Below are 54827 nucleotides of genomic sequence, written 5' to 3'. Positions count from 1 at the left end.
GTTGAGGCCCTGCAGGATGCGCAGTTCTTCGGCATCGAGCGTCGAAAGCAGCGTGCGGACCGGCTTGCCGTCCTGCAGAAGCTTCAGCGAGGCTTCCATGATCGGAAGCTGTGCCATCGAATCCTTGTCCTTGCCGCCGGCGCGCTTGCGGGTCTGCTCGGTGCGGCGCTCGAGGCTGTCGAGATCGGCGAGCATCAGCTCGGTCTCGATCGTCTCGGCATCGGCGACCGGATTGATGCGGCCTTCGACGTGGGTGATGTCGTCATCCTCGAAGCAGCGCAGCACGTGAACCACGGCGTCCACTTCGCGGATGTTGGCGAGGAACTGGTTGCCGAGGCCTTCGCCCTTCGATGCGCCGCGCACCAGGCCGGCGATATCGACGAAGGAGATGCGCGTCGGGATGATTTCCTTCGACTTCGCGATGTCGGCCAGCTTGCGCATGCGCGGATCCGGCACCGCCACTTCGCCGGTGTTCGGCTCGATGGTGCAGAAGGGATAGTTGGCCGCTTGCGCCGCTGCCGTCTTGGTGAGTGCGTTGAAGAGCGTGGACTTGCCGACGTTCGGCAGTCCGACAATACCGCATTTGAAGCCCATGGGGTCTCGTCCGTATCTTAAAATTCCGTTGGCGTGGCTATGCGGGAAGGGCGCTCCCCGGTCAAGGGCGCAGGCCCTGTTCACGGTAAATAAGGGGTCGAGGCCGTTGAACGCGTGCTCTTCGGGCCGCATATGCGCTCGGATTTCCGCCGGCCCTGTTCGGCGGCCAAGAAATTGAGGAGCCCCGCATTGATCGACCAGAAGTTCTTGTTTCCGCGCGTGCCGGTTGCCGTCGTCGATATTGGCGACACACTCGAGGCGCTGTTGATGCGCGCGACGCTCGAAAGCATGGGCGCCGTCGTCACCCTGCATCTGCCGGGGACACCAGGCGATTTCCTGACCTTGCTCGCCGGCGGCGAGCTCGTTCACCAGCACCTGATCATTTCCGGCCACGGCGACGAGAACGGCTTCGTCTTTGGCGAATACATCGAGGAAATCGACACCTCGATGCTGATCGAGGGCAGCCTGCCGTCCGCCGTTATCGCCGAACATGCCAGGCTTGACGGCAAGATCGTGCTCAGCACCTGCTGCGAGACTGGTGGCAAGCGCTATGGCGATGCCTTTGTCAAAAAGGGAGGGGCGGCCCTCTACGTTGCGCCTGACGGCTCGCCGGAGGGGGCGGACGCCCCGCTTTTCGTGCATTGCTTCTTCCATGCGCTGCTGGCGCGCAAGCAAGAGGCAAGGGCGGCGCTGGAAAAAGCCCGCTCCTATGACGAAGCAGCAGCGATGTTCGTCGGCCATTGGGGGAGGCGCTGATCTCCGCCTGCGTCCGTGCGCTTGCTTTTGCTTGATCGGCACCTGCGCCCGTAGGATAGTGCGCCTTCGGCGCCGGTGCGTCTGACGGTGCGCCGAGGCGGTTCTGCCCCGCGGTGGTGCCGGCCAATCTGTCATCAACGGGGTGGTTCCGATGAGTGACAACGAGGTTGCCAGAAAAGTCAAAGTGAGGGTGAAGCCGAAGCTCGATCGGCCGAAGCTTTACAGGGTCATGCTGCTCAATGACGATTACACGCCGCGCGAGTTCGTCGTCGGCGTGCTCAAGGCCGTGTTCCATATGAGCGAGGAGGCGGGCTACCGGGTGATGATGACGGCCCACAAGATGGGGAGCTGCGTGGTGGTCGTCTGCGCCCGCGACATCGCCGAAACCAAGGCCAAGGAAGCAACCGATCTCGCCAAGGAAGCGGGTTTCCCGCTGCTTTTCACCACCGAGCCGGAGGACTAGCAGGCCTCATGAATGATGGGCGGCGGCCGGGGAAATGCCCGGCGGCCATCGGCCTGCCTCATGGCTTCCTGTGCAGGCGAAGCGGCTTGCTCGCTTCGCGCTCGATCGTGCCCTTGGCTTCGAGATCGAGCTGTACAGCCTTTAGCCACCAGCCCGCCTTCGCTCCGCCGGGGAAAAGGTCCTGCGGCAGCAACGGCAGCAGCTGCTCCTTCGCGTCCGCCACGGTCAGGCCCGGTGCTGAGGGCGGCAGCACCGCGAACAGGGCTTCACGCATCGCCTCATATTTCACCCGGTCGACGCGGTACTTGTGGCCGGGCGAGACGATGTTTTCGATCTCGATCTTCTCAGCCTGGGATGCCATTGGCCTCGCCTTTCACATAGTCGATCTTCGGCGCCTTGAATCCCATCGCCGCCCAGGCGGTCAAAAGCCGCCACATGAAGCGGCCCGAATGTGTCTTGTAGCTCGGCAGCGTGTCGGCAAACTCGACGCCGGCCTTGCGATCCTTCGTCATCGTGCGCATTTCGAGCGGCGGCTGTTCGTCCGGGGCAAAACGCTGATTGTAGACGCTCAGCCAGTGACCGCCCTTGAATTCCAGGAACATGGCCGAGTTGCAGCAGCTGGCGATGACCCGGCGCGTCGGCGCTTCCGGCGTCAGCCGGTGTTCGCGCAGAAGGTCGCTGCCCCTGACGCAGCGGATCCGGTCCTTGCGGTAGAGCGCAAACCGCGTCGAGCCGTCGGCTTCCATGACCGGCGACGCCTCCGGCAAGGCCTCGAAACGCTCGCCGGCGGTGCGGCAACTGGTGCAGTAGCAGGCGGCGCCGACGATCGGCTCGCCGGCGGCTTCAAAGGCAACTAACCCGCAGCGGCAGGCGGCAATGCGATGTCTTTCCTGTGGTTTGGCCATGGCCATCTCCTGATCCGACTTCACTAACTAAACTGGACCGTCCAGTTTGATTTGTCAATCCGACTGGCCTATTCTGTAAGCCAAGTGATTTGGTGAGATACGGCAGGGGGAGGGCAGGTTTGAGCAACGGCGCAAAGACGCGCATGGAGCGCACCCGCAAACTGATCGTGGCTGCAGCCAGTGATCTCTTTCTCAAGCACGGCTTTCTCGGCACCAACATGGACGAGATCGCCGCGACGGCGGAGGTGTCGAAGCAGACGGTTTATTCCCATTTCCAGAACAAGGAGGCGCTGTTTCTCGAAGTCGTGCGCAGCATGACGGGGGGAGCAGGCGACGAATTCCAGGAGCAGGTGGCCGATCCCGATGGCGACGAGCGGATCGAGGACTTCCTGCTCGACTATGCCACGCAGTTGCTGACGATCGTGATGACGCCGCGGCTGATGCAGGTTCGCCGTCTCGTCATCGCCGAGGTGGAGCGGTTTCCGCAGCTTGGCGAAGCGCTGCACGAGCGCGGGCCGATGCGCTCGATCCGGCGGCTGGCGGTCGCCTTCAGGCGCTATGGCGAGAAGGGCGACATTCGGGTGAAGGACGCCGAGGTCGCCGGCGGGTTCTTCAACTGGCTGGTCATGGGCGGGCCGGTAAATGACGCCATGCTGCTCGGAGACAGCGCCATTCCGACGCCGGAGGTGCTCCGAGCCCATGCGTCGGAGGCGGTGCGGATCTTTCTGGCGGCCCATAGGCCCGGGTGATGGATGGATACGGACTGTGCTCAGGCGCGCCGCCTTCACGGCAAGTGGGCGTCCCACCATTTGAGCACGCGCATCGCCTTGAGCGTCACCCACCGCGAAGGGGCGTCGACCCCGTCATCGACGTCGAACCACACGCGTCCGGCGGGGCGCCAGTCGAGCGGCCATGCGCCGTTTTCGAGCCGCCTCGAACGCAGATGGCCGATCGCTTCGCTGAGCCGTGGATCAGGTGCCGCACCGCAAAGGAGCGTCGCGGCGCGAAAGTAATCGAGCGCCCGCAGGATGTCGTATCGCCAGCGGCTCGGGTGGCAGAGGCACAGGAAGCGTTTGTCGGCGGCTTCGCCCGTGCTCAGGCGGCGGAAGAGATGGCGCTTGAGCAGATAGTCCTCGCCGGCCCGGCGCGCCGCCTTGGACTGTGGCGTGCCACCGGTCGCCCTTTCGAACGCAAGCAAGCCTTCGAGCACGTTGATGGTGGTGGCAAAGGAGGACCGGAGCGAACCGTTTGCCCGTTCGCAGTTCCAGCCGCCATCGGCCTGGGCCTCGCCGACGAGCCTGTCGACGATCCGCGAAACGTCGACGCCGAAATAGGCGCCGTCGGCAACGGTGCGGCCGTTGATGCACTCCTCGACTTCGCCTTGCCAATAGGGCTGGCCGCCTTCGTCCCAGCGCGAATTGGCGCCGATCAGGTCGACGGTTCGTCGGGCCCGATCGGACGAAGGGTCGAGACCGAACTCCCGCAGCTGCGACAGCGAAAAGCACGTTGCCGTCCAGGGCTGGCCGTGCTCGGTCCACTCGTGCGCGTCGAAACCGGCGGGAATGAAGGCGCCTGCCGCCCATTGCCCATCGTCATCCTGATGCGAGAGAAGCCTGGCGCCCCAGCCTTCGGTCTCCACCTTGGCCCGTTCGGCTTTCCATAGAGACTCTGGGGCGTCCAGCAGGTCGCGCATCACCTGCCAGCGAATTGCGGGATCCGATGCGAGAAGCCAGTCAATCACCGGGTCGGTCACGGGCGTGCTCCAGGCTTGTGCCATCGGGTCGATCTGACCCGTTTCGATTGCACAAGCTAGGGCGCGTTCCGGATTGGGGAAGCTAGTCGTTCTTCGAGCCGAACATCTTCTTCAGCATGTCGGCCATTGGGCCGGATGCCGGCAGCTTCTTCGGCTGGGCGGAATTGCGCGCCTGGCGGATATGTGATTGCGCGCCCTGCTTCTTCGGGCCTTCAGCCTTTTCCGCCTCCGGCTTGCCGCCGGTGGCAAGCGCGATCTTGTTCAGGAGCTGGCTGTCTTCGCCGCGCACCAGCATGTCGGCATTGTCGGCGATGGCGTCGAGCAGGGGCACCAGCCAGGCCTGGTCGGCCTTGGCGAAATCGCCGAGCACATGGGCATGCACCAGATCCTTGACGCCGGGATGGCCGATGCCAAGCCGCATGCGGCGATAGTCCTTGCCGCAATGGGCGTCGATCGACTTGATGCCATTGTGCCCGCCATGGCCGCCGCCGACCTTGATGCGCGCCTTGGCGGACGGCAGGTCGAGTTCATCATAGATGACGGTGATGTCCTTCGGCTGCAGCTTGTAGAAGCGCATGGCCTCGCCGACCGCTTCGCCGGACAGGTTCATGTAGGTCTGCGGTTTCATCAACAGGACGCGCTCGCCGCCGATGTCGCCCTCGGCGATCTCGGCCTTGAACTTCTTCGACCAGGAGGAAAAGCTGTGCCGGCGGTGAATGACGTCAACCGCCATAAAGCCGATATTGTGCCGGTTGGCGGCGTATTTCGAACCTGGATTGCCAAGCCCTACGATGATCAACATGGTGCTGCGCATTCATGATTTCGGGGTGATGCCATCCAAAAACACCGCACCCCCCGGAAGTCAACGCCTATTTCTCCGCCTGCAGGCTGGCATTGGGCTTGAGCCCATATTGCTTGAAGATCACATCCTGGGTGCCGTTGCCGATCAGCCGGTCGAGTTCGTATTGCATGGCGGCGACGATATCGCGGGGAAAGTCGCGATGGCAGGCGATGCCGTAAAGCTTGCCTTCCAGCACGAGCGCCGCCTCTATCGGTTTGCCTTCGCTGCGCATGCTTTCGAAGGTCTTCTCGGACGTCATCAAAAGATCGACCCGGCCGGCGAGCAGCTTTTTCAGGCTGGAGTCGAGATTGGCCGCATAGTCGATCTTGGGGAAGCGGTGCTCCTTGAGATAGGACGCCGAAAAATCCTCGCGCTGCGTGCCCACGGTATATTGGTGCGCGTCCTCCAGCGATGCCGGCGCGATGGCGGATCCGGCCTGCCGGACCATGACCATGTGGTCGATCAGCAGCGGCTCGACCCACTGGAAGTTTCGGTCGCGCTCGGCGTCGTGGCCGGTGGTGAAAACACAATAGGCGGGGTCGGTCTCGGCCAGCATGAAAGCCCGCGCCCAGGGTAGAACCTCGATCGTATAGGGCAGCTTCAGGCGCTCCATGATGAGCTTGACCTGGTCGACGGCCGCACCGCTCGGGCCGGCCCCGGTCGAAAAGTTGTAAGGCGGATACTCCTCGGTGACGAACTTGATCGTCTGAGCCTCGGCCGTCGTTGCAAGACCAAGGAATAATGCTGCGATCAGCGCCTTCACATCTTTTCCTCCTCTTCTGCGTCCGCCTTGCGACGGATCCTTCTTTCTATCCCCGGCCTGTGCTCGACCTTAGGCCCCAAAGCTCTCCCGCGCCCCAGGGAACCAGGTGGGTGAACTCATGCCCGCATGCTGGGTGCGGAAGCCGCTTTTGCCTCGGAGTCGCTTTCGAGCATGGCCAGCATCCGGTCGACCGGCATCGGCCGGCTGAAGAGATAGCCCTGGCCGCAATCGACGCCGAGCTTGCGCAGCAGCTGCCACTGTTCCTTCGTCTCGATGCCTTCGGCAACGACGGTGCAGCCCATCTGGTGCGAGATCGTGCGGATGCCCTTGATCAGCATGCGGCTCTTGCGGCGGATATCGGCGGTGCCGGAGCTCAGCGACCGGGTGAAGGACTGGTCGACCTTGACGATATCGACCGGGAAACGGTTGAGATAGCTCAGCGACGAATAGCCGGTGCCGAAATCGTCGAGCGCGATGCGGCAGCCGAATTCGTTGAGCTGCTTCAGCACCGAGTGAACTTCCGGATTGTCGAGCATCAGCACCGCTTCGGTGATCTCGACGACGATCCGGCCCGGCGAGATATGATGCTTCAGAAGCAGGGCCGCGAGCTTGTGCGGCAGTGTCAGTTCGAACTGCAGCGGTGAGAAGTTGACAGCGAGATAGGTGTTCTGGGTGCCGTCGAGCTCGGAGATCGCTGCCAGATGGCGGATTGCCTTTTCAAGGATCTGGTCGCCGATGCGGGCGATCATGCCGGTTTCTTCGGCGATGCCGATGATCTTGCCGGGCGCCATCAGGCCCTTTTCCGGGTGGTTGAGGCGCATCAGCGCCTCGAAGCCGGCGATCTGCCCGTCGGCGAGGCTGACGATCGGTTGCAGCCAGGCTTCGAAGTGATCGTCCTTCAGGCCGGCTTCGATGCACTGCTCGATCTCGTGGCGCTCGCGCGAGGCGTCGAGCATGCCGGCGTCGAACACCTGCAGGCCATTCTTGCCGTCGTGCTTGCGCGCATACATCGCCATGTCCGCCTTCAGCAGCAGGTCGGAGGCGTTTTCGGCATGAGTCGGGTAGACGGCGATGCCGACGCTGGCGCTGACGAAAAGCTCGTTGCCGGCGATCGCCATCGGTTCGTGCAGCGCCGTGATGATGCGCTCGCCGATCTCGGCCGCAAGGTTCCCGGCGTTCGGATCGGAAAGCAGGATGGCGAATTCGTCGCCACCGAGCCGGGCCATGATGTCGCCGGGCGGCAGGGCGGCCTGTATGAGCTCGACCGTCTGGCGCAGCACTTCGTCGCCGGCGGCATGGCCGAAATTGTCGTTGATCCACTTGAAGCGGTCGAGGTCGATGAACAGGCAGCCGAGCTGCATGCCGCATTGATCGGCCTCGGTGATCGCCTCGTCGAGCGCGGCCTCGAAACCCTGGCGGTTCAACAGGCCGGTCAGGTGATCGGTGATCGCCTGGGTGTGGTTGCGGCTTTCCGCCTGCTTCAGCGCGGTCACGTCGGTCATGACCGAGAGCGACAGGCTGCTCTCGCCGGTTGCCTTCGTCTCCTGGATCAGCACGGTCATCGCTTCGCCATCCGCCTTGCGGAAGGGAACGGTCACTTCGCGGATGGCATGATCGGCAACGGCGATCGTCTTGGCGTGGCTGCGATAGGTTTCGTGCCAGTGCGGATCGACGAAATCGATGAAGTCGCGCCCGACGACGTCGTCGCGGCTGTAGCCGGTGGCCAGCAGCCAATAGTCGCTGACGGCGAGCAGGCGCCCGTCGACATCCAGCGAAAACAGCATCGCCGGCGTCAGGTTGTAGATGTCGGTGACGCGCTCATGGGCGTTCTTCAGCTCGGTCTCTTCGCGCTCGAGGCGATCCTGCATCTCGTTGAAGTTGGCGGCGAGTGCGCCCATTTCATCGTCGGAGGTCCAGTCGACGCGGTGGCGAGACCCGAGCCGGCGCGTAGCCTCGATCGCGGCGGTCAGGCGCATCAGCGGGCGCATCACCGTAAAGCGATTGCCGACGAGCGCAGCGGCAAAGACGATCGCGACCGCAAAAAGCAGGATGGCGAGAATCGCCAGTTCGTCCTTACTGAATTGCGACAGCAGACCCGGCGTCGGGACTCTGACTTCGATGCGTCCGACCTCTTTCATGCCATCGACCGACTGGTAGGAAATGGGCAGGATGAGGACCCGGTCCTTGGTGCTCGGCAACACGCCGCCCAGCGGCATCTGCGCGAGGATCGATCCGGATTGGTCGCGGATGGTGACGGAGAGGATGTCGGTGCCGTTTATCAGCGAACGGGCGATGTGCTTGATGGCGTCACTGTCAAAGTCCCAGATGGGCTTGCCGAGCGCCTCGGCGCTCGCGGCCATCAACAGTTCGATGTTGTGCAGGCGCTCGCGTGCAATGCGATCGCTGGAGATGCTGAGAAAGAGTGCAAGCAGCGGGGCAATGAAGACGAGCATCGCGCCGCAGACAATCGCAATAAACCGGTTCTCCACGGAGTGCATCATCGCATGCACGCCTCAGAAGCAGCTGCCACCCATCTCATATCAGGATTCTCTTCAGACAAGCCCATTTTCCCCGTCAGAAGAACATCATCAAAATCTTAAATGTTGCTGAAATCGCTTCATGATAATTCGTGGGGCGCGGCATCGATGCGGCCGGGCGCCGGCGGGCAGCCGCCAATGCAAAAAGCCCGCCCCAAACGAATGGGACGGGCTTTCGATGAAGTGCGGCGGGACCGGCTTTCGCCGGTCGCCCAGAGGCCAATCAGGCTTCTGCTTCGCCTTCGGCTTCTTCCTTCACGCCACCGGCCGGAGCAACGATCGTTGCAATGGTGAAGTCGCGGTCGGTGATAACCGGGGTCGCGCCCTTCGGCAGCTTGATGTTGGAGATGTGAATGGCGTCGCCGACCTTGAGACCGGAGAGGTCAACGGTCAGGAATTCCGGAATGTCGTTAGCCGAAACGTTGAGTTCGACGTCGTGACGAACGATGTTGAGAACGCCGCCAGCCTTGAGGCCCGGGGACTTCTCTTCGTTTTCGAAGTGAACCGGAACTGCAACGGTAACCTGGCTGTCCTTGGAGACGCGCAGGAAGTCGACATGCATCGTGAAGTCACGGACCGGATCCAGCTGGTAGTCCTTCGGCAGGACGCGGATCTTTTCGCCGTTGACGTCGATGGTTGCGACGGTGGTCATGAAACCGCCGGCGTGGATCTTCATCGTCACTTCCTTGGTGGAGAGCGCGATGGAAAGGGGGGCCTGCTTGTCACCGTAGATGACAGCCGGGATAAGACCGTTGCGACGAAGTTCACGGGAGGACCCCTTACCAACCCGTTCGCGCGTCTCGGCCTTGAGCTCGTAGGATGCGTGGCTCATGGATAGACCTTTCTGTGTCTAATGCTGGAGAGTTCGACCGCCATGCGGAAGAACTGAAGCCGCAAGGACTTCATCCGCGTTGCCTCCAAGGGTGTCTACGCGGACGGGCGCTCCATAGACGAGATCCCCCGCAAATGCAAGCTTTGCCGCGGTTTCAGCTCTTTTTACCGGTGAAACGTGCGAGCGCCAGCATGGCACCGCCGGCAATCAGCCCCCAGAAGGCGCCGGAAACACCGCCGAAGCTGACGCCGGACGCGGTCACCAGGAAGGTGATTGCGGCCGCCTCGCGGGTCTTCGGGGCCGTAAAGGCGGCCATGGCGGAGCCGGCGAAGGCACCGACGAGGGCAAGGCCCGCCACAGCCTCGATCAGAATCGACGGCGCAAGGCTGACGAAGGTGGTGACGACGCCGGCAAGCAGGCCGAAGAGGATGTAGAAGGCACCGGCATTGATCGCCGACCAGTAGCGCCGGTTGCGATCCGGATGGGAATCGCCGCCGGCGCACATGGCAGCCGTGATTGCAGCCAGATTGACCGCATGGCCGCCGAAGGGGGCGCTCAACATCGAAAAGACGCCGGTCGTCGCAAACAGCGGTCCCGGCTCCGGGTGATAGTCGTTGACCTTCAGCACGGCGATGCCGGGAATGTTCTGCGAGGCCATGGTGACGATGAAGAGCGGCAGGGCGATGCTGATCATGGCCGCGACGTTGAACTGCGGCATCACGAATTCCACGGTCGGTACCAGCGCCGAGGAGAGGGCGGAAAAGGCGCCGGCCGGGATTTCGACGCCGAAGGTGATGACCAGCACGAAGGCGATCAGCGCGGCGGGCACTGCATAGAGCTTGTTGATGCTGCCGACGAGTGCCCAGGCGATGAGAATCGGCAGGCCGAAAAGCGGATTGAAGGCGATCGCCTTGACAGGGGCAAAGCAGAGGCTGAGCAGCACGCCGGCCAGCATCGCATTGGCGAGCGGCGCCGGGATGGAGGAGACCAGGCGGCCGAGCGGTTTCCAGAGGCCGGCGACGACGACGAGCAGGCCGCAGACGAGAAAGGCGCCGACAGCGGCATTAAAGCCACCTTCGACGATGCCGGCGCTCGCAAGCAATGCGGCGCCCGGCGTCGACCAGGCAATGCTGACCGGTAGCCGCGTCACGGCGCTGATGACGATCGCGCAAAGGCCCATCGAGATCGACAGCGCCATCAGCCCGGAGGCAGCCTGCGCTTCGCTGGCGCCGACGCCGATGAGCCCATGCAGCACGACGGCAAAGGAACTGGCGAAGCCGACGAAGGCGATCAGCAGGCCCATGAACAGGCTCTGGAGCGAAAAGTCACGAAGCATGGCGGCAACCGGCTGTTGTGAGGTTGAGTCGCGGCAATTTGATCCTTTCGCGTAGCACATTCGGGCGTTCTGTCGATATCGGCGGCGTGATCCACCGATCAAGCTCGTTGACAGGCGCCGGCTCTCGAACCTTCGTCTGGCTGGACCTTCGCGGAAAACGACGGCTATAGTGGCCCCCGTGGATGCGGCCTGCTTGGGAGATCGGCCGTGTCGACATTTCGCCGGACGACGCTTTCAGGGAGGAAGCCGATGGCTGCCGTCAGGGAACATTCGGACTATGTCTACAAGGTTGCGCACCAGCCGTCGGCGGCTGCCAGTTCGCCGATCGCCGCGTCGTGGCGCCGGTGCATGACGCTGCATGGGCTGGCACCCGAGGAGGGGCGTCAGCCGCTCAGACTGTCCGGCGCGGAGTTCGAGCTTGCCCGGCAGAGGTCGGCCGAGCTGATCCTGGAAGCGGGCGGTGAACTCGACCGGCTGTTCGCCACCGTCGGCCGGGCCGGCTGCTGCCTGCTTTTGACTGACGACAAGGGCGTGGCGCTGGAACGCCGCGGCGCCGTCGGCGACGATGCCGATTTTCGCGATGTCGGGCTCTGGTCGGGTACGGTCTGGAGCGAGGCAAGCGTCGGCACCAACGGCATCGGCACCGCGATCGCCGACGAGCGCGCCGTCGTCATCCAGCGCGACCAGCATTTCCTCAGCAGCAATATCGGCCTCAGCTGCACCACGGCGCCGATCCGCGACCATCTCGGCCGGTTGGCCGCGGCCATCGATATCTCCACCTGCCGCTCGGACGCCTCCGAAATGACCATGTCGCTCTTGTCGCAGGCGGTGCGCGACGCGGCCGCGCGCATCGAGGCAGGCCTTTTCCGTCGCGCCTTTGCCAGCGCGCGCATCGTGCTGGTCCCGGTCGATCGCGCCGGGCCGGCGCTTCTCGCCGTCGACCGCGACGACCTCGTGCTTGGTGCAACGCGTGCAGCCCGGCAATGGCTGGATCTCGACGACAAACGCATTGCCGCCGGAGTTCCGGCCTCTGACCTTCTGCGGGAAGATACGTCGGGTGATGCCGGCGAGCTTCCCGATGCGGAGCGTGCTGCGCTCCGACGGGTGCTCTCGCGCGCCAACGGCAATGTCTCCATGGCGGCCGATCTGCTCGGCATCAGCCGCGCCACGCTTTACCGCAAGATGAAGCGGCTTCAGGTCAACTGACCGCACAACATTCTCGATCTGCCCCTCACCATAGCCCTCTCCCCGCCGCATACGGGGAGAGGGGACGTGCCTTACGGCGGTCTTCGTGCTTGGGTGACTACGTTGATTGGGACATGGGGGCTGCCGCTTGCCCCTTCTCCCCGCTCGCGGGGAGAAGGTCCCGGCAGGGGGATGAGGTGCAGCTTCCGATCGTGTCCGTTCCCGTTTGCTGCGTTGCAGCACAGTAGCTGGCGCTTGGCTGTCTCAATTCTGAAACAGATCGCGCCGCGGGCGATCACGCCTCACTATCGAAGACAACCGAACCGCTCCACGCTCCTCCTCACAGCTCCATTGCTGGGTCTCAGGGAGGAATGAGCATGCTGCATCAGAAGATCGTCGAAAGCCCGTTCAAACAGAAATACGGCAACTTCATCGGCGGGGAATGGCGCGAGCCGGTGGCCGGCCGCTACTTCGACAATACGACGCCGGTGACCGGCGGTGTGCTTTGCCAGGTGGCGCGCTCGGATGCCGCCGATATCGAGTTGGCGCTCGATGCTGCCCATGCCGTCCGCGAGAAATGGGGCCGCACCTCGGCCGCTGAGCGTTCCAACATCCTGATGAAGATCGCCGGCCGGATGGAGGACAATCTCGAACTGCTGGCACGGGCCGAGACCTTCGACAACGGCAAGCCGATCCGCGAGACCATGGCCGCCGACATTCCGCTGGCCATCGACCATTTCCGCTATTTCGCCGCCTGCATCCGTGCCCAGGAAGGTTCGATCGGCGAGATCGACCACGACACGGTTGCCTACCACTTCCATGAACCGCTCGGCGTCGTCGGTCAGATCATCCCCTGGAACTTCCCGATCCTGATGGCCGCCTGGAAGCTGGCGCCGGCACTTGCGGCCGGCAACTGCGTCGTGCTGAAACCGGCCGAGCAGACACCGGCGTCGATCCTCGTCTGGGCGGAGCTGATCGGCGATCTCCTTCCGGCCGGCGTGCTCAACATCGTCAATGGTTTCGGTCTCGAAGCCGGCAAGCCGCTCGCCACCAGCCCGCGCATCGCCAAGATCGCCTTTACCGGCGAGACGACGACCGGGCGGCTGATCATGCAATATGCCAGCCAGAACCTTATTCCGGTGACGCTGGAGCTCGGCGGCAAGTCGCCGAACATCTTCTTCGCCGATGTGCTCGCCGAAGACGACGACTACTTCGACAAGGCGCTCGAAGGCTTTGCCATGTTCGCGCTGAACCAGGGTGAGGTCTGCACCTGCCCGAGCCGCGCACTGGTGCAGGAGAGCATCTATGACCGCTTCATGGAACGGGCGGTAAAACGCGTCGAGGCGATCCGCCAGGGCAATCCGCTCGACAGCGCCACGATGATCGGCGCGCAGGCGTCGAGCGAACAGCTCGAAAAGATCCTCTCCTACATCGATATCGGCAAACAGGAAGGCGCCGAGGTGCTGACCGGCGGCGGCCGCAATGTGCTCGAAGGCGAGCTGTCGGAAGGCTTCTACGTCAAGCCGACCGTTTTCCGCGGGCACAACAAGATGCGCGTGTTCCAGGAGGAGATCTTCGGGCCTGTCGTTTCGGTCACCACCTTCAAGACCGAGGCCGAAGCGCTGGAGATCGCCAACGACACGCTCTATGGCCTCGGAGCCGGTGTGTGGAGCCGCGATGCCAACCGCTGCTACCGCTTCGGCCGCGAGATCCAGGCCGGGCGTGTGTGGACCAATTGCTATCACGCCTATCCGGCGCATGCGGCCTTCGGCGGCTACAAGCAGTCCGGCATCGGCCGCGAGACGCACAAGATGATGCTCGATCACTACCAGCAGACCAAGAACATGCTGGTGAGCTACAGCCCCAAGGCGCTCGGCTTCTTCTGATCGGATCTGCCTTCCCCGCCGCCTGGGGAAGGCGACAGGAGCGGGAGGGAGGGTGTTCTCCTCCTTTCCCTCTCGCTCGATCAACGGCTGAGGCGTGCTCTCCACCCGCGCCTCAGCCGGCTTTTTGCAGAATGCTCTCGAACAGTGAGGCTCGCGAATGTTCACTGAACTCATAGGATCCAGCGGAATCGGCGAACCCCGCGTGCTTGCAACCGATGCGGCGCTCGGCTTCATCGCCGAAATCCGGCGGGATCACCCCGATATCCTGTTTCACCAGTCCGGTGGCTGCTGCGACGGCTCGTCGCCCATGTGTTATCCGGCCGATGACTATATCGTCGGCGACAATGACGTGAAGCTCGGCGAGATCGGCGGCGTGCCTGTCTATATCAGCGCCAGCCAGTTCGAAGTGTGGAAACACACGCAACTGATCATCGACGTGGTGCCGGGCAGGGGCGGCATGTTTTCGCTCGACAACGGACGGGAGAGACGTTTCCTGACGCGCTCCCGGCTCTTTGGCGGCGGCGAGGCCTGTGCCGTGGTTTTCCGTGGACGGTGAGCTGCGGAACTATGTCCGCTCCCGCATGACTTTTGCCGCCAGGTCCAGAAAGGCCCGCAGTTTTGGCTGTGTCTGGGCCTTGGCGGGGAAATAGATGAACAGACCTGGCGACGTCGGCAGATAGGCTTCGAGCACCCGTTCGAGGCGGCCGCTCGCAACGGCGTCGCGCACCGAAAGATCCGGCAGATAGGCAAGCCCGGTGCCGGCCTCCGCCATCTCCATGAGCATCTGAAAATCATTGACGGTGAGGGCGCCCGGAGCATCGACCGAGACGTCGCGCCCCTCGCGCTCGAACTCCCAGCGGTAGATCGTGCCGGATCCCGGATAACGATAGCGGACGGCTTCGTGGCGCGTCACGTCCTCGGGTGTCGACGGCCGCCCGTGCTTGACGAAATAGGAGGGCGAACCGACCACGGCCCACGTGATGTCAGGCGTCAGCCGCACGGCAATCATGTCGCGCTCGACCGCTTCGCCGATGCGCATACCGGCATCGAAGCCGTGTTCAGTGATGTCGACGGCCGCATCGTCGATGGAGACTTCGACGGAAACGTCCGGATAGGCCTGGCGAAACCGCGGCAGGAGCGGCGTCAGCACCAGCGGGATGGCCATGCGCGGCACGGTCAGCCGGAGATTGCCCATGGGCCGGTCGCGAAAATCGCCGAGCAACTCATAGGCGTCGGCGATCTCGGTGGCGGCGGGACGTACGCGCTTCAGGAAGGCGAGGCCCGCCTCGGTCAGAGCAACGCGCCGGGTGGTGCGCACGAAAAGCTGGAGGCCGAGACGGGCTTCGAGCGCCCTGATCGTCTGGCTGACGGCATTGGGCGTGACGCCGAGCGTTGCCGCTGCTGCGGTGAAGCTCTTTGCCTCTGCCACCGCCAGAAACTCTCTCAGTCCGCTGAAAGGGTCGTTTGCCATCCGTCGATTATGAAGCAATTCTTCCAAGCCTATCAAGAGAGCGGTGGTTTTTCATAGCAATCCACTTCGGCATGATCTGTCCAACTGCAACCTGTCTTTCAGAGGATGGAGATCGACATGCAATATACGACGCTTGGAAATACCGGTCTGGTGGTTTCGCGCATCGCCTTCGGGGCGATGACGTTTACTGCCGGCGACCGCAGCCTCGGCGCGGTCTACAAGACCGATGCCGAGGCTGCCGACGCCCTTGTCGGGCAGGCGCTCGATGCCGGCATCAATTTCTTCGACACGGCCGACGCCTATGCCTCCGGCCAGTCGGAGCGGATCCTGGGTGCGGCGCTCAAATCACGTCGCGACGAGGTGGTGATCGCCACCAAGGTCGGTTTCCGCACCGGCACGTCGCTCAACCAGGCCGGTCTGTCGCGCCGTCACATTCTCTGGTCGGTCGACCAGAGCCTGAAGCGCCTCGGCACCGACTGGATCGACACCTATATCGTCCACAAGGAAGACCCGCATACGCCGCTTGAGGAAACGCTCGCAGCGCTCGACGCGGTCGTGCGCTCCGGCAAGGTATATATCGGCTTTTCCAACTGGTCGGCCTGGAAGGTGGCAGCGGCCCTCGAAATCCAGAAGGCCAACGGACTGGCACCTTTCACCCATGGCCAGATGCACTATTCGCTGCTCGGCCGCGACGTCGAGCGTGACGTCATTCCGATGATGCAGCGCTATGGGCTGGGGCTGACGGTCTGGAGCCCGCTCGCCTCGGGTTTCCTTTCGGGCAAGTACACCCGCGACAATCTCGGCGATCCGGACAACCGCTATTCCGGCTTCGACATTTTGCCCTTCGACAAGGAGCAGGGCTTCAAGCTGGTGGAGCGCATGCGCGGCATCGCCGGCGAACATGGGGCGAGTGTCGCCCAGGTGGCAATCGCCTGGCTGCTTTCGAAGAGGGCGGTGACCAGTGTGCTGCTCGGCGCTTCCAAGCCGCACCAGCTGAAGGACAATCTTGGCGCCGCCGATCTTGCTCTGACGGCGACGGAGATCTCGGCGCTCGATGCCGAGACCGTGCCGGCGCCTGTCTATCCCAACTGGTTCATCGACAATCTCGTCGACCAGCCGCTGGCCCAGGCGTTCGTGCAGTAATCGCGTCCCGCAACGAAAAACGCCGGCGCGTGTGGCGCCGGCGATTTGGAAATTCGGGCGTTCCGGACGACCTTAGTCGAAGAGGCTTGATACCGACTCTTCCTGGCTCGTGCGGCTGATGGCTTCGCCGAGCAGGCCCGCGGTCGAGATGACGCGGATGTTGTGGGCTGACTGGACGGCGGTCGTCGGCTGGATCGAGTCGGTGATGACCAGTTCCTTCAGCATCGACGAGGTAACGCGGGCAACCGCGCCGCCGGAGAGAACGCCATGGGTGATGTAGGCAGTGACGCTGGTCGCGCCGTTCTTCAAAAGCGCCTCGGCCGCGTTGCAGAGCGTGCCGCCGGAATCGACGATGTCGTCGATCAGCAGGCAGTCCTTGCCCTTCACGTCGCCGATGACGTTCATGACTTCGGATTCACCCGGACGGTCGCGGCGCTTGTCGACGATCGCCAGCAGACAGTCGAGACGCTTGGCAAGCGCACGGGCGCGTACCACGCCGCCGACGTCCGGCGAAACGACCATGACGTTCTTCAGGTCGTAGTTTTCCTTGACGTCGCGCGCCAGGATCGGGATCGCATAGAGGTTGTCGGTCGGGATGTCGAAGAAGCCCTGGATCTGGCCGGCATGAAGATCGAGGGTCAGCACGCGGTCGGCGCCGGCTTCGGTGATCAGGTTGGAGACCAGCTTGGCGGAGATCGGCGTGCGCGGACCGGGTTTGCGGTCCTGGCGGGCATAGCCGAAATAGGGAAGCACGGCAGTGATGCGGCGAGCGGAGGAGCGGCGCACCGCGTCGATCATGATGAGCAGTTCCATCAGGTGATCGTTGGTGGGAAACGAGGTCGACTGGATGATGAAGACATCCTCGCCGCGTACGTTTTCGCCGATCTCGACGAAGATTTCCTGATCGGCGAAACGGCGTACCGTCGCTTTGCCGAGAGGCAGGTTGAGATAGTTGCAGATCGCTTCGGCCAGAAGCCGGTTCGAATTACCTGCGAAAACCTTCATTGACGGACCGCCTTGAGCTGGCGCGGTCACCGTCCGGTACTTTTCCGGCAGCGGTGTTTTCCGCGCAGATTCCGAGAGCCATTCCAATCGCGGTCATTCTTTGCGGATGGCCGCCGTTCAGAGCTGATCGGCCGCTTTTTAGCGAGACTGAACTTGAATGCAAGGGGAATGCTGCGCCGCGAAGGCCAATATCCTAAAAACTTTGTGTCAACCGGCTTGAGATTGCCGCCATTCGAGATAGGCGTCGATGGTTTTCGTCGCAATTCCCTGCATGGTTGTGTCCGGAACGCCACTCCACAAATCCGTGCCGCCGCCGGGAACCTGATCCTGTCCTTGGATGCGGTGCAGGCGGTTGCCGCTGCCGTCGAGCACGTCCCAGACATAAACGACCGTCGTCTTGTCGCCGTCCTTCAGCGCCGAGAAATAGCCTTTGAGGATATGCTCGCTGCTGGCGTCCGCCGAGCCCTTGATCGTCAGGCCGCGGGCGCGAGCGTCGGCACCGAGTTGTTTGGAAAGCGGTGTCACCGCCTGGACCGGTGCGCCGATGATCGGCAGGAAGCGGATCGTGCCGCTCGCGGCAGCACTTGCCTTCGGCAATGCGGCGACGGTTGGCTGGCTCTGGATTTCTTCGGCCGCGGCCGCCGCCTGCTGAACGGGCGTGTGCTGTATGGGCGCCTGTTCCACCGGTGCCTGGCGGCTCTCGATCGTGTTCTGGACGGGCTCGGAACCGGCGGCAAGCCGGCTTGCCTGTCCCTCGAAGGTGCCGGCCGGATCGGTATAGGTCGCGTCGCCGGTGGCATAGGCCGTCGGTGTGTTCGACGGAGCCGACTGAGGCGAATAGGCGGTGGTCTGGCTGACGGATTCGCGCTGCACCGGCGCCATCGCCGTCTGCGTCGACATGGCGTCGAGGTCGGATTGCGTCACCGGCGGCGAGCGGAAAGTTCCCCCGCCGACGTCAACCTGTGGCGTCAGCATCTCGGTGCTGTTGCAGGCGGCGAGCGCAATGGCGAGGCCAAGAGCTACGATGGGCGTGGTGAGCTTTCGCATGTTCAAACCGTCCGTCCGTTTCTTCGCGGCAGTTTCCTGAAACGTCTCCTGTCGTCTGCCATTACGAACGCAAGTCTAGGCGGATTTCCCTAAGCAGAAATGAAGTCCAGGCCGTAACGCGACAGCGCGCGCGGCGTGTCTGTCGTGGTGAGGTAGGTCTGGCCAAGCGTCATGGCGGTGCCGCTGTCGGAATCCATAATGATCATGTGCACGAACAGCGACATGTTCGGCTCGATCTCCTGGGGATTGCCGAGGTGGAACATCTGCTGCTCCATCCAGGAGGGGGAGAAGCGGGCGCCGAGCGAATAGCCGCAGGCGTTCAGACGGTGGCGGGCAAGACCGCGTTCGTCCATGATCCTGGCGTGCACGTCGAAGACGGTGCCGAAGGTGTTGCCGGGGCGAAGCACCATCTCGATCGCCTGGATGGTTTCGCGGCAGGCGCTGTAGAGTTCGCGATGGCGGTTGGTCGGCTCGCCGATGACGACGGTGCGCATCATCGCCGCATGATAGTGGGCGCTGACGCCGGCCCATTCCAGCGTAAGCTGGTCCTGGCTGTCGAGCAGGCGCCGTCCGGACTTGTAGCGGCAGAGCAGAGCATCGGCGCCGGAGCCGATGATGAACTCGTTGGCCGGATAGTCGCCGCCGCCGGCAAGGATCGTTCCCTGCATCGCGGCCAGAATGTCGGCTTCGTTGCCGCCAGGACGAATGAGGGGCAGGGCGGCATCGAGCGCGTCGTCGGCAAGGCTTGCGGCCTTTTCGACATGGGCGATTTCCGCCTCGCTCTTGATCAGGCGCAGGCGGCCGACCAGATGCGAGGCGTCGATCAGCTCGCCAAAGGTCTGTAGCTGCCGGTCGATCAGCCGCGCGGCGCGGCCGGTCATGCCGTGGGTGTCGTATTCGATGCCGATGCGGCAGCCGAGCAGGTCGAGTTCGCTCAAGAGGTTCTTGAGATCCATGGTCGGGTCGGCATTGGCCCGGTCGACCCAGATCTCGATACGCTCGATGTTCGATGTATGACGGGCCTGGCGCAGGTCGGCCGAGCGCGTCAAAAGCACCATCGAGCCGTCCTTCTTGACGACCAGCGTCTGGAAGAAGCAGTAGCCGAAGGTGTCGTAGCCGGTCAGCCAGTACATGCTCTCCTGGGCGAAAAGCAGCACCGCGTCCAGCTTCTCCTCGCGCATCTTCTCCGTCAGCCGCTCGAGACGGCTTGCATATTCTTCCTGGGCAAAGTGAAGCGCCATGTCAGGTCCCTCGTATGCAAATGGCGGAAATCTGTCGGCCGTAGTCCGGTTCCTGCCTGTGGGTCGTGCGCCGATAGGAGAAGAAACGCTCCTCGTCGGCATAGGTACAGATGTCGAGATTCTCGGCGGCAACGCCCGCTTCGACCAGCCGTTTGATCGTCAGCCCTGGCAGGTCGAACATGGCATGGCCGTCGCGCTCCGAAGGCCGGAAGAAAGTGGCGTAGCTTTCGTTCGCCGCGACGAAGCGTTCTACGAACTCGGAGCCGACCTCATAGTTCCGACGGCTGATCGACGGGCCGAGGCAGGCGACGATGCGCTCACGCTGCGCGCCGAGCGAAACCATCGTGTCGATGGTGCTTTCGAGCACGCCGCCGAGCGCGCCCTTCCAGCCGGCATGCGCGGCACCGATGACGTTGGCTTTGGCATCGGCAAAGAGGATGGGGCCGCAATCGGCCGAGAGCACGCCGAGCACGATGCCCGGCGTTGCCGTCACCAGCGCATCGGCCTCGGGGCGGGTACCGTCGTAGCTTTCGTCGACCACCACGGCGTCCGGGGAATGGATCTGGTGCACGGTCGCCAGGCGCTCTGGCGAGGCGCCGAACCAGCGGGCGACACGGGCGCGGTTCTCGTTGACATGGGTACGCTCGTCCTTGGAGCCAAGCCCGACATTGAGGCCGCGATAGATCCCTTCGGAGACGCCGCCCGTTCGGGTGAAATAACCATGGGCGATTGCCGGTCCGGCCTTCTCGCTGAAAAGCGAGCTTTGCACAGGAGAGAGCGCGGCGTCATGCTGCATTGGTATATTCGCCTTTGCTTTATCAGGAAAATCAATGGGTTTGGGGGCGCGCTCCGGCCCGGCGACTGGCTCTTGATTTGCCGGCGCGATGTTGACCCGCGACGGCAGGGCTGTCAATTCCCGAACGGCAGGGGTGCCGTCGGGTGGAGGTTCAAGCCTTCGGTTTGCGGAACGGCGAGAGCGGCACCGGAGGGCTGCTGACGGCCAGGACCTTGAACAGCTCGCCCATCTTTCCGGCGCCTGCGCCGGCAAGCCTCTCGACGTCCTGGCGGATGGTTTCCTGCGTCAGCGCATCCTTGTCGCGGCCAAGGGCCGCGGCGCGTTCCAGAAGACCGAGGCCGACCAAAAAATCGCCCTGGTGGGCGAGGCCGTTGATCTGCACATCGTCCGTCTTGGCGCGGCGGGCGAGTTGCTCGAAATCGACGTGGCTGGTGAGATCGGCGCGGCCGGGGCTGGCGAGCGGCGGATCGTATTCGTGATCGCGCACGGCCTGCAGCGTATCGCCATAGCCGGTGGCCATATGGCCATAGTCGATGATCACGGCGGTGCCGCCGCTGATCTTCAACCGTTCGCAGAGGGCCGACATGACAGCGTCGCGGGCGGGAGCAATCTCGAAGATCGTGCCTTCGGCAACACCCTGCGCCGGCGTCGGAAGAAGCTCGGGATCGATGCCGGCAACGCCGGCGGCGAAGGTCAGTTCGTCCGTGGCATCAAGCCCGACCATGCGCTCGCGGAAGCCTTGCGCCGTGCGCACGAACTGCCGGATCGGAATGGCGTCGAAAAGCTCGTTGGCGGCAAGCAGGAGGAAACCTTCGGGCAGGGTCTCGAAGCTCGTGTGCCATTCGACCTTGTGACCATGGGCGGCGAGCGTTTCCGACTGCACCTTGCGCAGCCGTTCGCTGGTTTCGACGAGATGCACGCCGGCGGAAGCATAGAGATCGGGTGCCAGGCGGCGCACGACGCGCAGCATGTCGGCCATCATCGTGCCGCGGCCGGGGCCGATTTCAGCAATCACGGCGCCCTCAGGCTTGCCGTGCTGCTGCCAGGCATGGACGAGGAAGATGCCGATCATCTCGCCGAAGAGCTGGCTGATCTCCGGCGCCGTGGTGAAGTCGCCTTCCTTGCCGAAGGGCTCGTGCACACGGTAGTAGCCGTGCTCCGGATCCGCCAGGCAAAGCGAGAAATAATCGGTGACGCTGATCGGCCCGTGGGTCTTGATCAGCGCCTTGATCTTGTCCGCAAGTGGTGTCGTCATGCCTTCGTCCAATTCGCGGGGCGGCGGCCGGAATAGCCGCGCGCCCTTGCCCCATCCGCTCTCAGGCGGCTGCGCGCCGCGCCCGGGCAATGGCCCAGATGCCGGCGAGCGCCATTGGCAGCGACAAAAGCATGCCCATGGTCAGCCAGCCACCGACAAGATAGCCGATCTGCGCGTCCGGTTCGCGGAAGAATTCGACGAAAATGCGGCTCAGTGCATAGCCGAGCACGAAGATGCCGGTGACGAGCCCCGGGGATTTCAACGCGTGACGACGATAGATGAACCAGGCGAGGGCGGAGAGCAGGACGATACCTTCAAGGGCGGCCTCGTAGAGCTGGCTCGGGTGGCGGGCGAACGGACCGCCGGTCGGGAATACGATCGCCCAGGGCATCGACGAGAGGCGGCCCCAGAGTTCGCCGTTGATGAAGTTGGCGATACGACCGAAGAACAGGCCGATCGGGACGACGGCGGCGACGATGTCGAACAGGCTCCAGATGGCGATCTTGTTCTTGCGCGCAAACAGGATCATGGCGAGTGTCGTGCCGAGGAAGCCGCCGTGGAACGACATGCCGCCGTTCCAGATTTCCAGCGCGCGGATCGGATTGGCGAGGACTGAGCCGAGATCGTAGAAGAGAATGTAGCCGATGCGGCCGCCGAGCACGATGCCGCCGGCGGCCCACAGCAGGAAGTCGTCGAGCTGCTGCAGCGTGATGGCCGGCTTGTCGTCCCGCCAGAGCGAGGCGTTCATCGCCAGGCGCCGGGCGTAGAACCAGCCGAGGAGAATGCCCGCCACATAGGCGAGCCCGTACCAGTGGATGGCCAGCGGGCCGATCTGGACGATAACGGGGTCGATTTCGGGGAAGGGGAGGATGGCGAGGCGGGTCGCTAATGTTTCCAATTTATTGTTCTCGTGCCGGGCCGGTTGTTTCGGCGGACCATGGCGAGCGATTTCACCTCGGTCAAGGGCGGCAATGCGCGCCCCGGACACAGGGTCGTGAAGGGAGCCGTGATGGCGCGCGTGATTTTTCTTGCATCGCGCGGCCGGTGACCCTACCTGAAACCCATGGACCGCATCGCGCCTTTAGAGGCGATGGCTGATATGGAGATCGCGACGATGAGCACAGGCACCAACCGCATCCTGGATGACTTTGCCAAGCTGATGACCGATGCTGCCGGCGCCGCTCAAGGCGTGCGCCGCGAGGTTGAAACGGCCTTCCGGGCGCAGGCGGAGCGGGCGCTGAATTCGCTCGACGTCGTCAAGCGCGAAGAGTTCGAAATGGTCAAGGAAATGGCCATCAAGGCGCGTGAGGAAAACGATGCGCTTCTGGCCCGTATTGAGGCTCTCGAAGCGCGTCTCGTCGATACGGGCAAGTAACGCGATTCCCTTGAAATAACGGCATTTCAGCGTTTTTACTTCGCCCGCGGACCTCATCTGCGGGCGTTTTGCTGTGGTTCAGCCGCATAGGTCTGAAACGGCATGATGGGTGGTTAATAAAACCTGAAAAGTTTTCCACCTGTGGACGCTGCCAAAAAACCCTTATGGCAGAGTCAGTTAAGCTCAACCGCTTCATTCACATGACAACGTGGACGCGATTGTTCACGGCTATTTTTGGGCCGAGGGGCTGGCAGCCTGACTCCGCCATTATACACTGATTTTAAATGATGATTCGAAACGAACCACGTAAGCTCCGGGCAGGGTAAGTCAGTCAGGATGGATGTGAGTTCAGCAATCATACGTGTTTGTAATCGGTGTTGGGTTTGCGGCGTTGCTTCTTGTGAGCGTGATGACGCATGCCCGTGCCACACCTATGCAGGGTGATGCATGAGCCTTTTGGAAATGGAAGTCGAGCGCCAATCCAACCCGGTCGATATGATCGAGTTCGTGGCTGCCAATAACGACTGGTCGTTCGAACGATCCGGCGAAGACGAAATCGCCATGACGGTCGAAGGCAAGTGGGCGGACTACCACGTTTCCTTCTCCTGGATGGAGGAATTCGAGGCGCTGCACCTGGCCTGTGCCTTCGACATCAAGGTGTCGGAAAGCCGGGTCAACGAAGTCATCCGTCTGCTCTCCCATATCAATGGGCAGGTGCTGATGGGCCATTTCGATCTGTGGCGCCAGGAGGAAGTGGTGATCTTCCGCCAGTCGCTGCTGCTCGCCGGCGGCGCCGAGCCCACCAACCAGCAGGTCGAAGTTCTGCTTTCGAGCGCACTCGACGCTTGCGAATCCTATTATCAGGCGTTTCAATTCGTCGTCTGGTCCGGCATGGACGCGCAGCGCGCCGTCGATGCCGTCCTGTTCGAAACGGTTGGAGAAGCCTGATCATGACGAACGCCGCTTCCGGTCCCATCGTGCTCGTCGGCGCCGGCAATATGGGCGGCGCCATGCTTTCGGGCTGGCTGAAGAGCGGCGTTAAAGGCGCGAACGTTCTCGTCGTCGATCCCGGCCCGCCGCCGGCCATGGCGCAGCTGATCTCCGACAACGGCGTGACGCATGCGACCTCGGTACCGTTGGGTGTCCAGGCGGGTGTGATCTTCCTTGCGGTCAAGCCGCAGGTGATGGACGCCGTCTTGCCGCCGCTGAAATCTCTCGTCGGCCCGGATACCGTCATCGTTTCGGTTGCTGCCGGCAAGACGCTTTCCTTCATCGAAGCCCATCTCGGTGCCGCGGCGACCGTGCGCGCCATGCCGAATACCCCGGCCATGATCGGCCGCGGTGTCACCGGCGCCTTTGCCAATGCCCGCGTCAGCGATCAGCAGCGCGCTCGGGTTCATGATCTCCTGAAGGTCAGCGGTCCGGTCGAATGGGTCCGCACCGAAGCCGAGATCGATGCCGTCACCGCCGTTTCGGGCAGCGGTCCGGCCTATGTCTTCTACCTCGTCGAATGCATGGCCGAGGCGGGCCGCAAGGCCGGCCTTGAGGCGGACCTCGCCATGCGGCTCGCGCGGGAAACCGTCGCTGGGGCTGGCGAACTTTTGCACCAGTCGCCTGACGAAGCCGCGCGGCTGCGCCAGAACGTGACCTCGCCCGGCGGCACGACGGCTGCGGCACTGTCCGTGCTGATGGCCGACGACGGCATGCAGCCGCTATTCGACAAGGCGATCGCTGCGGCGCGCAAGCGCGCGGAAGAACTCGCAGGCTGAATATTGAATGCGGCTGGCCCCATGTTGGGCCGGCATGGCGCCTGGTCTAAGGGTTTCGCGCCGGGGAAGCGCCGGCGCAGGCCCCATGATCGCGGCTTGGCTGGCGATTGACGAGACTTCTCCAGATTGTGCCGATCGCGCGGCGGCAGAGGTCGCCGATCGCGATGCTGCGTTGACGCCGAGCCCAGGAATGCAGCTCATAACTCATCGGCAGACTGCTGCTCGGCTGCTTGCCCATTTCCGTTACTCCTCAAGCTTCGCTGTCTGAGTTCCGGTCCAAGCTACAGCCTGTCGCTCGCGGCGATAATCCATGTTAAATTCCGTTTATCTGTGACGAAATGGAATAGTTGGATGGATCGACAGGAAGCCATGGCGGTGTTTCTCGCTGTCGTCGAGGAGGGAGATTTCTCGGCGGCGGCGCGACGGTTGCGCATGACGCCATCGGCGGTCAGCAAGATCGTCGGCCGGCTGGAGGCGCGCCTTGGTGTACGCCTGCTGCAGCGCTCGACGCGCAGCATCAGCCTGACGAGCGAAGGCAGCGCCTATGCGGAATCGAGCCGCCGCATCCTCGGCGACATGGAAGATGCGGAGGTTGCGATCCAACCGGGGGCGGTGCCGCGCGGGCGGTTGCGGGTGAGCCTGCCCAGCGCCTTCGGTCATCGCCTGATCGTGCCCATGCTGCCTGATTTCATCGAACGGTTTCCGGAGATCGACCTGGAACTCGATTTCAGCGACGCGGTCGTCGACCTCATGAACGGTGAGGCGGATGTTGCGCTGCGGGTCGCGGAACAGAGCGACAGCACGCTGGTGACGCGGCGGCTCGCACCAAACCGTCGCGTCATCTGCGCTGCACCCGCCTATCTCGAGCGGCACGGCGCGCCGCAAACGCCTGACGACCTGCAGCGGCATGTCTGCCTTGCCATCACCGCCCGCGGCCGTCTCAACGTTTGGGAATTTCAGGATGGCAACGGCCGGCGTGCGATCCGTGTTCGTGGCTCCGTCGAAGCCAACAGCACCGAAGCGCTCCGACGGCTTGCGCTCGCAGGCATCGGCATCGTGCGCCTTTCCGAACTGCTCGTGGGCGGAGATATCAAGGCGGGATTGCTGGTGCCGCTTCTGACCGGCAGCAACTATGCCGAGGCGGAGCCGATCACGGTCGTCTATCCGCACCGGCGATTCTTGCCGCCACGCGTGCGTGTTTTCGTCGATTTCCTTGCCGAGCAGTTCGCGCGTCGCCCATGGGAGGAGGCCAGATTTTGCGGGGAGCCCGCCGAGGCCGCCGTGCTTCCGAAATCTCGCCCGATGCTTTAATCCACCTCCTCGGATAAGATTTCACATAGGGAATGACGATGGCTGAAACTATTGAATTTGCTGATTTCGAGCGCGTGGACATTCGCGTGGGCACCATCGTCGAGGCCGAACCGTTTCCGGAAGCGCGCAAGCCGGCCATCAAGCTGAAAATCGATTTCGGCCCGGAAATCGGCATAAAAAAGTCATCAGCGCAAATCACGGTGCATTATCGTCCGGAGGATCTCGTCGGGCGGCAGGTGCTGGGCGTTGTCAATTTTCCGCCGCGCCAGATCGGACCTGTGCGCTCTGAAGTGCTGACGCTGGGCTTTGCAGACGAGGCCGGTGCGATTGTGCTGGCTGCCACCGAACGGCCGGTCCCCAACGGCAAGAAATTGATGTGATCCCCATGAACATTGCTTTCGAAGTGATCCCCGAGCGCGTCAAGGTGTCCTGCCTTTGGCGCGCCGCCGATGCCGCGCGCGACTGGCGCGCAAGTCATGTGCTGTCTCTGCTCGATCCCGAATTGCCGGATGCCAACGTGCCCGTGATTGCGGACGCCAGCCACCGGGTCGTGCGCATGCGCGACCAGGAAAACCCGACCGCCACCCAGCATTTCCCGGATCTGGTGCTCGAAGTTTTCGAGGCGATGCGCCCGGCGGCCGAGCATGCTGAGAGCCGCATTCTCGTGCATTGCCATGCCGGCGTCAGCCGCTCGACGGCCTTTGCCTATGGTCTGATTGCGCATCAGCTTGGCGCGGGACGAGAGGACGAAGCCTTCCGGGCGCTCTTGGCGATCACCCGCAAGCCCTGGCCGAACCGCCGCATCATCGAAATCCTCGATGCCGCCCTTGGCCGCGGCGGCCGGCTGCTCGCGCCGCTCGATGTCATGCGCGCCCGTCATCCGCGCCGTATCGACGCCTGGCACCGTTTCAACGAACGACGCGGCCTGACCTCGATCTACCAGCGCTGACGGGTTCAACTCTCCGGCAACAGCATCTCGGCGTAGCGCTTGAGTGAGCGGTTGTAGCGGGGGAGGTGCCGTGACAGGCTGCCGAGCGCGAGTGCGGCCGCCTGTTGCGCCTGGCCGGTATCGACGAGGCAGAGCGCCAGGAAGGCGACGACCGCATCGTCGAGTTCGTCCGATGGCTTGTCCCGCTCGGCGGTGAGCAGGGCGACACCTTCTTTGGCGCGGCCGAGATTGCGCAGGGTGCTGGCGAGCTGGATGGTGGCCCGTCGGCGGCGAATTCCCTGAAGACCGTTTTCCAGCGCCTGCCGGTAGAGCGGCTCCGCCTTCATCTCATGGCCGGTCGAATCCTGCGCCGAGGCTCTTTCGAACAATCCGATGGCATGTCCTGCCGGCAGTTCGGCGGCAAGGGCATCGATGCGGGCGATAAAGGCTTCGCTATCTGTCGGGTCGAAGGTTGCCCAGAGTTCGGCCAGCCGTCGCTCCCAGTCAGCCCAATCGATGGCGTCTACCATGGCCCGTTCCCCTTAGCCCATTCGCGGCCAGAAGTGGCCCGCCCGCGCGGGAACGTCAAGCCGGGACGCGCACCGTTGCCCTGAGGCCGCCGAGCGGGCTGTCGCCAAGCGTGACGTTGCCCCCGTGGCTGCGGGCGATATCGCGGGCGATCGCCAGCCCGAGGCCGGTGCCGGAACTGTCGAGATTGCGGGCTTCGTCGAGGCGGAAGAACGGCTTGAACACATCCTCGCGCGAACGTTCGGGAATACCTGGGCCGTCATCGTCGACGGTGATGGTGAGCCACTTGGCACTGTGGCGCGCATCGATCTTGACAGTGTTGGCGTAGCGGTAGGCGTTCGAGGCGATGTTGGCGACGAGACGGGTGAAGGCGTTTGGCCGCACGCGGATATCGTCTTCCCCCTCGATGGATGTTGTCAGGGTCTTGCCGAGCAGTTCGGCTTCAGCGGCGAGCCGGGTCATCAGGTCGCTGAGTTTCAGCTGGCCGACGTCCTCCTCCGCTTCGCTGCGGGCGAAGGCCAGATAGCCTTCCAGCATGTTCTGCATGTCATCGACGTCCTGGTTCAGGCCTTCGAGATCGGGGTTGTTGCCGGCAAGCGCCAGCTGCAGCTTGAAGCGGGTGAGGATGGTTCGAAGATCGTGGCTGACGCCAGTCAGCATCGCGGTGCGCTGCTCGATCTGGCGTTCGATGCGCTCGCGCATCTGGATGAAGGCGAGGCCGGCGCGGCGGATTTCATCGGCGCCGCGCGGCGCGAAGTCGTCGATCTTCTGGCCCTTGCCGAAGCTTTCGGCCGCCTTGGTCAAGGCCAGGATCGGGCGGATCTGGCCGCGCAGGAAGAGCACCGCGATCGTCAGCAGCACCAGCGAGGCCGCCACCATCCAGACGAGGAAGATGTGGGTGTTGGAAGCGTAGGCCTGGTTGCGCCGGGCATAGACGCGCAGGATGCGGCCGTCATCGAGCTTGATGCGGATCTCGACGAGCTTGGAGTTGCCGACCGTATCGATCCAGAAGGGGCGGCGGACCTGGTTGGAAATCTCTTCGCCGAGGATCTGGTCGAGGATTTCGAAGAAGGGGCTGGGGCGCGGCGGCGGCAGTTCGCCGGGCGGGTCCACGGAGATGCTGAGATCGAGCTGATCGCGCGCGATGCGGATGATCTCGGAGATGTCGCGGTCGGCAGGGAACGTGTCGATAAGATCGACGATCGCGGCAATGTCCCCGGTGACGGCGGCCGACAGGCGCTGCGTTACCAGCTGCCAGTGGCGCTCCATGAAGATGAAGGCGACCACCGACTGCAGAAGCACCATGGGAATGATGACGATCAGCAGCGAGCGGGCGTAAAGCCCCATGGGCAGGCGACGGCGCAGCCAGCGGGTGAACCGCCTCCAGGCATTGTCGTTCGCCCCGGATGCGCCGTGCTCTATGCCGTCAAAGCTTGCCATGGTTTGCCGCGCTCATCGGAAAGGCTGCCATTTCAGTCCACGCTCAGCCGGTAGCCGATGCCGCGCACCGTCTGCAGCCAGACGGGGTTGGACGGGTCGTCCTCGATCTTGCGGCGCAGGCGGTTGATCTGCACGTCGATCGTGCGCTCGCCGACTTCGGCATCGTCGCCGATCAACTCGTGGCGCGGGATGGTTTCGCCGGCACGTTGCGAAAAGAGTGTCATGATCTCCTGCTCGCGGTCCGTCAGGCGGATGTGATCGGCGCCACGACGCAGCTCCTTGCGCACCACCGAGAAGGTGTAGGGACCGAAGATCACCTGGTCGACCTTGGGGGCCTGGGCCGGCTGGTTGCGGCGCAGGATGTTGTTGATGCGCAGCACCAGTTCGCGCGGGTCGAAGGGCTTCGACAGATAATCGTCGGCGCCGGCCTCGAGACCCTCGATGCGGGAGTTGGATTCCGCCAGCGCCGTCAACATCAGGATCGGCACGGTCTTGATTTGCCTGAGGCTCTGGGTGAGCGAAATGCCGCTTTCGCCGGGCATCATCACGTCGACGATCAGAAGGTCGAAGTCGAGGCCGACGAGCTTGCGTCGGGCTTCGTCCGCATCGGACGCGGTCGTCACGCGAAAACCCTGTTCGACCAGGTAGCGGTTGAGCAGATCGCGGATGCGCCGGTCGTCGTCAACGACCAGAAGGTGAGCCGCATCGTCCGAGACAGTCGCTTTTGTCGTCATTCCACGCTTCCCAAGTTGCAGGTCAGACCCGCGCTACGGCGGGCGTCAGTCTGCGGCGTTGTTCTTCATCCCGGCGAGAAAGCGCTTGACCGTTTCGCGCGCGCCCGGACCGGTTCTTGCCAATGCATCGGCTATGCGGCGGGACTGTGGCTCGGCAAGCGCACGCGCCAGTGCCTGGCCTTCTTCCGTCGTGTAGAGCATCCGCTGGCGCCGGTCTTCAGGGCCGGTTTCCTGGCGAATATACCCGGAGTCGATCAGTTGCTTCAGCACCCGGGCAAGGCTCTGCTTGGTAATCTTCAGCGTGTCCAGGAGGTCGGCGACTGTCATGCCCGGCTCGCGGTCGACAAAGTGCACGACGCGGTGGTGCGCCCGTCCGAAGCCGCTCTTTTCCAGGATCGCATCCGGGTCGGAGGTGAAGTCGCGATAGGCGAAGAAGAGCAGCTCGATGATCTCGAAATCGATCGTATCGTCATCGGCGGCGGCATCGTTCAGATACCGGGTGTTCTCTTTGGATTGGCCGGCCACGCGGTCATTTCCTTTCAGCCTGATTGCAACTTGCGAAACATTCGAAAAAATATGTCAGCTTTGTTGACATATTTTTACCATAGCATTAGCGTCCATGCTCGGTAAGCGAGACATTTGGCGTTGGCAACATCTGAAAGGATATGCCGTGCCGTTCCGATCGCAAATCCAAAATCACGAAATTGAATTTTCCCTCAATCAGTTTGCCGATAGACTGAAAGCAGGGCGATAATCAACTAAGAATGGCGCGCATGCGCCGGAGGATGACACCATGGCAGCGGTTCCTTTTGATCAGTTGGACGGACAGATCTGGTTCAACGGCGAGTTCGTCGCGTGGAAGGATGCCAAGATTCACGTGCTGACCCACGGCCTGCACTATGCCAGCGCGGTCTTTGAGGGCGAGCGCGCCTATGGCGGGCGCATCTTCAAGCTGACCGAGCACAACCAGCGCCTGCATCAGTCCGCCGAAATCCTCGGCTTCAAGATCCCTTATTCGGTGGAAGAACTGGACGCAGCCAGCGTCGAGCTTCTGAAGCGTCAGGGCTTCTCCGAGGCCTATGTGCGGCCGATCGCCTGGCGCGGCAGCGAGAGCATGGGCGTTTCGGCGCAGAACAACCGCATCAACGTCGCCATCGCCATCTGGCAGTGGGGCAGCTATTTCAACCCGGCCGAAAAGCTCAAGGGCATCCGGCTCGATATCGCAGAATATCGCCGCCCGGATCCGCAGACGGCACCTTCGAAGTCGAAAGCCGCCGGCCTCTACATGATCTGCACCATCTCCAAGCATGCGGCCGAGGCCAAGGGCTATGCGGACGCGATGATGCTGGATTACCGCGGCCGCGTGGCCGAAGCGACCGGTGCCAACATCTTCTTCGTCAAGGACGGCGTCATCCACACGCCGGTGCCGGATTGCTTCCTCGACGGCATCACCCGTCGCACGGTGATCGAGCTTGCCAAGCGCCGCGGCTATGAAGTGGTCGAGCGGGCGATCATGCCGGAGGAACTGTCCGGTTTCAGCGAATGCTTCCTCACCGGCTCGGCCGCCGAAGTGACGCCGGTTTCCGAAATCGGTCCTTACCGCTTCACGCCGGCGACGATCTGCGAAACGCTGATGAACGACTACATGAAGGAAGTCTATCCGGTTGCCGCGGCAGCCGAGTAACGGCATCCGGAATGCTCTCGAAAGCAGAAAAGGCGGCCCCCGGGCCGCCTTTTGTCTTGCTACGGATATGATCGCAGAATTAGGCGGTCTTCCCCAAGAATTGCCCGACGATTCCGCTCAGTACGCCGCCGCCGACAAGGCCGCCGATGGCTTGCATGGCGAGACCGGTCGCGGCTGCTTCTCCGCCGAGCATCTGAATGAGGAACCCGCCGCCAAGGCCTCCAATGGCGCCGACGATGGTCCGTGCGACGACACCGAATGCCTGCTGCTTCAACACTGCGCTGGCCGCGTTCCCGCCGGCGGCCCCCGCGATCAATTGGGTAATGATAGGCATTAATGCTTCCATTGATCCCTCCGTGTCGTGGCTCGTCGTGGACGCGCCAATAAAAGCCGATGAGCCGGCATCAATAGGTTGAAGCCTATTCCGGATTATTGTCAATTTGAGTGAAATGACGTTGCGGCGCCCGCTTCGTAGCCAATTGAAATGGCTCGATTTTAGGCAGAGGCAACCTCTTACAGGCAAAGCGGGAAAACGAAGCCGGCGGCGGGGGCGGCTGGAGGGAATGACCTTGCCGCGCATGATTCGTGCCGTCGGGAGAGCGAGGGAGGGTAATGCAGGCACGTCGGGAACCCCCGGCAACCGAACGATTGCCGGGGGTCTCGATTGTTAGCGATAGACGTAGACGATGCGTCGCGTTGCCGGCTCGACCAGAACGGGCTGGCCGTTGATGCTGACATAGTCGTAGCTGTAGTCGGGAACGCGTTGAACGGCCACGGTCTGTGGCAGTTCGGCACCGACGACGACTTCACCATCGAGATAGACGGTCTCGCCGGGGTTGGACGTGACGTAGGTCCGCACATTTTCCGGCGGCACGATCGGGTCGATCTGTTCGACCGGGCCGATCAATTCGTCGCCGCTGCTGACGATCACGGGGTCATTGGGCTGCACTTCGTAGGTGACGGCCGGAATGGCCAGGTCGGACCGGCGCTCCTGGACCACGACGGCAGAACCGCCAAGATCCGTCGTCAGATACTGGGAATAGACCCAGCCGCGCACGCCGCCGACGTCAATGCGGCACCACTTGCTGCCTTCGATGCAGCCGTCGATAACCGCGGTGCTACCGCGGGTCGCAAGGCCGACTGTCGGATATTGAGGGCCCGGACCTGTGCGGATGTTAAGGTCCGTCACCGTGGTCGCGGTCATGGCTGCAAAGGCGGACGGCGTACCGATCGCCAACACCAAACCCGCGGCCGCAGCGGCTCGCAACAGGGGGCGGGTAAGCTTCACCATCGTGTTTCTCCTTATATTGACGAGGGCCAAACGCCAGCAAGCGCGCGGATGTTCCCCCGGGAACGTCACGAAATGTGACGCTGTGACATTCTCCAGCCGTTGCCGAGGGCAGGACACGCCAGGAGAACAGGCAACGGGAGAGGGACAAAATGCAGAATGCTCAGCCGAATCAGAACAACGTCGCCGCGCGCAGCCTGAAGCCGGTCGTTCGGATCGTCGTCGCCGCGGAGATCGCGATTTCGGCGCTGCTGATGACCACCGTGCAGTGGCCGGCACCCCAGCAGCTGTCTGCACCGCAAATAGCCTCGCTTCGCTGATTGGCGCTGTCACCGCCGCCAATTGCCGCTATAGGAAGATGACGAGATCCTAGAGCGCGTTGCGATCTTCCAGATTCGCTTCCTACGCTTTAGGTTCTGGATTTGTCGCATGTCGTTATCGCAATACCGCTCCCAAATTTTTGCGCGACATGCTCTAGAGAGGCACACGCGCATGTTACAGGCGGGCATCATCCCGGTTACCCATTTCGAGCAGAACTGCACCGTGCTGTTCGACAGCGAGACCAAGGAAGGCGTGATCGTCGATCCCGGCGGCGACGTCGATCTCATCCTGCAGACCATCCGCGAAAACGGCATCACGCTGAAGGCGATCTGGATCACCCACGGCCATATCGACCATGCCGGCGGCGCCAAGGAACTGAAGGACGCCCTCGGGCTCGAAATCATCGGTCCGCACAAGGACGACCTGCCGCTGCTCGAAAGGCTCGAAAGCCAGGCGGAGCGCTTCGGTCTGGCGATGAAGGTTCAGAACGTCATTCCCGATCGCTGGCTCGAAGAAGGCGACACGGTCTCCTTCGGCGACCATGTCTTCGAAGTCCTGCATTGCCCGGGCCATGCGCCGGGACACGTCGTCTATTTCAACCGGGCGCAGAACTTCGCCCATGTCGGCGACGTGCTCTTCCACGGCTCGATCGGCCGCACGGACCTGCCCGGCGGCAATCACCAGCAATTGCTCGATTCGATCCGCGACAAGATCCTGCCGCTCGGCGATAGCGTCGGCTTCATCTGCGGACATGGCCCGGGTGGTCAGATCGGCGAGGAGCGCCGCACCAATCCTTATCTGCGCGGGCTCTGAGCCACCACACACGCTCACGAAAAAAGCCCATGTCTCTATCAAGACATGGGCTTTTCGATTCTTACGCCGAACCTGATTAGCCGGCGGTGCAGAAGTAGCTGCGGCCGTCGTAGCCGCGGAAGGTGCCGCTATCCGGGTTGAACGAGCGGTAACGCTGCGCGCAGTAACGGTACCAGGACGGGGTCCAGGGCTCGAGCGAGCGGTAACCGCCACCATAGCTGTCGACGACGACAGGGCGTGCCTGGTAGACCGGGCGAGGGCGGTAGGCCGGACGCGGCTCGTAATAGTCGTATTCCGGTTCCGGATCGATGTAGACGCGCTCGTTGTAGCCGCCGTTGTAACGCGGCTGCGAAGCGATCGCGCCGCCGATCAGAGCGCCGGCAACGAGACCTGCTGCACCAGCTGCCCATGCATCGTCATTATTGTGGTGATGCCTGCCGCCTGCCTCGGCGGCGCCAAAGGTCGGGATGACCATAGCGGCTGCGGCGATCGAGAGAACGGCGGCTTTGATGAACTTGTTCATTTGGCTTCAATCCTTCGCATGGACCGGATCAACCCGGCCTTCATGATGGAGGAAGGTTAACGCGGCCAAACTGAACCGAGCCTGAACAAAAAAACCCGGCAAGAATGCCGGGCTTCAACTGGAATCTGTCAGCAGATAACGGCGTTAGCCGGCGATCTGCAGGTTGACCGCCTTCGGGCCTTTGCCGCGGCGATCCGGTTCGGTGTCGAAGCTTACCTTCTGGTTTTCCGTCAGACCGGTCAGGCCGGAAGCCTGGACCGCGGAAATGTGTACGAAGATATCTGCACCACCGTTGTCAGGCTTGATGAAACCAAAGCCCTTGTCGGTGTTGAAGAATTTTACAGTGCCAGTTTCGGCCATGCGTCAGGTCCTTTTCTCTCCACCCGTTTGACGGACGGGTAGCATTGCAATGTGCCCGGATGGGCGTTGGCAGGCAGTTCTCGACGTTTGAGGAAAGGGTCCTGGTTACCGCAGCCAGCCATTGGAAGGGCCGCATCTCTGCTTCCCATCGGTCTGGCCGCCCGGAGTTTTTGCGTCTCCGGCCCGCTTTTATTTCAAGATCTTCCCATGTTCGCAGATTGCCCGAACGAAAGTAAGATTGATGGGTTTATTTTGAATTGGCAAGCAAAACTTTTCGGGATTGGTATTGCGTCTTGTCATTGCTCAAAAATCGGTCATTTGCGGCTTTGTGGGGCGCTGCGCAAAATATATCGCAAGCTGTTGAAATCACAGCTTTTTGAAAACAATTGCTGCAAAATTGAGTGGTTTTCGCCGATTTCTCGTGCGCGGCGCGTAAAGCAGGCCAATCGCTTGGGATGCGTGCCGTCGGCAACTCCCTGATATGTTTGAGGCTTCTCACGTCGGCGGTTTCTTACGTAGATTTCTTGCAGAAAATCTAGAGCTCTCGGGCCGGGTCGAAAACGCAGGGCAAAGCTACGCCTTCGTTGCGAAGCAACGGGCCTATTGCCTGAACAACAGCAAGTAAAGCCTCAGTCCAGCGTCTTGGCGGTGGCGTGCCTATAGTTTCTTGAGGAGCCCTCAGGCAGGTGCTGCGGCGCGGCGGCCCTTCGTCAGTTCAGGCACGATCTCCACCGTCAGCATGGCGGCAAAGATGATGGCGCAGCCGGCATAACCGATCGGGGTGATGACTTCGCCAAGCAGGAGAACGCCGAAGAGGGCGGCAAAGAGTGCTTCGCTCGACAGGAAGATCGCAGCCTGCGGCGCCGTGGTGTAGCGCTGCCCGACGACCTGAAGAATGAAGGCAAGGCCGCTCGAAAAGATGCCGGCATAGAGGATCTCGAAGAGCGCGCCCTCTATGGCAGCGAAGCTCAGGGGCTCGGTCGTGACGGCGAGGGCGAAGCCGAGCACGGCGCAGACGGCGAACTGCGTCATCGACAGCAGCATCGGCCGGCCGCTGCTTGGGGCAAACAGGCCGATGAGCAGCAGTTGTACCGCCCAGAACAGGGCGCAGACCACGGTCAGGTAGTCGCCACCCGTCAGCGTCGACAGCGTGCCGCCGCTCAAGAGGAAAATGCCGAACAGCGCCATCAACGCCCCCGGCCAGATCACCCAATGCGGCTTGCGGCGCAAGAAGATCACCGTCAAGGCCGGGACGAAGACGACGTAGAGACCGGTGAGGAAGCCGGAATTGGTGACGCTGGTGTCGAGCAGGCCGAATTGCTGCGTCACGGCGCCGGCAAAGAGCGCCAGGCCGATGAAGATGAAATTGCGCACGGTCGTCAGCTTGATCGGTTCGGCCGCGCGTTTCGTTTCGATGATGGCCAAGGGCATGGCGACCAGTGTCGCGATCGCAAAACGAAGCGCGATGAACCACAGCGGGCTGATCGCATCCATCGCCGTCGACTGTGCAACGAAGCCGGCGCCCCAGATGGCGCCTGAAATCAAAAGCAGCAGATTGGCCTGAATGCGCGACATGTCGTTCTCTCCTCGGACAGGCGCGTCTAGCAGTTGCGTTTTCGCCGGGCAAGGCTCATCGTCGCCACGGTTGGGCGGAGTTGTTGTCGATGGAAACGGCCGGAGACACGGTGCCGGGAGAGGGCGCCGAGGAGGGGGCTCAGCTCCTATCACCCATCGGAGATCGGCGACCATGAGCGATGCCGGCTATTCAGGCACGCCGCTCGGGCGCAAGCTGGGGCTGAAAGACGGGCAGCGGGCCCTGCTTCTCGGGGTTCCAGCCGGGCTCGATGCGATCAGCGGTTTTTCCGGCTTTCGGGCCAGCGAGACCGAGATCGGCACCGTGGCCGCGCGCGACATTGACTATGCGCATGTGTTCGAAACGGAGCGATCGGTTTTGGAAGAGCTCGCGCCGAAGCTGGCTGCGAGATTGAAGCCGGACGGCATGCTGTGGGTCTCCTGGCCGAAGAAGGCGTCGAAGCGGCCGACGACACTGACCGAGGACGTTTTGCGCGAAATCTTCCTGCCGCTCGGCCTTGTCGACGTGAAGGTTTGCGCGGTCGATGCCGTCTGGTCCGGGCTGAAATTCATGTTCCGGCGCGAGGTTCGCGATCGGCTATCGTGAACGTGCGGCGCGCCGGCTATTGCGTCGCCGCCCGGGAGACCCTGAGCACGGCGCCGTCTTCCTCGTCCGTCACCATCAGCAAGGCGCCGTCGGGTGCCACGACGACGTCCCGGATGCGGCCGAATTCGCCGTCGAACAGCCGCTCCTCGGAGCCGATCGCGCCGCTGTCGTCGCGTTCGAGCCGGGCGAGCAACTGGTACTTCAGCGCCGCCACCAGAAGATCGCCATCCCATTCGGGAAACATCTCGCCGCGATAGACGGCAAGCGCGCCAGGCGCGATCGAGGGATCCCAATAGAAGAGCGGCTGATCGAGGCCTTCTTTCGCCGTGCCTTCGCCGATCTCGGCGCCGGAATAGTCCTTGCCGTAGGTAATGACGGGCCAGCCGTAATTGTGGCCGGGCTTCGGATTGTTGATCTCGTCGCCGCCGCGCGCGCCGTGCTCGACCGTCAGAAGCGTGCCGTCCTTCGGATCGAAGGCGATCCCTTGAGGATTGCGGTGGCCCTTCGACCAGATCTCCGGCAGGCCGCCGGTGCCGCCGCGATAAGGGTTCGATCCGGGAACGCTTCCGTCGGCATTGATATGCAGGATGGCGCCGGCATGATCGCGCGGGTCCTGCGCCCGGTCGCCTTCGCCGCGATCGCCGATGCCGAAGAAAAGGCTGCCATCGGGAGCGATTGCGATGCGTGAGCCGAAATGCTGGCCCTTGCCGGTAAACTTGCTCATCCGGAAGAGCTCCTTGACGTCGGTAAGCCCGGTTCCGTCGGCGGCGAGCTTTGCCCGTAGGACGACGGTGCCGTAACCGCCTTTGCCGTTGGCGGCCATCGTCAAGTAGAGCGTCCGGGTTTCTGCAAAACGGGGATCGAGCGCGATGTCGAGCAGGCCGCCCTGGCCACGCTCGGCGACCTCGGGCACGCCCGTCAGCGGTTTCGAGAGCTTGCCGTCGCGCAGGATCCGCAGCCGACCCGGCCGCTCGCTGACGATCAGGCCGCCATCGGGGAGTGCCTCGACGGACCAGGGGTGTTCAAGCCCGGTCGCGAGCGTCTCGACACGCACGGTACCGTGCTCGCTCGGAAACTCGCGGGCATCCTGTGCCCCGGCGCTCGGAGGAGCAAACGTTGCCAGCGCAACGGACACGGCCAGGATTCCGACCGCACGCGACCGTTTGCCCGCCCGTCCCGATGTTCCAGCGCCCGTATGCCGCATTCCGTTTCTCCCACACCGACTCGTTCAGCAGGCAAGCTGGGGCGATCGACGGAGCGGTTCAAGTCACATCCGATCAAAAGCGGTTTATTTCGAGATCGAGCCCGTCGTCAGCGGTACCGGACGCTGTTCGCCGATGAGTTCTGCATCGACGATGTAGCGCATCGGTCCCTGCTCGATCGCGTCGAAGGGCCAGCAGGTGGCGAGCGCCAGATGGTGGCCGCTGGCGGACGCGTTGATGCCGCTTTCGTCCCAGCGGGCAACCCGGCTTTCGCCGGCCCTAAACAGGAAGCGGCGGCCGTCCTTGCGGGTCAGCACCAGAAGGTCGCCGGGGTTGACGTCCTTCAGCCAGCGAAAATGCGTGTCGCGATGGGCGGCGATGACCGAGGTACCTTCGTCGCCGGGCAGTGGCGTCGTCGTCAACCAGGCGGGCCCGAAGGCCAGCGCTTCGCCGCTTGCGCCTTGGAGCACGATCACCGAGCGGTTGATCCGAGGCGCCGAGATTTCCGCGGCTGTCTGAAAATCGGCCCAGGGCCAGGGCTTGCCATCCGGGTTGCCGTGCAGTTGCGCCTCGAAGGTACGCTTCAGAAGCAGCTGCGAGACCTCGGCCTTGGCCTTCATGTAGAAGCCCTTGCCGATCAGAAGCAGACCGGCAAGGGCAATGAGCGAGATGATCGCGAGCACGATCGTTTCGACCGCCGAGAGGCGGGCGAGAAAGCCCGGCCGTGGCTCGGACTGATCCTTGTCAGCGGCCACGGCGGCGCACTCCGGCAAGCACGACGGCGGCGATCGGCGCCCGCCAGTAGACAAAGGTCGTGCCGGCAAGCAGCGCGAAGACGAGCAGCATCAGGCCGATCAGGATCTGCTTGTCGGCCTCCGTTGCCGTCTGCGGCAGGGCGACCTGGTTGTTGGCTTCCGCGAGCAGACCTGCCGCCCGCGCCGTCGGTGCGGCCAGCATGCGGTCGGCCGTGACCATCGCAAGCTTGGTTCGGCTTTCGAGCGCGGCGTCACGTTCGTCGACTCTGCCGGGGACAGTCTCGACAGGGGATTCGCCGAAGACCTTTCCGAAGTCCCAGCCGGCGGGGAGATTGAGCGGCAGCTTCGTTTCGCTCAGGTTCTCGCTGGCGGGCCGCGACGGCGTCGCGTCGACGGCAACGAGGCTGGTCACGCGGGAGACCAGATGGTGGGCAAGTGCCACCGTCTCGATCCGCTTGTCGAGGGTCGCCGGGTCGGCGATCGTCGACGCGCTCGCCTCGAGGTCGTCGATCTTGCGGCGCGCCCAGAGCTTGGCGATGCCTTTGCCGGTCGAGGCCTTGGCGATGTCCATCTCCACCCGCCAGGGTTGGTCGCCGGCCTTGCCGAGGATCTGCAGCTTGCCTTCGGGTGCGGTGCCGTCGAGTTCGGCCGTCAGCACCACAGGCTCGCCGCGATAAAGATCGGGCATCGGGTTGGGGGTGATGTCGCTCGCCGAGGCGCCCTCGAAGCTCGCGGCGATATCGGTCATTGCGGGGCTCTCGAGCTTGGTGAAAAGCTCGCCCATGCGCGCGGCGACCTCGCTCTCCGAGCCGATCAGCGTGAAGGTGCCGCGGCCATATTCGGCCGCCTTGGTCATGAAGTGGCTGTTCGGAGCAGAGCCGATGCCGACGGTGAAGACGCGAGCCTCGCCGCGGTTCTTCTGGATCTCCTCGAAAAGCTGCGTCTCGTTGCCGATCGCGCCGTCGGTCAGGAAGACCACCTGGCGAAGCGCGCCGGGCTGGACCGGTCCTTGCGTGCGGAGGGCCGCTTCCAGCGCTGGCAGCATCTCGGTGCCGCCATCGGCCGTCAGGCCGCGCACATAGGCGATTGCGTCCTCCCGCTTATCCGGTGTCGCTTCGACCAGCTCGGGGAAGTGTACCGACATGGTGTCGTCGAAGCGGATGACGTTGAAACGGTCCTCGGGCTTCAGCCTCGAAATCGCGAGCGCCAGGCTCTCCTTGGCTTGCTCCATCGACGGGCCGGCCATCGAACCGGAATTGTCGATGACGAAGACGATCTCCCGCTTGACCGGCTTGGCGCCGGCCTCGTTTGCTGCTGCCGGCGGGGTGACGAAGGAAAGCAGATAGGTCTTGCCGCCGACCGTTTCGCGGAACAGGCCGGCATAGGGGCTCTTGCCCTCGATCGCCTTCCAGGTGAGCTCGAAGTCGCGATCGGCAGGCACGCTGTCGCCCTTCAGCGTCACGCGGCGGCTGAGATCGTCAAGATTGGCGATATCGACGTCGTGGTAGCCTGATTTCACTTCGCCGAGCGGGAAGCCGGCCTTGAGGTTCACCGTCAGTGTGACGGGGTTGATCCTGGCGTTCTCTTTGGGGTCGAGGACCGGCGCTTCGATCTTCTCGCGGTCGGGGACCGGGTCGCTGACGGCATAGCCGGTGCGGCTGTCGAGATCGACGGTCTGAACGATCGGCTGCGGGTTGTAGCGCGGCGCCACGACCATGGGGAAACGCAGCGAATAGAGGCCGTTCGATTGGCGGACCGCGCTCTGGTACTCGATCTGCACGACGACCGTTTCGCCGGGACCGATATTGGCGACCTGGTTGGTGAAGATGTTCGGGCGCTGCTGTTCGAGAAGCGCTGCCTTCTTGCCCTCGGCCTTTGCCTGCTCGTAAATCTCCCTGGCCGCCTCACGCGCCTTGATCTCACCCTCGATGAAGCGGTCGCCGATCTGCATCTTCAGCGTGTCGACGGCCGAATCCTCGGGCAGGGGAAAGACATAGGTGCCCTCAACCCAGCCCTTGCTCGGGTTCTCGAAGCGCTGGGTGACGCGGGTGCGCATGATCGGGCCGTTGACGTCGATCTGAACGTCGGTCGCAAGGCGCGGCGCCTCGACGAAATAGCCCGGCTCCTTCGACGGAAAGAGCAGGGCGCCGGTGCCGATGTCGTTGGGGCGAACGTAGCCCGCCAGCTGCCGCGGCTTGGCATCAGCAGTTTGCGCGGTCGCCTGGGTCATCAGGCCGATGAACATCAGGATGCAGGCGGCAAGGGCTGCGAGCGCCAGGTACATGCCCCAGCGCGCTTCGCTCTGCCGTGTCTTCATGGAAGCGATTTCGTCGTCGAGAAACATTGCATAACCCCCGTAATGCGAATGTGTTCGGATCATCGAAGGAAAAGCCCGGAAACCGGCTGTTGCTGGACGGAATTGCGGCGTTCCGCGACAGTTGTGGTGGCTAAATTATGGCATTTGAAAAATTGCGGGATTGCGCTGATTTTTTTGAATAAATCGCGATCACCAACCGTTTCTGGCCGTTACGTTTCGTGGCCGTTCGAACGGGTGCCACAATCCGTTTTGTCGGCGCTCGACGGACGGTGATGCATCGCTCGGTGTCGCGACCTCCGATCGACGATGCTGATCGCATTCATGAAACTTTGTCATGGTGACGCTTTTTGCCCGCGTTTCCGGCGTTTTTGCCTATCCGGCGCTTGCAAGACCGGGCGTCTTTCGACATAGACCTAACCGCTATGGAGCCTGCCTTTTCGTTCCGTAGCGATCACCTCGTCTCGAAACGATCAGGACCTTCACCCATGGCCTTCCTTGCCGATGCCCTTTCCCGTGTAAAGCCTTCCGCCACCATCGCCGTTTCGCAGAAAGCCCGTGAGCTGAAAGCGAAAGGCCGCGATGTCATCGGCCTTGGCGCCGGTGAGCCGGACTTCGACACGCCCGACAATATCAAGAAGGCCGCCATCGACGCGATCAATCGCGGCGAGACGAAGTACACGCCGGTCTCCGGCATCCCGGAACTGCGCGAAGCGATCGCCAAGAAGTTCAAGCGCGAGAACAACCTCGACTACACCGCCGCCCAGACGATCGTCGGCACCGGCGGAAAGCAGATTCTTTTCAACGCCTTCATGGCGACCCTGAACGCCGGCGATGAAGTCGTGATCCCGGCGCCCTACTGGGTTTCCTACCCGGAGATGGTGGCGCTGTGCGGCGGCACGCCGGTGACGGTTTCGACCAAGCAGGAGAACAACTTCAAGCTCAAGGCCGAAGATCTGGACAAGGCGATCACGCCGAAGACCAAGTGGTTCATCTTCAACTCGCCGTCCAACCCGTCGGGTGCCGCCTACAGCCATGCCGAGCTGAAGGCGCTGACCGATGTGCTGATGAAGCACCCGCATGTCTGGATCCTCACCGACGACATGTACGAGCACCTGACCTATGGCGACTTCAAGTTCGCGACCCCGGTCGAGGTCGAGCCCGGTCTCTATGACCGCACGCTGACGATGAACGGCGTCTCCAAGGCCTATGCCATGACCGGCTGGCGCATCGGCTACGCCGCCGGCCCGCTGCAGCTGATCAAGGCCATGGACATGATCCAGGGCCAGCAGACCTCGGGCGCCACCTCGATCGCCCAGTGGGCGGCCGTCGAGGCGCTGAACGGCACGCAGGACTTCATTCCCGAAAACAAGAAGATCTTCGAAGGCCGCCGCGATCTCGTCGTGTCGATGCTGAACCAGGCCAAGGGCATTTCGTGCCCGACGCCCGAAGGCGCCTTCTACGTCTATCCGTCCTGCGCCGGCTTGATCGGCAAGACCGCGCCGTCGGGCAAGGTCATCGAGACGGACGAAGACTTCGTGTCGGAACTGCTGGAATCCGAAGGCGTCGCCGTCGTCCACGGTTCGGCCTTCGGCCTCGGCCCGAACTTCCGCATCTCCTATGCGACCTCGGAAGCCCAGCTCGAGGAAGCCTGCCGCCGCATCCAGCGCTTCTGCGCCGCCTGCAAGTAAGCGCGGGCGACCGTCTTTCAAAAAAAGAACCCGCCGGCAACGGCGGGTTTTTCGTTCGTAAAGCGATTCAACCGTTGGTCATCCTGATTCAAGTCAGCCAGCTAAGGCCTTGAAATCAGGGCTCATTCTCAGGCGCCGGGAACCTCGTCGTCGCCAACGATGCCACCCTCGCTTTCGAGGATCGAGAGGCGGCGGGCCTCGGAGCGGGTGAACTTCAGCCGTACGCCGATGCCGCGTTCGCCCTCCGGCAGAAACACCGCGCCGGCATTTTCGAGCGCATGCTTCAACGAGAGGATCACGGCGTCGCCGGGTTTCTCCAGCTTGCGCTCGAACTTGAGGATCGTCTCCTCGTCGATGCCGGAAAAGCTCGAAAGCATTTCGCGCGAAATTTCGATCAGCGCCCGGGCGGCGCGGCACTGTGGACCTGTAATCATCGTCACCTCCAGTTGCGGTGAGGATGCGCGAAGGGTGGCCGAGGGTCAACAACAAGCAGATGGCCCGCGGCGTTTCGACCGCGGGCCATCTGCTTGTTGTTTGCTTGCGGCGCGCTGGCGAGCATCATCGGCGTGCGCTTGCATCCGGACCGCTGGGGCCGCCCTCTATTTGCCCCGCATCGCCTCGATGAGGCCGGAGGCCTCGTCGCTGCCAAAGCCGGCGGCGAGGCGCTTTTTTGCCAGCCTTTCGATCGGCTCCATGAAGGCCGGATCGATGCCCAGGCTGCGGCTTGCGGCAACGATGTTGGTGATCGCCACCGACTGCATTGAGAGGTTCGACATCACGTCGCGGCCGTGGTCGCCGCTGTCGATCCGTTCGGCATAATCAGGCAGCGCCGTCATCATCGCGGCAAGCCAGGGCTCGACCAGCGGCAGGAACTGCTTCGCGGTGAAGCCGACGCTGCCGGCGAGCGCCGTTGCGTGCAGATAGCCGCCGAAGAGACCGTACATCGCCGACAGCAAGGCGAGGTCGCTGACCGCGGCGAGAACAGGATCCTCGCCGAGATAGTGGCTCTGGCCGAAGGCGGCCAATTGCTCCCTGGTTTTTTCGAAAGCATCGGCGCTGCCACTACAGAGAATGAAGGCATCCGGTGTGCCGATCATCGGCGGCGTCGCCATGATTCCTCCGTCGAGATAGCGTGCGCCGTACGCTTCAAGGCGGGCCGCGACCGCCCGGACTTCATCCGGGCGACCGTTGGTGAGGTTGATGACGGTCTTGCCTGCGAGCATGGGGCCGACATCTGCCAGCGTCGTTTCGACAGCGGCGTAGTCGGTGAGGCATAGGATGAGGATATCGCTGGCCGCAATGGCTTCGGTGACCGTTGCTGCCCGGCGAGCGCCGCGGGCAACCAGCGCGTCGGCCCGCGCGGACGTACGGTTCCAGACGGTGGCGGTGTTGCCCGCGTCGATGAGGGTTTTGGCAAGTGCCGTGCCCATGGCGCCGAGGCCGATGATGGCGATGGATTTGGACATCGTGATTCTCCGCTCCTGGTTCCCCGCTCTGGCCCGCTTCAGGCCGCCGGCGACAATTGCTGGCCGAGGCCACCGTCGACGGTGAGGCGTGCGCCGGTGGTGAAGGTGGCATCGAAGGCGAGGAACAGCACGGCGCGGGCGACTTCGTCCGCCGTGCCGTTGCGGCCCATCGGGGTGATCGCATCGCCGAGCGCCTTGAACTCGGCACGTTCGGCGTCGGTGACGCCCGCCACGCCCTTGGTCGGCGTATCGATGAAGCCGGGGCTGACCGAGTTGACCCTTATGCCGCGCGGCAGAAGCTCGGCGGCAAAGACGGAGGCAAACGAGATCAGCGCCGCCTTGCTGCCGCTATAGACCGCCATTCCCGGATGGCCGCCGACATCAGCAACCGACGAGGTAAAGACGATCGAGCCGCCGTCGCGGATCAGAGGCGCCAGCCGCTGGACGGTGAAAAAGGCACCCTTGGTGTTGATGGTGAACTGGCGATCGTAGGAGGCCTCCGTCACCTGGTCGAATGGCTCGAGCAGCGATGTGCCGGCGTTGACGTGCAGGAGATCGATCGAACCCAGTTTCTGCCCGACCGTCGCCCCGAGTACAGCGATCTCGCCGAGATCGGCGATATCTGACTTTACCGCATGAACGCGGTCGCCGAAGCGCTGCTGGATCCGGGCGAGGTTCTCTTCGTTGTTTCCGGTCAGAAGCACCTCGGCGCCGCCGTCGACGAGCCGCTCGACCGTCGCCAGACCCATGCCATGCGTGCCGCCGATGACGACGGCTTTCTTGTCTTGATAGATACCCATTGTCTTTTCCTTCGATATCAGGCTTCGATGAGGAAGAGATAACTTCGTGGACGATATTGTGTAAGATGGGCAAACGTGGATGTATCGTCCACGTTTGTAGACATTGGAGGCCCGCGATGCGCAATCTCAACGACTTCATCGTCTTTGCCCATGTGGTCGATCACAAGGGGTTCGCGCCGGCGGCGCGGGCGCTGAACGTGCCGAAATCGACGCTGAGCAAGCGCGTGGCCGAGCTGGAAAAGACGCTTGGCGTCCGGCTGATCAACCGAACTTCGCGTCGCTTCACCGTGACGGAGATAGGCGAGGATTTCTACCGGCATGCCTCGGCGATGTTGATAGAGGCGGAGGCGGCCGAAGCCATCGTCAAGGGGCGCCTTGCCGAACCGAGCGGAACGGTGAGGATCACCGCCTCTGTGCCGACGGCTCAGATGATGCTGGCGGGGCTGCTGCCGCCGCTGGCGCAGGCCTATCCCAAGATGCGGGTGATGCTGCATGCGACGGACCGTTTCGTCGATGTGGTGCAGGAGGGCTTCGACATCGCGGTGCGCGATCACTTCGCACCGTTGCCCGATTCCGGCATGGTGCAGCGGTGGGTGGCAAACGATGCCATCCTGCTCGTGGCAGCGCCCGCCTACCTGGAAAATCGCGGGCACCCGCGCGAACCGAGCGACCTTTCGCGCCACGACGGGCTGCTGGCCTCCCTGACCTCGGAGGGATGGACGATGCGCAACGACGCGGGCGTGGTCGTCAGGGTGCGCCCCATGCCGCGGTTCCTCGCAGACGAATCCAACGTGTTGCTCGAGGCCGCCGTCTCCGGTCTTGGCATCACCGCGCTACCGAGAAAGATCTGTCGGGCTGCAATCGAGGCTGGAAGTCTTGTGCGTGTGCTTGCCGATTGGGAGGCAGGCAGCGTGACGACGACGCTGTTGATGCCGCATCGGCGCGGGCAACTGCCGTCGGTTCGCGCCGTCGTCGACTTCATCGTCACGCATGTGCCAGGAGAGTGAGGCTGGGCGGTAGCGAAGGCGCATGCTCGAAAAGAAAAGGCCCGCTCGGAGCGGGCCTTCGAAGCTTGTCTCGATCGGTCGCTTAGCGCTCCGCGAGGGCCGGTTCGCCCTTCTTCTCGCGCACGAGGTTCATGAAGCGGCGGAAGAGATAGTGGCTGTCCTGCGGGCCGGGGGAGGCTTCCGGGTGGTGCTGGACCGAGAACACCGGCTTGCCGGCGACGCGCAGGCCGCAATTGGTGCCGTCGAAGAGCGAAATGTGAGTCTCATCAACACCCTGCGGCAACGACTTCGAATCCACCGCAAAGCCGTGGTTCATCGAGACGATCTCGACCTTGCCGGTGGTGTGGTCCTTGACCGGATGGTTGGCGCCGTGGTGGCCCTGGTGCATCTTTTCGGTCTTGCCGCCGAGTGCCAGCGCCAGCATCTGGTGTCCGAGGCAGATGCCGAAGACCGGGATGTCGGTCTTGAGCAGGTCCTGGATGACCGGCACGGCGTATTTTCCGGTTGCTGCCGGGTCGCCGGGGCCGTTCGACAGGAAGATGCCGTCCGGCTTCTGCGCCAGCACTTCGTCGGCGCTGGTCGTGGCCGGCATGACCGTGACGCGGGCGTTGAGGCCGGCAAAGAGGCGCAGGATGTTGCGCTTCACGCCGTAGTCGAGCGCGACGATATGGTAGGCGGCATCGGTTTCGCCGAGCGTCGAATAACCTTCGTTCCAGACCCAGGGCTGCTCGTCCCAGCGCGACGACTGGCCGGAGGTCGCGACCTTGGCAAGGTCGAGGCCTTCGAGGCCGCTCCAGGCCTTGGCTTCCTTCTTCAGCGTCTCGATATCGAAGACGCCCGAGGGGTCGTGGGCGATGACGGCGTTCGGCATGCCGTTTTCGCGGATCCAGGCAGTAAGCGCGCGGGTGTCGATGCCGCAAAGGCCGATGATGCCGCGGGCCTTCAGCCAGGCGTCGAGGTGCTTGGCGGCGCGGTAGTTGGACGGCTCGGTGATGTCGGCCTTGAAGATGACGCCGACCGCGCCGTGGCGTGCTGCCGGCGTCAGGTCTTCGATGTCTTCGTCATTGGCGCCGATGTTGCCGATGTGCGGGAAGGTGAAGGTGACGATCTGGCCGAGATAGGAGGGGTCCGTCAGAATTTCCTGGTAGCCCGTCAGCGCCGTGTTGAAGCAGACCTCCGCCTGCACTTTGCCGGTCGCGCCGATGCCCTTGCCCTCGATCACGGTGCCGTCGGCCAGAACGAGCAGTGCGGTTGGTTTTTCAGTGGTCCATGCGGGTGTCGCGGTCATCGTTCCTATCCCGTTGCGGCGCGAAGCGGGGGCTTGAAAGCCCGGCAGTCGATCGCCATTTCTTTGCTCAGGCATGGACGCGCGGAAACCCCGCGGAAAAGTGCTCTCATGCCGATGTTGTGCAGGTGCGGGAAAATACCCAAAGCGCTTAGCCGGGTCAACCGGCCGCTGTGAATTGTCGGGAAATAAAATTCCTTATAATTCAAGCGGTTGCGTATTCCGTTTGATTGCGCCTGTCACACTGGTTTAAGACGACGACAACAATGATGGTTTCGAACCGGTTCCGGGCAGAGCACCGCGGGCCGGTTTTGACATGGAGTATGGACATGCGCGACCTGTTCGCTAACGCACTGAAGGAAGCCCTCAAAGCCAAGGACGCACGGCGTACCTCGACCGTGCGGCTGATCCAGGCGGCGATCAAGGATCGGGACATTGCCAATCGGGGCCTCGGCAAGGACCCGGTCAGCGATGACGACATCCTGCAGATCCTCGCCAAGATGATCAAGCAGCGCGAAGAATCGGCTCGTATCTACGACGACGCCGGCCGGCCGGAGCTTGCCGCGCAGGAGCGTGAGGAAATCGTCATCATCAACCAGTTCCTGCCGGCCCAGCTTCCGGAGGCAAAGGTGAAGGAACTCTGCGCCTCGGTCATCGCCGAAACCGGCGCACATGGCCTGCGTGATATGGGCAAGTGCATGAACGTGCTCAAGGAGCGCTACCCCGGCCAGATGGACTTCGCCAAGGCCTCCGGCCTGGTGAAGGAACTGCTCAAGTAGCTCCGCTCAAGTCAGTGCCGCCGCCCGTTGCGATAAGACGGGCGTCGCCACCTCGGCTTTCGCCGGAAACGTCGCTTCGAATGCGCGATCGATGAGCGCGAACTTCTCCGCCTGGTAATCCCAGTATTCACGGATGAAGGCTTTGGACAGCCAGACCGCGCCGCGTCCGGGCGACCGCTCCCACCCCATATTGCCCAAAAGGGCTGCCTTGTCGAAGATCCGCTTGAGGTGGGTCTTGGAGATGATGAAGCGTTCGCTGAGATCGCTTGGCGAAACCGGCCCGATGGCGAGGCGCTCCGCCTCGGGGTCGAAGGCGCCGATGCGGGAAAAGAGATCGTCCATCACCACGCCCCCGGAATTGACCCAGGTAAAGAGATCGAAGGTCGGGCCTGGACGACGGACCGTGTCGTTGCCGACAAGTGCGTGGGCGACGGCGGCCTGCAGCCGGCCGAACTGGTCCTGCTCTTCGCTTAGGCGTGCCAGCCGCGACTGGCCATCGAAGGCGTCGAGGATGGCCAGATGGGACTGCATCCATCTCCAGACATAGTCGAGTGCTGCCTCGGTAGGCTCCAGCGGCCGGCTGCGCTTGTCGGGCTGCACCGTGATGTAGCGGGCGAAGCGGTAGGTAACCATTTCCTGCACGAAGGATGCCGCGGTGTTGCGGCTGGCGATCCCATGCATGACGGCATAGTTGATGAAACGGCCGCTGTAGAGACCGCTCGAGGGATCATCCGGATCGCGGTCGTGATAAAGTGCAAGCCCGGATTGGGCCATCAGCCAGCGCTGCTGCGAGGCAAAGATCGAGGCGAGCCGCGGGTTTGCCGCATACATCTCCACCGTGCCGCGCGCATAGCTCAGCACCGCGCCGAAGAAAGCCGGACTGGAGGCGAGCACTTTGACGGAAATGGCCATGGCAAGTGATCCAATTCGAGACGGCGAATTGATCCTTTTCGTCAAAGGGGTGTCAAGTGCTACTTTTGGTCTTCAGAAAATATTCATACACAACTTTTGATTGGGCGTCCGGCGTGCGATTCCCGTTTCGCTCCTGTGAATAGCGTGCAAGCAGGATCACTGTTGTAGCGCCCGCAGGCCATGCCGCCTATATGGAGGATCGACCAGAGGTATCCATGCGCTTTTCACAGTCCTTTCTTGACGAGATACGCGATCGCGTTCCGATTTCGGACGTGATTGCCAAGCGCGTTAGCTGGGACCGGCGCAAGACCAACGTCTCGCGCGGCGACTATTGGGCCTGCTGCCCCTTTCACGGCGAGAAGTCGCCGAGCTTTCACTGCGAGGACCGCAAGGGCCGCTACCATTGCTTCGGCTGCGGTGTCTCGGGTGACCACTTCCGCTTTCTGACCGATCTCGAAGGCCTGAGCTTTCCCGAAGCCGTGCAGCAGATTGCTGACATGGCGGGCGTTGCCATGCCGCAACCGGATCCGCAGGCAGAGCGCCGGGAGAAGGAACGCACAAGCCTGCTCGACGTGATGGAGCTGGCGACCGCGTACTTCGAGGACCAACTCCAGACGGCCAACGGCGCCAAGGCGCGCGCCTATCTGCGCGAGCGCGGGCTGACGGGGCGCACGATCGAGACCTTTCGTTTGGGCTACGCGCCCGACAGCCGCAATGCGCTCAAGGAACATCTCGCCGGCAAGGGTGTCGGCAAGGAACAGATCGAGGCCTGCGGCCTCGTGGTGCACGGGCCGGACGTGCCGGTTTCCTACGACCGGTTCCGCGACCGCATCATGTTCCCGATCCTGTCGTCGCGCGAGAAGGTCATAGCATTTGGCGGCCGCGCCATGTCACCGGACGCGCCGGCCAAGTATCTGAACTCGAACGAGACCGAGCTCTTCCACAAGGGCAACGTGCTCTACAATTTCGCCCGCGCGCGCCGTGCTTCGCAAGGAGCCGCACGTGACGTCGGGCAAGACGATGCGGCCGGAACGATCATCGCCGTCGAAGGCTACATGGACGTGATCGCGCTGCATCAGGCGGGCGTCGAAAACGCCGTTGCGCCGCTCGGCACGGCGCTCACCGAAAACCAGCTCGATCTCTTGTGGAAGATGACGTCGCAGCCGGTGCTCTGCTTCGACGGCGATGGGGCAGGCATTCGTGCCGCAAACCGCGGCGTCGACCTGGCGCTGCCGCATCTGAAACCCGGCCGTTCGGTCCGCTTCGCCATGCTTCCGGACGGCAAGGATCCCGACGACCTCGTGCGTCAGGAGGGCCGTGGGCCCTTCGACAAGGTGCTCGCCAATGCCCGTTCGCTCGCCGAGATGGTCTGGCAGCGCGAGGTCCAGGGCGGTGCTTTCGACACGCCGGAAAAGCGCGCCGAGCTCGAAGCGCGACTGAAGCAGGTGACATCCGTGATCGCCGACGAAAGCGTGCGCCGGCACTATGGCCAGGACATGCGCGACCGGCTTCACGCTTTCCTGCAATCCTCAGGGGCAGGGCGGGGCGAGCGGCGCCCGTTTGAACGCGGCGGCCGGCAGGGCGGTGGCGGCGGAGCACGCGGTGCCGGTCAGCCACGGGGGCCGAATGCGAGCGGGCCGACGGCAATCTCCGACCGGCTGGCGCGCTCGACACTGGTCAGCGGACAGCAGGTGGCGCCGCTTCTGAGAGAGAGCGTTCTGGCACTCACCATCGTCAACCACCCGCAATTGCTGTTCGACGAATATGACGAGATCTCGACGATCGAGTTCGACCACCGCGAGCTGCAGCGCTGCTGGGCGGCGGTGCTGAACGCTGCGGCTGCGCAGGGGCCGCGGTTGAACCGCGAGGATCTGCTCGAACAATTGCAGGCGGAGGGTTTTGGTGCGCTGATTACCGCGATCGACCAGCAGATCCGCTATGCGCGGCTCTGGACCGCGACAACGGCGGCCGCGCCCGAGGACGCCCGCGAAGGATATCTGCAGGCGCTGGCACTGCACCAGCGCTCGAAGGCATTGCACTGGCAGGTGCGCGAGCTCGAACGCGAACTGGCCCATGCGACCGAGGAGGGCGACCTCGAAGCCGTGCCACAGCTTTTGCGCACGCTTCAGGAAGTGCAGCACGAAGTGACGCGGCTTGAAAACCAGGAAGCGATCATCGAGGGCTTCGGCGTGCTTTCAGGCCGCGTGAAGGGGCCGGCGGCGCGCTAAAGCGAAAAGCTAGGTTGCCCGCCCAAGACCGATCCAATCTTGACCGAACGTTGACTACTCGCGCCAATGCTCGGCAACCCACGGCGATGGGCGGATGTAGTAGCGCAGATAGCGGATCGGGTTTTTCTCACGGCGGTCGCCGTTAAACAAGCGGCGAATATGACCGAATGGTGTGTCCACGCGGCCGCGATAGCCGTATTGCCCATCAATCGCGTGCTGCGGTAGCAGGCTGCGCGGGAAAAGCACAACGCGCGCATCCGCTGAGAGGCGCGGCGCGAAGAAGTAGTTGAGCGGGAAGGTCCAATGACAGTCCTGCCGAAAATGCAGGACCCAGCGTCTTGAGAAAAGCTTAACGCCGCCGGGCGCATTGCGCGTGACGAAACGCTGTTCGAACCGGTACTCGTCGGCGATTGCCTGCGGGTTGGCGCCGAACTTCTGCTGCAGCGGCACAAGTTTGCCGACCGGAAAGCGGAAAACCGAGGTCTGGCCGAGGCGCTCGAAGGGGGTCGTCTGATTGCGGGCGAGAATGATGTCGTCCGGTTCACCTTCTTCGAAGAAGGCGTCCAGTGAGCCGACGACGACGATGTCGAGATCGAGAAACAGCACCGGGCCTTTGAGGGAGCCAAGCTTCGGCCCCCAAAGCCGTGACTTCTGCCAGATGCCCGGTGTGTTGACCGGCATATCCGTGAAATCCAGCGGCGGCAAATCCTCACAGAGGATTTCCGGACGCAGGCCGTCGCGATTGTCGGTAAAGCAGGTGAAGGTGAAGGGCGGGGTGATGTTGCGCGCCACCATGGCGTAGAGCCGGTTGATGAACGGTGCGCCGTACTTCGTACCCCAGTTGATGCAGATGATCTGCTTGACGCCGCCGCTCGCCGCTAGAATATTTGCCATAATCACGTCCCGATTTCTGCGCGCCACTAAAGTACCGATGCGTTATCAAGGTCAAGCTGTCGGGGCAATCCCCGGTGAAGCGCAGCAGGGCCTGCGGGGAAAAACAGCCCTTGTCTCTTCAGTTGCGGCAAGGGCTATGGCATTGCCTGCGCATCTGGCCATGATGGCCTAAGCTGATTCCCGAAGGAGATGTGATGGAGTTCGTCGAAAGGGCGACGCCCTCAAGAAGCGCTGCCAGCAAGCTCTTCGACGAAGCCGGCCAGGCACCGCTCGACGTGCTGAAACGCGTCTATGGCTATTCTGCCTTTCGCGGCAAGCAGCAGGCAGTGGTCGAGCATGTGACCGCTGGCGGCGATGCCGTCGTTCTCTTTCCGACCGGCGCCGGCAAGTCGCTCTGCTTCCAGATCCCGGCGCTCTGCCGGCCCGGATTGGGTGTCGTCGTCTCGCCGCTGATCGCGCTGATGCGCGATCAGGTGGAGGCGCTGAAACAGCTTGGCGTCAATGCGGCTGCGCTGAATTCGTCGCTGACGCGCGAAGAGGCGACTGCGGTCAGGCGCCAGATCCACGACGGCACGCTCGACCTTCTCTATGTGACGCCGGAGCGGACCGTCACCGACGGCTTCGCCGATCTCATAGGCAATGCCCGAATCGCGCTTTTTGCCATCGACGAGGCGCACTGCGTTTCGCAATGGGGCCATGATTTCCGCCCCGAGTACCGCGCGCTCGGATTGCTAGCCGAGCGCTATCCCGGCGTGCCGCGCATCGCGCTCACTGCCACCGCCGATCCGCACACCCGCGACGACATCGTCGAGCGGCTGGCGCTCAGCAATGCCGAGGTGTTTACCACCAGCTTCGACCGGCCGAACATCGCCTATGAGATCGTCGAGCGCGACCAGCCGCGCCAGCAATTGCTGCGCTTTCTCTCCCGCTTCAAAGGGGCGTCCGGCATCGTCTATTGCCTGTCGCGCGCTAAGGTTGAGGACACGGCCGAATGGCTGAACGCACAAGGCATCCGGGCGCTGCCCTATCATGCCGGCATGGACCGCACGCTCCGCGACAGGCATCAGGACGCCTTCCTGAAAGAAGAGAGCCTTTGCCTCGTTGCGACCGTCGCTTTCGGCATGGGCATCGACAAGCCCGACGTGCGTTATGTCGCGCATCTCGACCTGCCGGGATCGGTGGAGGCCTATTACCAGGAGACCGGCCGCGCCGGTCGTGACGGGCAGCCCTCTGAGGTCTGGATGGCCTATGGCATGGCCGATGTGCTGCAGCGCCGCCGGATGATCGACGAGGGTGGAGCGGCGGATGACATCAAGCGCATCGAGCGCGGCAAGCTCAACGCGCTCTTGGCGATCTGCGAGACGGCGGGCTGCCGCCGCCAGGCGATCCTTGCGCATTTCGGCGAGGCCCATCCCGGCCGTTGCGGCTATTGCGACACCTGCCTGAAGCCGGTCGAGACCTGGGACGGGACGGAAGCGGCGATCAAGGCGCTGGCCGCGATCTATCGCACCGGCGAGCGCTTCGGCACCGGCCATGTGGTCGATGTGCTCATGGGCACGGTCAACGAGAAGACCGAGCGCTTCGGCCATGTCGACATTCCCGTCTTCGGCGCCGGCAAGGACCTGCCGGCTCGCACCTGGCAATCGGTCTTCCGGCAATTGCTGGCGGCGGGCCTGATCAGCGTCGACCACGCGGCCTTCGGCGCGATGAAGCTCGAGGCGGAGGCGCGTGCGGTGTTCAAGCGCGAGCGCCAGGTGTTTTTCCGCAAGGACCGCCCGACCTCGGGCAAGGCGGCGCGCGGCGCCAAGTCGGGATCGCAGCGCGAACGGGCCGATCTGGCCGGGTCCGATCTCGAACTTTTCGAACTGCTGCGCGCCGAGCGCTTCTCGATCGCCAAGGATCTGAACGTCCCGCCCTATGTCGTCTTCCCCGATGCGACCTTGATTGCGCTTGCCAAGGAACGTCCGCGCGACTTCGACGAACTGCTCGACATTCCCGGCATCGGCGAAAGCAAGCGCGAACGCTACGGCGAGGCATTTCTGGCGGTCATCGACGGGTATCTCGACGGGTGATGGCGGTAGGCCCCGCGTCTCCGTCGTCGGAAAATGTCTGTGGCGAAGCGCTTCGCGACATAATATGTCCGGCCCGCCATCGCGCCTTGAAATGGCCTGTCGTTTTTACGCTGGATGCGGCCGAGCGCCGGATTTTGCTGCAAGTCAAAAGCCGTCATGATACTCGTCAGGCACGCGATGTTTTCTTGAAGCGAGAGCGCCATGACTTCAGCCTTCCTCACCCATCTCCGTTTAGAACTCGAGGGCCTGAAGACGGCCGGGTTGTACAAGTCGGAGCGTGTGATCACCTCGAAGCAGGCGGGTGAGATCGAAGTCGCCTCGGGCGAGCGGGTGCTCAACTTCTGCGCCAACAACTATCTC

57 protein-coding genes and 1 pseudogene (1 of these 58 running past the window's edge) are annotated in these 54827 nt (G+C 63.1%); 24 read left to right on the top strand and 34 right to left on the bottom strand.

The features are described 5' to 3' along the window. A protein-coding gene (gene ychF / locus IB262_RS27380) for a redox-regulated ATPase YchF (protein WP_034788804.1) crosses the window boundary here: on the bottom strand, positions 1-594 show its 5' portion. The gene continues 510 nt to the left of window position 1, outside the view; only the first 594 of its 1104 coding nucleotides appear in the window; its start codon is at positions 592-594; its stop codon lies off the left edge, out of view. A gap of 189 nt (positions 595-783) precedes the next feature. Between ychF and IB262_RS27375 the strand changes: the two genes are divergently transcribed. Then, complete coding sequence (locus IB262_RS27375; protein WP_112975089.1) at positions 784-1350, top strand: hypothetical protein; 567 nt, start codon at positions 784-786, stop codon at positions 1348-1350. 151 nt (positions 1351-1501) lie between these two features. Next, the gene (gene clpS, locus IB262_RS27370; RefSeq protein WP_034788786.1) at positions 1502-1813 is read left to right on the top strand and encodes an ATP-dependent Clp protease adapter ClpS; all 312 of its coding nucleotides are present in this window, start codon (positions 1502-1504) and stop codon (positions 1811-1813) included. A 58-nt stretch (positions 1814-1871) separates the two neighbouring features. On the opposite strand, the gene IB262_RS27365 is transcribed toward clpS, so the two are convergent. Both IB262_RS27365 and IB262_RS27360 read right to left on the bottom strand, forming a co-directional pair. Continuing rightward, positions 1872-2174: a hypothetical protein gene (locus IB262_RS27365; protein WP_112975087.1), complete on the bottom strand. Its 303-nt coding sequence runs from the start codon at positions 2172-2174 to the stop codon at positions 1872-1874. Then, complete coding sequence (locus IB262_RS27360; RefSeq protein ID WP_226020610.1) at positions 2158-2718, bottom strand: hypothetical protein; 561 nt, start codon at positions 2716-2718, stop codon at positions 2158-2160. The genes IB262_RS27365 and IB262_RS27360 overlap by 17 nt, the downstream gene beginning before the upstream one ends. A 119-nt stretch (positions 2719-2837) precedes the next feature. Between IB262_RS27360 and IB262_RS27355 the strand changes: the two genes are divergently transcribed. After that, the gene (locus tag IB262_RS27355; protein WP_034788776.1) at positions 2838-3467 is read left to right on the top strand and encodes a TetR/AcrR family transcriptional regulator; all 630 of its coding nucleotides are present in this window, start codon (positions 2838-2840) and stop codon (positions 3465-3467) included. A 35-nt stretch (positions 3468-3502) separates the two neighbouring features. Here the strand turns inward: IB262_RS27355 and IB262_RS27350 are convergent, their stop codons facing one another. The 6 genes from IB262_RS27350 to IB262_RS27325 form a co-directional block, all read right to left on the bottom strand. After that, positions 3503-4495 (bottom strand): squalene cyclase, encoded by a 993-nt coding sequence (locus IB262_RS27350; protein WP_112975086.1) that lies wholly within the window; start codon positions 4493-4495, stop codon positions 3503-3505. 58 nt (positions 4496-4553) lie between these two features. Beyond that, complete coding sequence (gene pth / locus IB262_RS27345; RefSeq protein ID WP_089045054.1) at positions 4554-5273, bottom strand: aminoacyl-tRNA hydrolase; 720 nt, start codon at positions 5271-5273, stop codon at positions 4554-4556. 67 nt (positions 5274-5340) lie between these two features. Further along, entirely contained in the window at positions 5341-6075 is a 735-nt protein-coding gene (locus tag IB262_RS27340; protein ID WP_090298466.1) for a transporter substrate-binding domain-containing protein, read from the bottom strand. Between the two features lie 116 nt (positions 6076-6191). Beyond that, positions 6192-8576, bottom strand: a complete 2385-nt coding sequence (locus tag IB262_RS27335) for an EAL domain-containing protein (protein ID WP_112975085.1) — start codon at positions 8574-8576, stop codon at positions 6192-6194. Positions 8577-8835: 259 nt separating this feature from the next. After that, positions 8836-9444, bottom strand: coding sequence for a 50S ribosomal protein L25/general stress protein Ctc (locus IB262_RS27330; protein ID WP_034788765.1), 609 nt, complete (start codon positions 9442-9444; stop codon positions 8836-8838). Positions 9445-9598: 154 nt separating this feature from the next. Further along, positions 9599-10780: a benzoate/H(+) symporter BenE family transporter gene (locus tag IB262_RS27325; protein ID WP_112975084.1), complete on the bottom strand. Its 1182-nt coding sequence runs from the start codon at positions 10778-10780 to the stop codon at positions 9599-9601. 249 nt (positions 10781-11029) lie between these two features. On the opposite strand from IB262_RS27325, the gene IB262_RS27320 reads away from it, so the two are divergent. The 3 genes from IB262_RS27320 to IB262_RS27310 all read left to right on the top strand — a co-directional run bounded on the left by IB262_RS27320 (position 11030) and on the right by IB262_RS27310 (position 14407). Beyond that, a complete protein-coding gene (locus IB262_RS27320) occupies positions 11030-11986 on the top strand; it encodes a helix-turn-helix domain-containing protein (RefSeq protein ID WP_060606738.1) in 957 nt (318 codons plus the stop codon). A 356-nt stretch (positions 11987-12342) separates the two neighbouring features. Further along, positions 12343-13851, top strand: a complete 1509-nt coding sequence (gene adh / locus IB262_RS27315) for an aldehyde dehydrogenase (RefSeq protein WP_034788758.1) — start codon at positions 12343-12345, stop codon at positions 13849-13851. 157 nt (positions 13852-14008) lie between these two features. Then, positions 14009-14407, top strand: a complete 399-nt coding sequence (locus IB262_RS27310; protein ID WP_060518715.1) for a DUF779 domain-containing protein — start codon at positions 14009-14011, stop codon at positions 14405-14407. 9 nt (positions 14408-14416) lie between these two features. On the opposite strand, the gene IB262_RS27305 is transcribed toward IB262_RS27310, so the two are convergent. Then, entirely contained in the window at positions 14417-15322 is a 906-nt protein-coding gene (locus IB262_RS27305; RefSeq protein ID WP_112975083.1) for a LysR family transcriptional regulator, read from the bottom strand. Between the two features lie 117 nt (positions 15323-15439). Between IB262_RS27305 and IB262_RS27300 the strand changes: the two genes are divergently transcribed. Further along, positions 15440-16465 (top strand): aldo/keto reductase, encoded by a 1026-nt coding sequence (locus IB262_RS27300; protein ID WP_192494002.1) that lies wholly within the window; start codon positions 15440-15442, stop codon positions 16463-16465. Positions 16466-16537: 72 nt separating this feature from the next. On the opposite strand, the gene IB262_RS27295 is transcribed toward IB262_RS27300, so the two are convergent. The 6 genes from IB262_RS27295 to lgt all read right to left on the bottom strand — a co-directional run bounded on the left by IB262_RS27295 (position 16538) and on the right by lgt (position 22707). Then, the gene (locus tag IB262_RS27295; protein WP_034788749.1) at positions 16538-17470 is read right to left on the bottom strand and encodes a ribose-phosphate pyrophosphokinase; all 933 of its coding nucleotides are present in this window, start codon (positions 17468-17470) and stop codon (positions 16538-16540) included. 207 nt (positions 17471-17677) lie between these two features. Next, positions 17678-18517, bottom strand: coding sequence for a hypothetical protein (locus IB262_RS27290; RefSeq protein WP_112975128.1), 840 nt, complete (start codon positions 18515-18517; stop codon positions 17678-17680). Positions 18518-18606: 89 nt separating this feature from the next. Then, complete coding sequence (locus IB262_RS27285) at positions 18607-19758, bottom strand: Xaa-Pro peptidase family protein (protein ID WP_034788744.1); 1152 nt, start codon at positions 19756-19758, stop codon at positions 18607-18609. A 1-nt stretch (position 19759) separates the two neighbouring features. Beyond that, positions 19760-20554 (bottom strand): peptidoglycan editing factor PgeF, encoded by a 795-nt coding sequence (gene pgeF / locus IB262_RS27280; protein WP_112975082.1) that lies wholly within the window; start codon positions 20552-20554, stop codon positions 19760-19762. Between the two features lie 151 nt (positions 20555-20705). Then, on the bottom strand, positions 20706-21809 hold the full coding sequence (locus IB262_RS27275; protein WP_034789036.1) for a class I SAM-dependent methyltransferase: 1104 nt from the start codon (positions 21807-21809) through the stop codon (positions 20706-20708). 61 nt (positions 21810-21870) lie between these two features. Beyond that, positions 21871-22707: a prolipoprotein diacylglyceryl transferase gene (gene lgt, locus IB262_RS27270; RefSeq protein WP_112975081.1), complete on the bottom strand. Its 837-nt coding sequence runs from the start codon at positions 22705-22707 to the stop codon at positions 21871-21873. A 216-nt stretch (positions 22708-22923) separates the two neighbouring features. Between lgt and IB262_RS27265 the strand changes: the two genes are divergently transcribed. From IB262_RS27265 to IB262_RS27240, 6 genes are all read left to right on the top strand, one after another. Next, a complete protein-coding gene (locus IB262_RS27265; protein WP_034789034.1) occupies positions 22924-23184 on the top strand; it encodes an accessory factor UbiK family protein in 261 nt (86 codons plus the stop codon). Between the two features lie 447 nt (positions 23185-23631). Then, positions 23632-24132, top strand: a complete 501-nt coding sequence (locus tag IB262_RS27260) for a YbjN domain-containing protein (protein ID WP_034788736.1) — start codon at positions 23632-23634, stop codon at positions 24130-24132. 2 nt (positions 24133-24134) lie between these two features. Continuing rightward, on the top strand, positions 24135-24953 hold the full coding sequence (gene proC / locus IB262_RS27255; protein ID WP_192357204.1) for a pyrroline-5-carboxylate reductase: 819 nt from the start codon (positions 24135-24137) through the stop codon (positions 24951-24953). Positions 24954-25304: 351 nt separating this feature from the next. Continuing rightward, positions 25305-26264, top strand: coding sequence for a LysR family transcriptional regulator (locus IB262_RS27250; protein WP_112975079.1), 960 nt, complete (start codon positions 25305-25307; stop codon positions 26262-26264). Between the two features lie 38 nt (positions 26265-26302). Further along, entirely contained in the window at positions 26303-26644 is a 342-nt protein-coding gene (locus tag IB262_RS27245; protein ID WP_034789031.1) for a tRNA-binding protein, read from the top strand. A gap of 5 nt (positions 26645-26649) precedes the next feature. Continuing rightward, positions 26650-27213 (top strand): protein-tyrosine phosphatase family protein, encoded by a 564-nt coding sequence (locus IB262_RS27240; protein ID WP_034788722.1) that lies wholly within the window; start codon positions 26650-26652, stop codon positions 27211-27213. A 5-nt stretch (positions 27214-27218) separates the two neighbouring features. Here IB262_RS27240 and IB262_RS27235 read toward each other — a convergent pair whose 3' ends face one another. The 4 genes from IB262_RS27235 to IB262_RS27220 are packed head-to-tail and all read right to left on the bottom strand — an operon-like array spanning position 27219 to position 30419. Then, entirely contained in the window at positions 27219-27722 is a 504-nt protein-coding gene (locus IB262_RS27235; protein ID WP_112975078.1) for a tetratricopeptide repeat protein, read from the bottom strand. A gap of 55 nt (positions 27723-27777) precedes the next feature. Next, on the bottom strand, positions 27778-29160 hold the full coding sequence (locus IB262_RS27230; RefSeq protein WP_034788716.1) for an ATP-binding protein: 1383 nt from the start codon (positions 29158-29160) through the stop codon (positions 27778-27780). A gap of 32 nt (positions 29161-29192) precedes the next feature. Beyond that, a complete protein-coding gene (locus tag IB262_RS27225; protein ID WP_043618070.1) occupies positions 29193-29894 on the bottom strand; it encodes a response regulator transcription factor in 702 nt (233 codons plus the stop codon). Between the two features lie 45 nt (positions 29895-29939). Next, positions 29940-30419, bottom strand: coding sequence for a MarR family transcriptional regulator (locus tag IB262_RS27220; RefSeq protein ID WP_034788710.1), 480 nt, complete (start codon positions 30417-30419; stop codon positions 29940-29942). A gap of 268 nt (positions 30420-30687) precedes the next feature. Between IB262_RS27220 and IB262_RS27215 the strand changes: the two genes are divergently transcribed. Next, complete coding sequence (locus IB262_RS27215; RefSeq protein ID WP_034788707.1) at positions 30688-31578, top strand: branched-chain amino acid aminotransferase; 891 nt, start codon at positions 30688-30690, stop codon at positions 31576-31578. Positions 31579-31657: 79 nt separating this feature from the next. Here IB262_RS27215 and IB262_RS27210 read toward each other — a convergent pair whose 3' ends face one another. Both IB262_RS27210 and IB262_RS27205 read right to left on the bottom strand, forming a co-directional pair. Then, the gene (locus IB262_RS27210) at positions 31658-31924 is read right to left on the bottom strand and encodes a hypothetical protein (RefSeq protein WP_034788698.1); all 267 of its coding nucleotides are present in this window, start codon (positions 31922-31924) and stop codon (positions 31658-31660) included. Positions 31925-32245: 321 nt separating this feature from the next. Beyond that, positions 32246-32869, bottom strand: a complete 624-nt coding sequence (locus IB262_RS27205) for a DUF1236 domain-containing protein (protein ID WP_090298497.1) — start codon at positions 32867-32869, stop codon at positions 32246-32248. 149 nt (positions 32870-33018) lie between these two features. On the opposite strand from IB262_RS27205, the gene IB262_RS27200 reads away from it, so the two are divergent. Next, positions 33019-33186, top strand: a complete 168-nt coding sequence (locus tag IB262_RS27200; protein ID WP_192357202.1) for a hypothetical protein — start codon at positions 33019-33021, stop codon at positions 33184-33186. Between the two features lie 172 nt (positions 33187-33358). Next, positions 33359-34000, top strand: coding sequence for an MBL fold metallo-hydrolase (locus IB262_RS27195; protein ID WP_060581775.1), 642 nt, complete (start codon positions 33359-33361; stop codon positions 33998-34000). Positions 34001-34076: 76 nt separating this feature from the next. On the opposite strand, the gene IB262_RS27190 is transcribed toward IB262_RS27195, so the two are convergent. After that, positions 34077-34523, bottom strand: a complete 447-nt coding sequence (locus IB262_RS27190; RefSeq protein WP_034788692.1) for a BA14K family protein — start codon at positions 34521-34523, stop codon at positions 34077-34079. A gap of 144 nt (positions 34524-34667) precedes the next feature. Then, positions 34668-34883, bottom strand: coding sequence for a cold-shock protein (locus IB262_RS27185; RefSeq protein ID WP_034788690.1), 216 nt, complete (start codon positions 34881-34883; stop codon positions 34668-34670). Positions 34884-35090: 207 nt separating this feature from the next. Between IB262_RS27185 and IB262_RS27180 the strand changes: the two genes are divergently transcribed. After that, a complete protein-coding gene (locus IB262_RS27180; RefSeq protein ID WP_127889314.1) occupies positions 35091-35363 on the top strand; it encodes a hypothetical protein in 273 nt (90 codons plus the stop codon). A gap of 198 nt (positions 35364-35561) precedes the next feature. Here IB262_RS27180 and IB262_RS27175 read toward each other — a convergent pair whose 3' ends face one another. Then, positions 35562-36458: a DMT family transporter gene (locus IB262_RS27175; RefSeq protein WP_112975077.1), complete on the bottom strand. Its 897-nt coding sequence runs from the start codon at positions 36456-36458 to the stop codon at positions 35562-35564. Positions 36459-36630: 172 nt separating this feature from the next. Here IB262_RS27175 and IB262_RS27170 point away from each other — a divergent pair, with 172 nt between their 5' ends. Next, positions 36631-37062, top strand: coding sequence for a hypothetical protein (locus IB262_RS27170; protein ID WP_090298502.1), 432 nt, complete (start codon positions 36631-36633; stop codon positions 37060-37062). Positions 37063-37078: 16 nt separating this feature from the next. On the opposite strand, the gene IB262_RS27165 is transcribed toward IB262_RS27170, so the two are convergent. The 3 genes from IB262_RS27165 to IB262_RS27155 form a co-directional block, all read right to left on the bottom strand. Next, positions 37079-38266: a PQQ-dependent sugar dehydrogenase gene (locus IB262_RS27165; protein WP_112975076.1), complete on the bottom strand. Its 1188-nt coding sequence runs from the start codon at positions 38264-38266 to the stop codon at positions 37079-37081. An 84-nt stretch (positions 38267-38350) separates the two neighbouring features. Continuing rightward, a complete protein-coding gene (locus tag IB262_RS27160; RefSeq protein ID WP_246802728.1) occupies positions 38351-39037 on the bottom strand; it encodes a class GN sortase in 687 nt (228 codons plus the stop codon). After that, a complete protein-coding gene (locus IB262_RS27155) occupies positions 39009-41336 on the bottom strand; it encodes a marine proteobacterial sortase target protein (RefSeq protein WP_246802730.1) in 2328 nt (775 codons plus the stop codon). Before IB262_RS27155 ends, IB262_RS27160 begins: the two co-directional genes overlap by 29 nt. A gap of 485 nt (positions 41337-41821) precedes the next feature. Here IB262_RS27155 and IB262_RS27150 point away from each other — a divergent pair, with 485 nt between their 5' ends. After that, positions 41822-43024 (top strand): pyridoxal phosphate-dependent aminotransferase, encoded by a 1203-nt coding sequence (locus IB262_RS27150; protein WP_034788681.1) that lies wholly within the window; start codon positions 41822-41824, stop codon positions 43022-43024. Positions 43025-43152: 128 nt separating this feature from the next. On the opposite strand, the gene IB262_RS27145 is transcribed toward IB262_RS27150, so the two are convergent. From IB262_RS27145 to IB262_RS27135, 3 genes are all read right to left on the bottom strand, one after another. Next, positions 43153-43458: a hypothetical protein gene (locus IB262_RS27145; protein ID WP_034788680.1), complete on the bottom strand. Its 306-nt coding sequence runs from the start codon at positions 43456-43458 to the stop codon at positions 43153-43155. 165 nt (positions 43459-43623) lie between these two features. Next, on the bottom strand, positions 43624-44490 hold the full coding sequence (locus tag IB262_RS27140) for an NAD(P)-binding domain-containing protein (protein ID WP_060528891.1): 867 nt from the start codon (positions 44488-44490) through the stop codon (positions 43624-43626). A 38-nt stretch (positions 44491-44528) separates the two neighbouring features. After that, positions 44529-45290, bottom strand: coding sequence for an SDR family oxidoreductase (locus IB262_RS27135; protein WP_060518683.1), 762 nt, complete (start codon positions 45288-45290; stop codon positions 44529-44531). 116 nt (positions 45291-45406) lie between these two features. Between IB262_RS27135 and IB262_RS27130 the strand changes: the two genes are divergently transcribed. Continuing rightward, on the top strand, positions 45407-46297 hold the full coding sequence (locus IB262_RS27130) for a LysR substrate-binding domain-containing protein (RefSeq protein ID WP_112975073.1): 891 nt from the start codon (positions 45407-45409) through the stop codon (positions 46295-46297). An 82-nt stretch (positions 46298-46379) separates the two neighbouring features. Here IB262_RS27130 and carA read toward each other — a convergent pair whose 3' ends face one another. Continuing rightward, complete coding sequence (carA, locus tag IB262_RS27125; protein WP_034788670.1) at positions 46380-47585, bottom strand: glutamine-hydrolyzing carbamoyl-phosphate synthase small subunit; 1206 nt, start codon at positions 47583-47585, stop codon at positions 46380-46382. A gap of 326 nt (positions 47586-47911) precedes the next feature. On the opposite strand from carA, the gene IB262_RS27120 reads away from it, so the two are divergent. Then, positions 47912-48361 carry a GatB/YqeY domain-containing protein gene (locus IB262_RS27120; protein ID WP_034789028.1) on the top strand — a complete coding sequence of 150 codons (450 nt, stop codon included), beginning with the start codon at positions 47912-47914 and terminating at the stop codon, positions 48359-48361. A gap of 6 nt (positions 48362-48367) precedes the next feature. Here the strand turns inward: IB262_RS27120 and IB262_RS27115 are convergent, their stop codons facing one another. Next, positions 48368-49273 (bottom strand): hypothetical protein, encoded by a 906-nt coding sequence (locus tag IB262_RS27115; protein WP_246802727.1) that lies wholly within the window; start codon positions 49271-49273, stop codon positions 48368-48370. 215 nt (positions 49274-49488) lie between these two features. Between IB262_RS27115 and dnaG the strand changes: the two genes are divergently transcribed. Beyond that, a complete protein-coding gene (gene dnaG / locus IB262_RS27110) occupies positions 49489-51501 on the top strand; it encodes a DNA primase (protein WP_060518677.1) in 2013 nt (670 codons plus the stop codon). Positions 51502-51555: 54 nt separating this feature from the next. Here the strand turns inward: dnaG and IB262_RS27105 are convergent, their stop codons facing one another. Continuing rightward, the gene (locus tag IB262_RS27105; RefSeq protein WP_112975127.1) at positions 51556-52398 is read right to left on the bottom strand and encodes a glycosyl transferase; all 843 of its coding nucleotides are present in this window, start codon (positions 52396-52398) and stop codon (positions 51556-51558) included. A 191-nt stretch (positions 52399-52589) separates the two neighbouring features. On the opposite strand from IB262_RS27105, the gene recQ reads away from it, so the two are divergent. Together recQ and IB262_RS27095 are read left to right on the top strand one after the other, a co-directional pair. After that, positions 52590-54467 (top strand): DNA helicase RecQ, encoded by a 1878-nt coding sequence (recQ, locus tag IB262_RS27100; protein ID WP_112975072.1) that lies wholly within the window; start codon positions 52590-52592, stop codon positions 54465-54467. A gap of 201 nt (positions 54468-54668) precedes the next feature. Beyond that, positions 54669-54827, top strand: a pseudogene (locus tag IB262_RS27095) (glycine C-acetyltransferase); the annotation flags it as partial.

The organism is Ensifer sp. ENS02 (genome assembly GCF_014851885.1).
Classification (GTDB): domain Bacteria; phylum Pseudomonadota; class Alphaproteobacteria; order Rhizobiales; family Rhizobiaceae; genus Ensifer; species Ensifer adhaerens.
This window is presented reverse-complemented; position numbering and strand designations above follow the sequence as displayed.

Excerpts from the sequence above, each read along its gene's own strand:
- clpS (WP_034788786.1), top strand. The coding sequence starts at position 1,502 with ATGAGTGACAACGAGGTTGCCAGAAAAGTCAAAGTGAGGGTGAAGCCG.
- IB262_RS27365 (WP_112975087.1), bottom strand. The coding sequence starts at position 2,174 with ATGGCATCCCAGGCTGAGAAGATCGAGATCGAAAACATCGTCTCGCCC.
- IB262_RS27360 (WP_226020610.1), bottom strand. The coding sequence starts at position 2,718 with ATGGCCAAACCACAGGAAAGACATCGCATTGCCGCCTGCCGCTGCGGG.
- IB262_RS27350 (WP_112975086.1), bottom strand. The coding sequence starts at position 4,495 with ATGGCACAAGCCTGGAGCACGCCCGTGACCGACCCGGTGATTGACTGG.
- pth (WP_089045054.1), bottom strand. The coding sequence starts at position 5,273 with ATGTTGATCATCGTAGGGCTTGGCAATCCAGGTTCGAAATACGCCGCC.
- IB262_RS27335 (WP_112975085.1), bottom strand. The coding sequence starts at position 8,576 with ATGATGCACTCCGTGGAGAACCGGTTTATTGCGATTGTCTGCGGCGCG.
- IB262_RS27330 (WP_034788765.1), bottom strand. The coding sequence starts at position 9,444 with ATGAGCCACGCATCCTACGAGCTCAAGGCCGAGACGCGCGAACGGGTT.
- IB262_RS27325 (WP_112975084.1), bottom strand. The coding sequence starts at position 10,780 with ATGCTTCGTGACTTTTCGCTCCAGAGCCTGTTCATGGGCCTGCTGATC.
- IB262_RS27320 (WP_060606738.1), top strand. The coding sequence starts at position 11,030 with ATGGCTGCCGTCAGGGAACATTCGGACTATGTCTACAAGGTTGCGCAC.
- adh (WP_034788758.1), top strand. The coding sequence starts at position 12,343 with ATGCTGCATCAGAAGATCGTCGAAAGCCCGTTCAAACAGAAATACGGC.
- IB262_RS27310 (WP_060518715.1), top strand. The coding sequence starts at position 14,009 with ATGTTCACTGAACTCATAGGATCCAGCGGAATCGGCGAACCCCGCGTG.
- IB262_RS27305 (WP_112975083.1), bottom strand. The coding sequence starts at position 15,322 with ATGGCAAACGACCCTTTCAGCGGACTGAGAGAGTTTCTGGCGGTGGCA.
- IB262_RS27300 (WP_192494002.1), top strand. The coding sequence starts at position 15,440 with ATGCAATATACGACGCTTGGAAATACCGGTCTGGTGGTTTCGCGCATC.
- IB262_RS27295 (WP_034788749.1), bottom strand. The coding sequence starts at position 17,470 with ATGAAGGTTTTCGCAGGTAATTCGAACCGGCTTCTGGCCGAAGCGATC.
- IB262_RS27290 (WP_112975128.1), bottom strand. The coding sequence starts at position 18,517 with ATGCGAAAGCTCACCACGCCCATCGTAGCTCTTGGCCTCGCCATTGCG.
- IB262_RS27285 (WP_034788744.1), bottom strand. The coding sequence starts at position 19,758 with ATGGCGCTTCACTTTGCCCAGGAAGAATATGCAAGCCGTCTCGAGCGG.
- pgeF (WP_112975082.1), bottom strand. The coding sequence starts at position 20,554 with ATGCAGCATGACGCCGCGCTCTCTCCTGTGCAAAGCTCGCTTTTCAGC.
- IB262_RS27275 (WP_034789036.1), bottom strand. The coding sequence starts at position 21,809 with ATGACGACACCACTTGCGGACAAGATCAAGGCGCTGATCAAGACCCAC.
- IB262_RS27265 (WP_034789034.1), top strand. The coding sequence starts at position 22,924 with ATGAGCACAGGCACCAACCGCATCCTGGATGACTTTGCCAAGCTGATG.
- IB262_RS27260 (WP_034788736.1), top strand. The coding sequence starts at position 23,632 with ATGAGCCTTTTGGAAATGGAAGTCGAGCGCCAATCCAACCCGGTCGAT.
- proC (WP_192357204.1), top strand. The coding sequence starts at position 24,135 with ATGACGAACGCCGCTTCCGGTCCCATCGTGCTCGTCGGCGCCGGCAAT.
- IB262_RS27250 (WP_112975079.1), top strand. The coding sequence starts at position 25,305 with ATGGATCGACAGGAAGCCATGGCGGTGTTTCTCGCTGTCGTCGAGGAG.
- IB262_RS27245 (WP_034789031.1), top strand. The coding sequence starts at position 26,303 with ATGGCTGAAACTATTGAATTTGCTGATTTCGAGCGCGTGGACATTCGC.
- IB262_RS27240 (WP_034788722.1), top strand. The coding sequence starts at position 26,650 with ATGAACATTGCTTTCGAAGTGATCCCCGAGCGCGTCAAGGTGTCCTGC.
- IB262_RS27235 (WP_112975078.1), bottom strand. The coding sequence starts at position 27,722 with ATGGTAGACGCCATCGATTGGGCTGACTGGGAGCGACGGCTGGCCGAA.
- IB262_RS27230 (WP_034788716.1), bottom strand. The coding sequence starts at position 29,160 with ATGGCAAGCTTTGACGGCATAGAGCACGGCGCATCCGGGGCGAACGAC.
- IB262_RS27225 (WP_043618070.1), bottom strand. The coding sequence starts at position 29,894 with ATGACGACAAAAGCGACTGTCTCGGACGATGCGGCTCACCTTCTGGTC.
- IB262_RS27215 (WP_034788707.1), top strand. The coding sequence starts at position 30,688 with ATGGCAGCGGTTCCTTTTGATCAGTTGGACGGACAGATCTGGTTCAAC.
- IB262_RS27210 (WP_034788698.1), bottom strand. The coding sequence starts at position 31,924 with ATGGAAGCATTAATGCCTATCATTACCCAATTGATCGCGGGGGCCGCC.
- IB262_RS27205 (WP_090298497.1), bottom strand. The coding sequence starts at position 32,869 with ATGGTGAAGCTTACCCGCCCCCTGTTGCGAGCCGCTGCGGCCGCGGGT.
- IB262_RS27200 (WP_192357202.1), top strand. The coding sequence starts at position 33,019 with ATGCAGAATGCTCAGCCGAATCAGAACAACGTCGCCGCGCGCAGCCTG.
- IB262_RS27195 (WP_060581775.1), top strand. The coding sequence starts at position 33,359 with ATGTTACAGGCGGGCATCATCCCGGTTACCCATTTCGAGCAGAACTGC.
- IB262_RS27190 (WP_034788692.1), bottom strand. The coding sequence starts at position 34,523 with ATGAACAAGTTCATCAAAGCCGCCGTTCTCTCGATCGCCGCAGCCGCT.
- IB262_RS27185 (WP_034788690.1), bottom strand. The coding sequence starts at position 34,883 with ATGGCCGAAACTGGCACTGTAAAATTCTTCAACACCGACAAGGGCTTT.
- IB262_RS27180 (WP_127889314.1), top strand. The coding sequence starts at position 35,091 with ATGTTCGCAGATTGCCCGAACGAAAGTAAGATTGATGGGTTTATTTTG.
- IB262_RS27175 (WP_112975077.1), bottom strand. The coding sequence starts at position 36,458 with ATGTCGCGCATTCAGGCCAATCTGCTGCTTTTGATTTCAGGCGCCATC.
- IB262_RS27170 (WP_090298502.1), top strand. The coding sequence starts at position 36,631 with ATGAGCGATGCCGGCTATTCAGGCACGCCGCTCGGGCGCAAGCTGGGG.
- IB262_RS27165 (WP_112975076.1), bottom strand. The coding sequence starts at position 38,266 with ATGCGGCATACGGGCGCTGGAACATCGGGACGGGCGGGCAAACGGTCG.
- IB262_RS27155 (WP_246802730.1), bottom strand. The coding sequence starts at position 41,336 with ATGAAGACACGGCAGAGCGAAGCGCGCTGGGGCATGTACCTGGCGCTC.
- IB262_RS27150 (WP_034788681.1), top strand. The coding sequence starts at position 41,822 with ATGGCCTTCCTTGCCGATGCCCTTTCCCGTGTAAAGCCTTCCGCCACC.
- IB262_RS27145 (WP_034788680.1), bottom strand. The coding sequence starts at position 43,458 with ATGATTACAGGTCCACAGTGCCGCGCCGCCCGGGCGCTGATCGAAATT.
- IB262_RS27140 (WP_060528891.1), bottom strand. The coding sequence starts at position 44,490 with ATGTCCAAATCCATCGCCATCATCGGCCTCGGCGCCATGGGCACGGCA.
- IB262_RS27135 (WP_060518683.1), bottom strand. The coding sequence starts at position 45,290 with ATGGGTATCTATCAAGACAAGAAAGCCGTCGTCATCGGCGGCACGCAT.
- IB262_RS27130 (WP_112975073.1), top strand. The coding sequence starts at position 45,407 with ATGCGCAATCTCAACGACTTCATCGTCTTTGCCCATGTGGTCGATCAC.
- carA (WP_034788670.1), bottom strand. The coding sequence starts at position 47,585 with ATGACCGCGACACCCGCATGGACCACTGAAAAACCAACCGCACTGCTC.
- IB262_RS27120 (WP_034789028.1), top strand. The coding sequence starts at position 47,912 with ATGCGCGACCTGTTCGCTAACGCACTGAAGGAAGCCCTCAAAGCCAAG.
- IB262_RS27115 (WP_246802727.1), bottom strand. The coding sequence starts at position 49,273 with ATGGCCATTTCCGTCAAAGTGCTCGCCTCCAGTCCGGCTTTCTTCGGC.
- dnaG (WP_060518677.1), top strand. The coding sequence starts at position 49,489 with ATGCGCTTTTCACAGTCCTTTCTTGACGAGATACGCGATCGCGTTCCG.
- recQ (WP_112975072.1), top strand. The coding sequence starts at position 52,590 with ATGGAGTTCGTCGAAAGGGCGACGCCCTCAAGAAGCGCTGCCAGCAAG.